Origin of the sequence: Paenibacillus sp. FSL H8-0283 (assembly GCF_045040675.1) — a bacterium.
Lineage (GTDB): Bacteria > Bacillota > Bacilli > Paenibacillales > Paenibacillaceae > Paenibacillus > Paenibacillus amylolyticus.
This window is the reverse complement of the sequence record NZ_CP150295.1, coordinates 1211098-1268768: the sequence shown is the minus strand read 5'-3', so window position 1 is coordinate 1268768 and position 57671 is coordinate 1211098. Positions and strand designations below refer to the sequence as shown.

General features: G+C 46.1%; 55 protein-coding genes (2 of these 55 only partly in view). 17 read left to right on the top strand and 38 right to left on the bottom strand.

Annotation, left to right across the window (positions count from 1 at the left end; genetic code table 11):
• From MHI52_RS05715 to MHI52_RS05700, 4 genes are all read right to left on the bottom strand, one after another.
• Positions 1–79, bottom strand: partial view of an ABC transporter ATP-binding protein gene (locus tag MHI52_RS05715; RefSeq protein WP_405158646.1) — the 5' end (the start) only. It extends 605 nt beyond the left edge of the window; only the first 79 of its 684 coding nucleotides appear in the window; the start codon lies at positions 77–79; its stop codon lies beyond the left edge, outside the window.
• A 384-nt stretch (positions 80–463) separates the two neighbouring features.
• Positions 464–1627 (bottom strand): hypothetical protein, encoded by a 1164-nt coding sequence (locus tag MHI52_RS05710; protein ID WP_340983326.1) that lies wholly within the window; start codon positions 1625–1627, stop codon positions 464–466.
• Positions 1624–3090 (bottom strand): ATP-binding protein, encoded by a 1467-nt coding sequence (locus MHI52_RS05705; RefSeq protein ID WP_405158645.1) that lies wholly within the window; start codon positions 3088–3090, stop codon positions 1624–1626. The genes MHI52_RS05710 and MHI52_RS05705 overlap by 4 nt, the downstream gene beginning before the upstream one ends.
• Entirely contained in the window at positions 3087–3800 is a 714-nt protein-coding gene (locus MHI52_RS05700) for a response regulator transcription factor (RefSeq protein ID WP_036606313.1), read from the bottom strand. Before MHI52_RS05700 ends, MHI52_RS05705 begins: the two co-directional genes overlap by 4 nt.
• A 216-nt stretch (positions 3801–4016) precedes the next feature.
• Here MHI52_RS05700 and MHI52_RS05695 point away from each other — a divergent pair, with 216 nt between their 5' ends.
• Together MHI52_RS05695 and MHI52_RS05690 are read left to right on the top strand one after the other, a co-directional pair.
• Positions 4017–4493, top strand: coding sequence for an RNA polymerase sigma factor (locus tag MHI52_RS05695; protein WP_076253376.1), 477 nt, complete (start codon positions 4017–4019; stop codon positions 4491–4493).
• A gap of 222 nt (positions 4494–4715) precedes the next feature.
• Positions 4716–7502, top strand: coding sequence for a DUF5689 domain-containing protein (locus MHI52_RS05690; RefSeq protein WP_405159356.1), 2787 nt, complete (start codon positions 4716–4718; stop codon positions 7500–7502).
• Between the two features lie 96 nt (positions 7503–7598).
• Here MHI52_RS05690 and MHI52_RS05685 read toward each other — a convergent pair whose 3' ends face one another.
• The 5 genes from MHI52_RS05685 to MHI52_RS05665 form a co-directional block, all read right to left on the bottom strand.
• Positions 7599–7859, bottom strand: coding sequence for a hypothetical protein (locus MHI52_RS05685; RefSeq protein ID WP_076253377.1), 261 nt, complete (start codon positions 7857–7859; stop codon positions 7599–7601).
• Positions 7860–8178: 319 nt separating this feature from the next.
• A complete protein-coding gene (gene phnE, locus MHI52_RS05680; RefSeq protein WP_127547295.1) occupies positions 8179–8985 on the bottom strand; it encodes a phosphonate ABC transporter, permease protein PhnE in 807 nt (268 codons plus the stop codon).
• Entirely contained in the window at positions 8982–9833 is an 852-nt protein-coding gene (phnE, locus tag MHI52_RS05675; protein WP_036672541.1) for a phosphonate ABC transporter, permease protein PhnE, read from the bottom strand. The genes phnE (MHI52_RS05680) and phnE (MHI52_RS05675) overlap by 4 nt, the downstream gene beginning before the upstream one ends.
• Positions 9830–10627: a phosphonate ABC transporter ATP-binding protein gene (gene phnC, locus MHI52_RS05670; protein WP_036606306.1), complete on the bottom strand. Its 798-nt coding sequence runs from the start codon at positions 10625–10627 to the stop codon at positions 9830–9832. Before phnC ends, phnE (MHI52_RS05675) begins: the two co-directional genes overlap by 4 nt.
• Before the next feature lie 175 nt (positions 10628–10802).
• Positions 10803–11801 (bottom strand): phosphate/phosphite/phosphonate ABC transporter substrate-binding protein, encoded by a 999-nt coding sequence (locus tag MHI52_RS05665; RefSeq protein WP_405158644.1) that lies wholly within the window; start codon positions 11799–11801, stop codon positions 10803–10805.
• A gap of 258 nt (positions 11802–12059) precedes the next feature.
• On the opposite strand from MHI52_RS05665, the gene MHI52_RS05660 reads away from it, so the two are divergent.
• A complete protein-coding gene (locus MHI52_RS05660) occupies positions 12060–13664 on the top strand; it encodes a bifunctional metallophosphatase/5'-nucleotidase (RefSeq protein WP_405158643.1) in 1605 nt (534 codons plus the stop codon).
• Positions 13665–13766: 102 nt separating this feature from the next.
• On the opposite strand, the gene MHI52_RS05655 is transcribed toward MHI52_RS05660, so the two are convergent.
• From MHI52_RS05655 to MHI52_RS05640, 4 genes are all read right to left on the bottom strand, one after another.
• Positions 13767–14102, bottom strand: coding sequence for a hypothetical protein (locus MHI52_RS05655; protein WP_282319252.1), 336 nt, complete (start codon positions 14100–14102; stop codon positions 13767–13769).
• 274 nt (positions 14103–14376) lie between these two features.
• Positions 14377–16215, bottom strand: a complete 1839-nt coding sequence (locus tag MHI52_RS05650; protein ID WP_405158642.1) for an ABC transporter ATP-binding protein — start codon at positions 16213–16215, stop codon at positions 14377–14379.
• Positions 16196–18004 carry an ABC transporter ATP-binding protein gene (locus MHI52_RS05645; RefSeq protein ID WP_405158641.1) on the bottom strand — a complete coding sequence of 603 codons (1809 nt, stop codon included), beginning with the start codon at positions 18002–18004 and terminating at the stop codon, positions 16196–16198. Before MHI52_RS05645 ends, MHI52_RS05650 begins: the two co-directional genes overlap by 20 nt.
• 245 nt (positions 18005–18249) lie before the next feature.
• Complete coding sequence (locus MHI52_RS05640) at positions 18250–19275, bottom strand: CotH kinase family protein (protein WP_405158640.1); 1026 nt, start codon at positions 19273–19275, stop codon at positions 18250–18252.
• A gap of 371 nt (positions 19276–19646) precedes the next feature.
• Here MHI52_RS05640 and MHI52_RS05635 point away from each other — a divergent pair, with 371 nt between their 5' ends.
• From MHI52_RS05635 to MHI52_RS05620, 4 genes are read left to right on the top strand one after another with little or no spacing between them, the layout of a single operon-like run.
• Complete coding sequence (locus MHI52_RS05635; RefSeq protein WP_405158639.1) at positions 19647–20393, top strand: hypothetical protein; 747 nt, start codon at positions 19647–19649, stop codon at positions 20391–20393.
• A 53-nt stretch (positions 20394–20446) separates the two neighbouring features.
• Complete coding sequence (locus tag MHI52_RS05630) at positions 20447–20584, top strand: hypothetical protein (protein WP_155985018.1); 138 nt, start codon at positions 20447–20449, stop codon at positions 20582–20584.
• Complete coding sequence (locus MHI52_RS05625; RefSeq protein ID WP_036606287.1) at positions 20585–21931, top strand: arsenic transporter; 1347 nt, start codon at positions 20585–20587, stop codon at positions 21929–21931.
• A 13-nt stretch (positions 21932–21944) separates the two neighbouring features.
• Positions 21945–22607, top strand: a complete 663-nt coding sequence (locus MHI52_RS05620) for a DUF2642 domain-containing protein (protein WP_405158638.1) — start codon at positions 21945–21947, stop codon at positions 22605–22607.
• Between the two features lie 63 nt (positions 22608–22670).
• Here MHI52_RS05620 and MHI52_RS05615 read toward each other — a convergent pair whose 3' ends face one another.
• The 21 genes from MHI52_RS05615 to MHI52_RS05515 all read right to left on the bottom strand — a co-directional run bounded on the left by MHI52_RS05615 (position 22671) and on the right by MHI52_RS05515 (position 45172).
• The gene (locus tag MHI52_RS05615; RefSeq protein WP_036606283.1) at positions 22671–23237 is read right to left on the bottom strand and encodes a hypothetical protein; all 567 of its coding nucleotides are present in this window, start codon (positions 23235–23237) and stop codon (positions 22671–22673) included.
• A gap of 138 nt (positions 23238–23375) precedes the next feature.
• Positions 23376–24479, bottom strand: a complete 1104-nt coding sequence (locus tag MHI52_RS05610) for a toxic anion resistance protein (RefSeq protein ID WP_036606281.1) — start codon at positions 24477–24479, stop codon at positions 23376–23378.
• Positions 24480–24490: 11 nt separating this feature from the next.
• A complete protein-coding gene (locus MHI52_RS05605) occupies positions 24491–25243 on the bottom strand; it encodes a hypothetical protein (RefSeq protein WP_340902427.1) in 753 nt (250 codons plus the stop codon).
• Between the two features lie 147 nt (positions 25244–25390).
• Positions 25391–26440 carry an ATP-grasp domain-containing protein gene (locus tag MHI52_RS05600; RefSeq protein WP_076253388.1) on the bottom strand — a complete coding sequence of 350 codons (1050 nt, stop codon included), beginning with the start codon at positions 26438–26440 and terminating at the stop codon, positions 25391–25393.
• Complete coding sequence (locus MHI52_RS05595) at positions 26441–27289, bottom strand: hydrolase (RefSeq protein ID WP_405159355.1); 849 nt, start codon at positions 27287–27289, stop codon at positions 26441–26443.
• Entirely contained in the window at positions 27289–28440 is a 1152-nt protein-coding gene (locus MHI52_RS05590; RefSeq protein WP_405158637.1) for a cysteine protease StiP family protein, read from the bottom strand. Before MHI52_RS05590 ends, MHI52_RS05595 begins: the two co-directional genes overlap by 1 nt.
• Positions 28437–29870, bottom strand: a complete 1434-nt coding sequence (locus tag MHI52_RS05585) for a phosphoribosyltransferase family protein (RefSeq protein WP_405158636.1) — start codon at positions 29868–29870, stop codon at positions 28437–28439. Before MHI52_RS05585 ends, MHI52_RS05590 begins: the two co-directional genes overlap by 4 nt.
• Positions 29800–31002, bottom strand: a complete 1203-nt coding sequence (locus MHI52_RS05580) for an HpcH/HpaI aldolase/citrate lyase family protein (protein ID WP_076253391.1) — start codon at positions 31000–31002, stop codon at positions 29800–29802. Before MHI52_RS05580 ends, MHI52_RS05585 begins: the two co-directional genes overlap by 71 nt.
• Positions 31003–31211: 209 nt before the next feature.
• The gene (locus MHI52_RS05575; RefSeq protein WP_076253392.1) at positions 31212–32468 is read right to left on the bottom strand and encodes a TerD family protein; all 1257 of its coding nucleotides are present in this window, start codon (positions 32466–32468) and stop codon (positions 31212–31214) included.
• A gap of 30 nt (positions 32469–32498) precedes the next feature.
• Positions 32499–33080, bottom strand: a complete 582-nt coding sequence (locus MHI52_RS05570) for a TerD family protein (protein ID WP_036606267.1) — start codon at positions 33078–33080, stop codon at positions 32499–32501.
• Positions 33081–33173: 93 nt separating this feature from the next.
• A complete protein-coding gene (locus tag MHI52_RS05565; RefSeq protein WP_036606264.1) occupies positions 33174–33749 on the bottom strand; it encodes a TerD family protein in 576 nt (191 codons plus the stop codon).
• Positions 33750–33839: 90 nt separating this feature from the next.
• Positions 33840–34433 (bottom strand): TerD family protein, encoded by a 594-nt coding sequence (locus tag MHI52_RS05560; protein WP_101314690.1) that lies wholly within the window; start codon positions 34431–34433, stop codon positions 33840–33842.
• A gap of 35 nt (positions 34434–34468) precedes the next feature.
• Positions 34469–34915 carry a tellurite resistance TerB family protein gene (locus MHI52_RS05555; RefSeq protein ID WP_036606259.1) on the bottom strand — a complete coding sequence of 149 codons (447 nt, stop codon included), beginning with the start codon at positions 34913–34915 and terminating at the stop codon, positions 34469–34471.
• A gap of 343 nt (positions 34916–35258) precedes the next feature.
• Positions 35259–36914, bottom strand: coding sequence for an extracellular solute-binding protein (locus MHI52_RS05550; RefSeq protein ID WP_083677541.1), 1656 nt, complete (start codon positions 36912–36914; stop codon positions 35259–35261).
• A 60-nt stretch (positions 36915–36974) separates the two neighbouring features.
• Positions 36975–37844: a carbohydrate ABC transporter permease gene (locus tag MHI52_RS05545; protein WP_036606256.1), complete on the bottom strand. Its 870-nt coding sequence runs from the start codon at positions 37842–37844 to the stop codon at positions 36975–36977.
• A 14-nt stretch (positions 37845–37858) separates the two neighbouring features.
• Complete coding sequence (locus tag MHI52_RS05540; RefSeq protein ID WP_243391250.1) at positions 37859–38776, bottom strand: sugar ABC transporter permease; 918 nt, start codon at positions 38774–38776, stop codon at positions 37859–37861.
• Positions 38777–39048: 272 nt separating this feature from the next.
• Complete coding sequence (locus MHI52_RS05535) at positions 39049–40113, bottom strand: response regulator (protein WP_405158635.1); 1065 nt, start codon at positions 40111–40113, stop codon at positions 39049–39051.
• Positions 40110–41885, bottom strand: coding sequence for a sensor histidine kinase (locus MHI52_RS05530; RefSeq protein WP_405158634.1), 1776 nt, complete (start codon positions 41883–41885; stop codon positions 40110–40112). The genes MHI52_RS05535 and MHI52_RS05530 overlap by 4 nt, the downstream gene beginning before the upstream one ends.
• A gap of 227 nt (positions 41886–42112) precedes the next feature.
• Positions 42113–43003, bottom strand: coding sequence for a hypothetical protein (locus MHI52_RS05525; RefSeq protein WP_405158633.1), 891 nt, complete (start codon positions 43001–43003; stop codon positions 42113–42115).
• Positions 43004–43269: 266 nt separating this feature from the next.
• Positions 43270–44001: a nuclease-related domain-containing protein gene (locus MHI52_RS05520; protein WP_405158632.1), complete on the bottom strand. Its 732-nt coding sequence runs from the start codon at positions 43999–44001 to the stop codon at positions 43270–43272.
• A 277-nt stretch (positions 44002–44278) separates the two neighbouring features.
• The gene (locus MHI52_RS05515) at positions 44279–45172 is read right to left on the bottom strand and encodes an NAD(P)-dependent oxidoreductase (protein ID WP_253505916.1); all 894 of its coding nucleotides are present in this window, start codon (positions 45170–45172) and stop codon (positions 44279–44281) included.
• A 195-nt stretch (positions 45173–45367) separates the two neighbouring features.
• On the opposite strand from MHI52_RS05515, the gene MHI52_RS05510 reads away from it, so the two are divergent.
• Genes MHI52_RS05510 through MHI52_RS05500 form a run of 3 tightly spaced genes read left to right on the top strand, consistent with a single transcriptional unit; the run spans position 45368 to position 49123 of the window.
• Complete coding sequence (locus MHI52_RS05510; protein WP_076253397.1) at positions 45368–46489, top strand: endospore germination permease; 1122 nt, start codon at positions 45368–45370, stop codon at positions 46487–46489.
• Complete coding sequence (locus tag MHI52_RS05505; RefSeq protein WP_339285754.1) at positions 46461–47963, top strand: spore germination protein; 1503 nt, start codon at positions 46461–46463, stop codon at positions 47961–47963. Before MHI52_RS05510 ends, MHI52_RS05505 begins: the two co-directional genes overlap by 29 nt.
• Positions 47960–49123, top strand: a complete 1164-nt coding sequence (locus MHI52_RS05500; protein WP_339285753.1) for a Ger(x)C family spore germination protein — start codon at positions 47960–47962, stop codon at positions 49121–49123. The genes MHI52_RS05505 and MHI52_RS05500 overlap by 4 nt, the downstream gene beginning before the upstream one ends.
• 134 nt (positions 49124–49257) lie before the next feature.
• Here MHI52_RS05500 and MHI52_RS05495 read toward each other — a convergent pair whose 3' ends face one another.
• Both MHI52_RS05495 and MHI52_RS05490 read right to left on the bottom strand, forming a co-directional pair.
• Positions 49258–49833, bottom strand: coding sequence for a hypothetical protein (locus tag MHI52_RS05495; protein WP_405158631.1), 576 nt, complete (start codon positions 49831–49833; stop codon positions 49258–49260).
• Positions 49834–49912: 79 nt separating this feature from the next.
• On the bottom strand, positions 49913–50275 hold the full coding sequence (locus MHI52_RS05490; RefSeq protein ID WP_405158630.1) for a hypothetical protein: 363 nt from the start codon (positions 50273–50275) through the stop codon (positions 49913–49915).
• A gap of 102 nt (positions 50276–50377) precedes the next feature.
• Here MHI52_RS05490 and MHI52_RS05485 point away from each other — a divergent pair, with 102 nt between their 5' ends.
• From MHI52_RS05485 to MHI52_RS05470, 4 genes are all read left to right on the top strand, one after another.
• Positions 50378–50707 (top strand): hypothetical protein, encoded by a 330-nt coding sequence (locus MHI52_RS05485; RefSeq protein WP_076253401.1) that lies wholly within the window; start codon positions 50378–50380, stop codon positions 50705–50707.
• 141 nt (positions 50708–50848) lie between these two features.
• Entirely contained in the window at positions 50849–51382 is a 534-nt protein-coding gene (locus MHI52_RS05480; protein ID WP_076253402.1) for a hypothetical protein, read from the top strand.
• Positions 51383–51751: 369 nt separating this feature from the next.
• Complete coding sequence (locus MHI52_RS05475; protein WP_076253403.1) at positions 51752–52075, top strand: hypothetical protein; 324 nt, start codon at positions 51752–51754, stop codon at positions 52073–52075.
• A gap of 25 nt (positions 52076–52100) precedes the next feature.
• Positions 52101–52427, top strand: a complete 327-nt coding sequence (locus tag MHI52_RS05470; protein ID WP_083684846.1) for a hypothetical protein — start codon at positions 52101–52103, stop codon at positions 52425–52427.
• 490 nt (positions 52428–52917) lie between these two features.
• On the opposite strand, the gene MHI52_RS05465 is transcribed toward MHI52_RS05470, so the two are convergent.
• Together MHI52_RS05465 and MHI52_RS05460 are read right to left on the bottom strand one after the other, a co-directional pair.
• On the bottom strand, positions 52918–53199 hold the full coding sequence (locus tag MHI52_RS05465) for a hypothetical protein (protein WP_036672575.1): 282 nt from the start codon (positions 53197–53199) through the stop codon (positions 52918–52920).
• A 166-nt stretch (positions 53200–53365) separates the two neighbouring features.
• Positions 53366–54664 carry a galactokinase gene (locus MHI52_RS05460; RefSeq protein WP_405158629.1) on the bottom strand — a complete coding sequence of 433 codons (1299 nt, stop codon included), beginning with the start codon at positions 54662–54664 and terminating at the stop codon, positions 53366–53368.
• Between the two features lie 276 nt (positions 54665–54940).
• On the opposite strand from MHI52_RS05460, the gene MHI52_RS05455 reads away from it, so the two are divergent.
• The 3 genes in view from MHI52_RS05455 to MHI52_RS05445 are tightly spaced (at most 59 nt apart) and all read left to right on the top strand, a layout consistent with a single transcriptional unit that may run on beyond the window.
• Positions 54941–56197, top strand: coding sequence for an MFS transporter (locus MHI52_RS05455; RefSeq protein ID WP_405158628.1), 1257 nt, complete (start codon positions 54941–54943; stop codon positions 56195–56197).
• A gap of 59 nt (positions 56198–56256) precedes the next feature.
• Entirely contained in the window at positions 56257–57183 is a 927-nt protein-coding gene (locus MHI52_RS05450; protein WP_405158627.1) for a DUF2268 domain-containing protein, read from the top strand.
• Positions 57158–57671, top strand: partial view of a MerR family transcriptional regulator gene (locus MHI52_RS05445; protein ID WP_405158626.1) — the 5' portion only. It continues 272 nt past the right edge of the window; 514 of the gene's 786 nt are visible here — the first part of the coding sequence; its start codon is at positions 57158–57160; its stop codon lies beyond the right edge, outside the window. The genes MHI52_RS05450 and MHI52_RS05445 overlap by 26 nt, the downstream gene beginning before the upstream one ends.

Below are 57671 nucleotides of genomic sequence, written 5' to 3'. Positions count from 1 at the left end.
TCAGGTTGATATCCTGAAGCACCGGCACGGTTCCCTGGCCATTGCGGAACGAATGGGATAATTGTTCAACTTGAAGCATTGCTACATGTCTTCCTTTCTACTTGCTAAATATGTACAGAGGTTGTTCAAAAAAGCCCGCTTTTGATTACGAAGGATGTCTAATGACATCATCAACATCGAATATAGAATTTAGCCGAAATGTCCGTTGCTCACGTAGTTTTCCCTACGCTCTGCTACTCCATTTCTAGCTTCATCCCATCTTCTCGGTACTGAAAACCAGTTTTTTTGAACTTGTATGTATAGATTCGCGAAGCACGTTCCCTTTTATTATAGGGTGGAGATGTATCCGGGCTGGCCGGAGTTGTATCCAACTTGTAACATGTCATAACAAAAAAAGACCTTGTCCACAGAGCAGCTATCGCTCCATCAGACCAAGGTCTTATATTCGTATACCTTCCGCAGCTTACCAGGCTCTGAAACTAAAGCGGTACATTTCACTTTTATCCACTGAGCTGCTTACAGCAAATAATTCATCGTCATTCCATTTCAGACTGATGAAGTTATCAATATTGCGATAGATCACCGTATCCGACGAAATCTTGCTGTCATTCAGGTAGGCAACATGCAACTCATTCTTCTGATTCTGACTGTCCATTGGGAAAAAGTAAGCTATTCGGGATTCATCTGCATCCAGATCGAAGCTCCAGATCGAACCTTGTAATAACAGATCATACTGCTCCTCTGCTGCGTGATACCGATACAGCCCCTGTACCTTATTCATCGTTCCCTGGATGAGCATGTCACCATTTTTCAGCAACTTGTACTGTTGGATGTCTTCCATTGCAGCATACGCCTTCACTTCATGCTCATCCTCAAGCGATACACGATAGATAGCATACTTGTCTTTCAGCATCACCAGTATATAAAACTGTTGGTGATCCTCACTGACCTGCAACACATCCATAACGATAAACGTATCACTCGAACCTTTCCCTTGTTTTGGTCCTGTGAACATGCTCATCAGCTCTTCATACGTGTAGATGACATGACTCGTCCCCTGGCTCAGATCAACTTGTTTAAATAACAGATCATCCTGACCGATGTAGGATTCATTCCCTACAAACACTCGATAATACGAGTTGTCGTACGGAAGCTTGCGACGTTCCCCGCTCTGTATTATATACTCATACGTTGTCTTCTGCGTCTGACCTGCCCGATACTGGGAGTAAATGATTTTCTTGTGATCCGGGCTGATCGTTACACCGTAATCCGTATTAGCCGCAATGTTCTTCACTTCCTTATCATCCAGATGCAGGAGAGACAGTTTGAGCCCTGAATAGGAAAATTCCGGTTGATTAAATATAATCGTATTCCGGTCTAACACTTCAAAATCAAAGATCGCAAAATCATTTGGAATCTTGGTAGCCGACTCGATCTGAATCGTACTGCTCGGTGGTGGTGCCAGACGGTTGTTGAACTGCTCACTTGGCAAAATCACCGTTCTTGGTTTGAGATTTCCGAGACTGAACAGGCTCCCAATCCCAAAAATCCCGCTGACAAATGCGATCAACAACCCTGACAGCATCAATCTGTCACGGTTTTTACGCCAAAATCCAGGATGTCTCATGCGTTCATTTCCCCCGGAAGACTGATATTCACTTGTGTCCCTTCCCGCATGATGCTCTTCATCTCCACTGTTCCTCCATGACGCTCAACGATGTTCTTCACAATAGATAAACCCAGCCCGGCACTGCCTTTCTCGGCCCTGTTGATTCCTTTATCCTGGTAAAAGGGTTCAAATACATGTTGGAGCGCTTCAGCACCGATTCCTTCCCCCTGATCACGGATCACAATAGCGATAGAATCACCTAACCGGAAGGATTGTACTTCGATAATGGAGTTCACATCACTGTACTTGACCGAATTATCCAGGATGTTGAGGAAGACCTCTTTCAACTTATCCCGATCTCCCTGTAAATACTGATGTTCCTCTAGCTCATAGTGAATGCCTATATTGTACTTGCTCGCCTTAATCGACATGTCCTCACAAGCTTCACGAATAATATCTGATATATCGATACGTTCGAACCGGTATGCCTGAATGACCGCAGAGGAGACCGAGACCTCCAGAATATCCGCAACCATCGTGTTGAGACGCTGGCTTTCCTTGATGATATAATTCATGCCCTTGTCAAAAAAGTCCTGGTCGGTAAATCCGTTATCCCGTAAAATCTGGGCGTATCCCAGAATCGTTGTTAAGGGTGTCTTCAATTCATGTGTCACATTGTCAAAAAAGACTTTGCTTCTGGCCTGTACTTGCTTCACTTCGTCCCGCTCTCGCTCAATCACATCAATCTGCTCCCGTACCCGATCAATCATGATGGTGAAGCTTGAAGCCAGTTCACCGATCTCATCCTTGGTTGTAATCTGAATGTCCGCATTCAGACTTCCCTGGGCCACTTCCGCAGAACGTTTCGTGAGTACACGGATGGGTTGTGTAATTTTCCGGGAAATAAAGATGGATGCGATAAATACAAATACGAAAATAACCGCTGCAAAAAACTTGATCGTATTTTGAAAACGAAGGTTGCGTTTGAACAACTCCGTATAATCCTTCTTCATCTGTACGATTCCAATCAATTGTTGATCCATCTGGAGCGGGAAGGACAGACTGGCTGTGACATGGCCCTTATCCACAACTGTGGTGTAAGCAATCCGGGAATGTATGGCTTCCTCCACATCAGGATGGTCAGACCGCTTAGCGACGTTAACCTCGCTGCCAACAGATTCGTATGGCGAAGCATCGGGGCGATATACTATAATCTCCCCACCAACGGCTGATCCAATTTGCTCCGCGAGCTCGCGACTCCTTGCTTCGAGCGAGTCTCTGCTCATGCGTTTATTATGTATCAGAAAGTACTGATTCAGCGCGATGTCCAGATTTCTTTTGGATTGCACCATATCCTCATGCACTTCCCGGTACATATTCTCCTGAGCTACCTTATTGGACAGAATCAGCAGGACGGAGAATCCGATAAAGACGATGACCGAGAATAACACCACCATTTTGAACTGGATCGTCCACTTCATGTCTGTACCTGAATATTCAGCTTGTACCCCACACCAAATACCGTTTCAATCATCGAAATGCCTTGCACACCACTATCCAGTTTCTTGCGAATCCGTTGCACATGAATATCCACCGTTCGGGTATCCCCTGCAAAATCAAATCCCCATACCTTGTCCAGCAGTTCAGAACGTGTATGAACCTTACGATGATGGGTCACGAGAAATAACAACAGATCATATTCCTTATTCGTGAGTCCTGCCCGTTCCCCGTCTTTCCACACTTCCCGTTCATCCTTGCGGATTTCAATATGCTTGCCTAGCCTTACCACCTCATAGGACTGATTCTCCAGTGTCTCGCTGATCAGATCAATCCGGCGAAAAATCGCCCGAATGCGCGCAACCACCTCACGGATATCAAAAGGCTTCGTGATATAGTCATCCGCCCCAAGCTCCATGCCAAGTACCTTGTCCAGCATGTCCGACTTCGCAGTGATCATGATGACAGGTATCTTGGAGTTCACAGATAGTTGCCTGCACACATCAAAACCGCTCATATCTGGCAGCATCAGATCCAGCAGGATCAGATCCGGCTTCGAATCCCGAAGCAGATCCAGACCTTCTTTTCCCGTAGCTGCTTCCTTGATCTCAAATCCTTCCTTACGTAACGAATAGGACAAAATATCGCGAATGGACTCCTCGTCCTCAATAATTAAAATCTCTTTTTGTCTCATGATACTTTCGTAATCTCCCTGCTCTATGAATTTCCTTGATCTGCCTTTATTTTGTATCCCAAGCCGTATGCTTGAATAGAGGGAAGCACGAAATGTTACAACTCCGATACAACTCTGAACCTTTTGGAAACAACCACCCGATATACTTGGATCATAAAGAGACTCATACCAGACCGGACCCAAGCCTGATCTGTATCCAAGGGGGATTCACATCATATGAACAGCACACAAATTAATGATGCTTATGTCAACTATAAATCAGAAATCACAAGGTATCTATCCCATATCGTCAAACAACCGCAAGATGCAGAAGATCTGGCACAGGATTGTTTTATTCGACTAATGAACGTTACCGTGGATATCCCTGAAGATCGCATTCTCTATTATCTCAAACGCATTGCCCGTAACCTGGCGATGGACAGCTTCCGCAGACGAACCCGTACACTCAGACGAGACAGCCGTCTGGAGGTACCTACCCATCACGTCGATACATCCCACCTTGAAATTAGCGAAGGTGTTCATGATCTTGTTTCCCATATTAACAACACCGAACATCGTAAAATATTAGAACTTCGCCTCATCCATGGATACTCCATTAAGGAAACGGCAGAGCTGGTGAATCGCAGTGAAGGCATGATTAAATCCTCTGTCTTCCATGCCGTCAATCGAATTCGGGCCAAAGTCATCTCATAAGAGATGGCTTTTTATTTGCGTAAAATCAATATGCACGCAGAATTGGATGGATTATGACGGGACCGAAATACCTATGGATATGTCAAAAGACCCAATTTTACAAATATCGAGTTAATTTTTACAAATTGTTATGACTATGTGAGATTTTCATGTGGTAGAATATGGACGAACTCATGAATCAACTAATATTTGGGAGGGATTTGGTTGGGTAAATTAACAGGTATGCGAGGAGTATTTTTAAAATCACTCCTGGCATTGTCCATGGCTTTGCCACTTCAGGTCGGATTATGGAACGGAGATGCATCGGTTCATGCGGAAGGACCGACAGACCCGGCACCGTTCATCCAGGCAAAGGTTGTGAACCAAAATGCAGGTAAAAAAGTATTGTTCGACAACTCTCACGGCCAAACGGCTGGAGCTGCAGACTGGGTCATTGATGGAGGTTTCTCCGACTTCGGGAATGCACTCGCGAATGATGGTTACTATGTCAAAGAACTTCGCAAGACAACTCCATTTACCTATGATGATCTGAAAGAGTATAACGTATTCGTTATTGCAGAGCCTCAAATTCCTTTCAAAACATCCGAACAAGCAGCACTGAAACAATATGTTGAAACGGGCGGCAGTATCTTCTTTGTTGGAGATCACTATAATGCAGACCGTAATAAAAACCGCTGGGATGGCTCTGAAGTCATCAACGGCTATCGTCGGGGAGCATTCGAAGATCCGGCCAAAGGTATGAGCACCGATGAGCGTAATTCTGAAGCGATGCAAAATGTAACCGGCTCGGACTGGTTGTCCGATAACTTTGGCGTACGTTTCCGCTATAACGCACTTGGCGATATCAATGCCAATATCGTTGTACCGGCAGATCAAGCTTTCGGCATCACAGAAGGCGTATCGGCTGTAGCCATGCACGCCGGTTCAACACTTGCAATCACCGATCCGGAAAAGGCAAAAGGTATTGTGTACCTGCCAAAAACCAACGCAAAATGGAATAACGCGGTAGACCAAGGTGTCTACAACGGCGGCGGGATTGAAGAAGGTCCTTACGTGGCTGTATCCAAGCTGGGCGCAGGTAAAGCTGCCTTCATCGGTGACTCCTCTCCAGTAGAAGATGCATCACCAAAATACTTGCGTGAAGAGACAGGCACACGCAAAACAACTTATGACGGTTTTAAAGAAGCCGATGATGCCGTGTTGCTCGTGAACACCGTAAACTGGCTTGCTACACAAGAGAACTACACAAGCCTGACTGAAGTGAACGGACTTGAACTGGACACAGCTACAGCGCTGTTGCCATTCGAAGAGCCGGCTGCTTCCACAGAACCACAGGCTGAACCTTGGTCCGCACCTGCTGCCGGATATAAGTGGTACGATCGTTCCACGTTCAAGGCTGGTTCTTACGGTGGACCTGCATCCAGCGCGAACGCTGCATACAGCTTCGTTAAACAGGATACCCTTCCGAATGCAGAAGACTTCCAGATTCGTGTAGTTGTGGAGAATATGGCTCCAAACACAACCGTATCCGGTTATAGTGCCGGTATCTATCTGACTGGCGGAACACAGGTCGCCATGATCCAGAATGAAAGTGGTACTTGGCCAACTTCGTACGGCTATAGTTCCACATTCAGTGTAACCTCGGACAGCCAAGGTCGCGGGATCAAAGATCTGAACGTCCGGATCAAACCAGGTACAACTGGCGCTGCCAGCTTGCGTCTGCGTCTGAATGGCAGCAACCTGATCACCAATGCCGTGACTGTTGGCAATGTGCCAGCAGAACAGCTTCCGGAAGAAGAAGGACCGATTCCAGCAGCTATCACAGTTGCTGAAGCACGCACCAAAGCTGCTGGCACTACCGTAACCATCGAAGGTGTTGTGACGACAGAGCCGGGTGCATTTGGTGGACAAGCCTTCTATCTTCAAGATGAAACTGCTGGAATCTACGTATTCCAGCACACTAGCGGCTTCCATGCTGGTGACAAGGTGAAAGTAACAGCAGCAACAACCATCTATAACAGCGAGTTCGAGCTTACCGATATCGTTGCGATTGAGAAAACAGGTACGGCTTCCGTACCTGCTCCAATCGAGGTTACTGCAATTACAGATGCGAACCAAGGTCAACTGGTTCAATTGAAAAATGTAACGATTGAGAATATCATCAGTGCTACACCAGTTGGATCTTTTGAATTCGACGCGGTAGCAGCAGATGGAACGAGCACACACATCCGTGTGGACACCCGTACAGGTGTGACGGAGACTTCCTTCCCTTATGCTGCTGGTGACAAAATCGATATCACAGGCGTTTCCGCTATTTTCAAAGATGTATATCAATTGAAACCTAGAAGCTTGAATGATTTTGTACCTGCTGAAGAGCAAGGTGGCGGCGAAGTGCCTTCCACTCCAGCTGCAGGAGCACCGGGTAAACCGGTGCTTTCTTCTGATAATGGATATACCACTGGCCTGTTCGAAGGTTCGTACAACGTAAGCATGAACCTCTGGTGGGGTGAAAACGGTTCTGAGTACAAACTGTATGAGAATGGCGTTCTGATCGATACGCAGAAGTTGACTGCGGCTTCACCATCGGCTCAGTCCTCCAAAACCGCCATTACAGGCAAAGCCAACGGCACGTATACCTATGTAGCTGAGCTGACCAATGACAAAGGCACAACACGCAGTGACGTGCTGACGGTACAAGTAACCAATGCCGCTCCAGGCAAAGCTACATTGTCCCAAAACAACTGGGATGGTGACGGCAACTATAACGTATCCATGAACCTCTGGTGGGGTACAAATGCAACTGAATACCGTCTCTATGAGAATGATGTATTGATTGATACACAAGCGTTGAACGCGGCAACTCCAGCTTCTCAAAATGCTACAACTGAATTGTCGGGTCGCGCTAACGGAACGTATTCGTATCGTGCTGAGCTGATCAACGCTGCAGGCGTAACCAGCACAGAGACAATTACGGTTCAAGTTACTAAAGCATTGCCTTTGGCTAGCTAAGTCTCATTAAAGAAGCCTAACGTTTAACCAAGCAACTAAAAAACCGAAACCAACATTGCCTGATTCACAGGGCAACATGGTTTCGGTTTTTTTCATTCATTTCAAACGTTCTGGCTCATAGCCATTTCTAACAAATAGAATGCTGTTCCATACAGCACAATAAACGGCCACGGCGATGACACTAATGACAAAAATCAAGTTCATCTGTGTAAACGTATAACTGCTTCCCGTGAAAATGATCAGGATTGCACTGAGCCCAATATTTTCTCTGTTATGTTTTTTAAACTTCTGAAAGATCATTCTGTACAGCAATATCAATACCATAAATACAATCCATATAAAATAAAATATTTCCATAGGTCACCTTCCTTTCGAAAAACTCATTTCTTGTATGGGTATCTAAGAGGAGTATTGATTAATATCCTTAATTCCCTTTATATAGAAACCTATTAATATTACATGGATTTGGAAAATAACTCAATCATTGTGATGCATATTCTTGGAATCCTCTTATTCCTCGACGGTTAGCTGAGCAACAAGAACGCACCGATGTTTATTTACAGACACAAAAAAAGACTATCCCTGCCAATATTCCGGCACCGAATAGCCCTCTCTTCTTCCTCTATCAACTTATCTTAATTTATCATCTAGTATATTCGTAGCGCCACATTAACCCTTACACCAGCTTCTTACGAATATACCCCGAGATCAAGTCAATAATCGTGATCATCACGATAATACCCAGCAGGATTATACCTACTCGCGGCCAGTTCCGAGTACTTAACGCAAAGATCAGCGGTGTACCGATACCCCCTGCTCCAATTACACCCAGTATAGTCGCGGAACGTACATTGATCTCAAAACGGTACAATGTATAGTTCAGGAAGCCAGGCATAACCTGTGGCAGGATGGCAAACCACAACTGCTGCATACGATTGGCTCCAGAGGCAAGCAGCGCCTCGGATGGGCCGTAGTCGATATTTTCAACTTCATCTGCGTACAACTTGCCTAACATGCCAATGGAGTGCAACCCAAGGGCGAGTACCCCTGCGAACGATCCGGGGCCTACTGCCTTGATGAACAACAAGGCCATGATAATCTCAGGGAACGTGCGAATAAAGCTGAGTACCATTTTGCCTGCACCCGAGATGGAACGATGCCCACTCATGTTACGGGCAGACCAGAAGGCAAATGGAATACAGAGCACGGCCGAGATTACAGTACCTAGTACGGAGATTGCCAACGTGTCTAGCAGTCCGCGCAGCAGGTCTTCTCCCTCAGGCAAATATACAAACTCCCAGTCCGGTGAGAAAATTCCGGCTACAATGGCTTTCATAATCTGAGCGGCAGTTTCCTTGAAACCAGTAAACGGTACACCGGCAAGCGCCCAGACATACACAAGGATTAACAGTAACACAATGACCCAGCGTAGCGGGTTCTTCCGTGGTTTAGGCCGGATGCGGCTTATTTCATTTTTCATCATAGCAATTTCTCCCGCAGCTTAGTACTTACATAATCAATGACCAGAACGATGACGAGGGTAAACAGAATGATTACGCTGGTCTTGTCATACTCCAGGAACCCAAGTGTGGCCTCATAGTAGAGTCCAATCCCTCCGGCTCCCACCAGTCCCAGAATGGCAGCAGCACGTATATTAATTTCAAAGGCATACAGCACATAGGATGTGAACTGGGCAGCCAGTTGCGGCACCACGCCATATACAATGAGCTGAATTCGGTTCATACCAACAGCCGTCATCGCTTCCAGCGGCCCCTGATCAATGGTTTCCAGCGTCTCATACGTCAGCTTCGCGATCAGACCTATCGAGAACACAGCCAGTGCCAAGATTCCGGGGATTGGCCCCAAACCAAACACAGCAACGAACAAAGCAGCAAGCAACAGATCCGGCACGGTCCGAATCAGGTTCAACAGAAAGCGCGCCGGATAGTAGATCCAGCGACTTGGCATCAGGTTACCGGCACAGATAATCGAGACTGGAATCGCAATAATGGCACCAATGGTTGTCCCAATCAGGGCCATTCGAATCGTTTCAAGCATGCCTTGCACGATATTATCAAAGTAACTCCACCGGGGCGGGAACATCTCCTTCAGCAGATCCAGCATGTTGGGAAAACCTTCAAACAACTCCGTGAAGCTGGCATCCGTCTGCTTGGCACTGGCCCACAGAAGGAGCAGAATGATCACTAAGGTGAGCAAATGTTTCGTACGCCCAGGCGGCTTTGGGCGATTCACAACCTGAGCCGGGCTGGAACCAGGTTCCTTCCCCACTCCGCCTGAATTCTGAAGTGGAACGTTGGACTGCCCCTTCATACCACAACTTCTCCCTGCTCATGCACAGCCTGTTTGTCCAACAATTCGTCAGCCAGAATTGGTCTGCCGTAAATTTCTGCAAAGCGCTCATCCGTTGCCTCTTCTACCGGGCCGTCGAAGACCACCTCGCCTGCTCGCAATCCGACAATACGGGTCGCATACTCTCTCGCCAGATCAATAAAGTGAAGGTTGACGATGGTCGTAATCCCAAGGTCTTGATTGATGCGTTTCAGGTCATCCATGACCTGTTTTGTTGTAAGCGGGTCAAGTGAAGCAACCGGTTCGTCGGCCAGAATGATTTTTGCTTCCTGTGCCAGTACACGGGCAATAGCCACACGCTGTTGTTGTCCACCAGACAACTGATCTGCACGGGAATAAGCTTTCTCCGAAATATTCACGCGATCCAGCGCAGTGAACGCCAGTTCAATATCCTCTTTTGGAAAACGCCCCATAATGGTGCGCATGGTGGAATGATATCCAACCCGTCCAGCGAGTACGTTACGTAGTACACTGGACCGTTTTACCAGATTGAAACTCTGGAAAATCATGCCGATGTCACGTCTGATCATGCGTAGCCGTTTGCCTTGTGCCTTCGTGATGGAACTTCCGTTAATCAGAATCTCGCCCTCACTAATGTCGTGCAGTCGGTTAATGGAGCGTAAGAGCGTTGATTTACCCGCACCGGACAGACCCACTACAGCAATGAATTCACCCTGCTCAAATTTCAGATTAATATTATCCAGGCCCTTGGTGCCGTTAGCGTAAGTTTTGGTAACGTTATGAAGCTCAATCATGACAATATCCTTCTTTCATTCATAATGATCATACACATGAGTCCTTGCTATAATGGCACAAGCCAGCGCAGCGTAGATCACGCTGAACTGGCCTGTCCATTGCTACGATTAAGCTGTTCCCATCCAAGAAAGCTACTACAATGTGAACAGATCCCGAACTACTTTTGGATCAGAATTATTCACCTTTCACTTTTTCGCCATACTGACGAACGATCTCAAACTTGCTATCATCGGACTCTACATAACCTTCATGCGTATAGATTTCTTTGATGATCTGGTGACCTTCAGTATCTTTACCGATATCGATGAAGGCTTGTTTGATCTTCGCAGTCCAATCTGCATTCATGTCTGTACGAACGGCAATGGTATCGTTAGGAATAGGCTCAGTGAACGCCAGTACTCGTGTATCTTCAAATACAGTCGGATAGTCTTTAGCTACCGTGTTGCGGGCATCTTGGAAAATAGCTGCTGCATCAACGTCACCGTTCAATACAGCGATAACACCTTGGTCATGACCTTTCAACGTTACAGGTGTTACATCTTTTAATGGATCAATGCCTCTGTCCAGCAACAGACCTGCTGGCCATACATAACCTGCGGAAGACGTTACGTTTTGGTAAGCCACTTTTTTACCTTTAAGGTCCTCGATGGATTGAATCGGCGAATCTTTTTTCACAATGAACATGGATTTATAGGAATCCGCCAACTCTTCGGTTGGAGCACCTGTCTCATCATTTACACCGAAACGTTGTGCTTGCAAAATAACCTGCGCAGCGCCTTTTTCTTTAGCCAGTACATAAGCTGTCGGAGGCAAGAAACCTACGTCTACTTTGTTGGACGCCATTGCTTCAATAATTGTGTTGTAGTCGGTGGATACGCTGACTTTTACCGGAATGCCCAGTTTGTCACCAAGCAACTTCTCCAGCGGTTTCGCTTTGGCTTCAAGCGTATCTGCGTTCTGGGAAGGAACAAATTGAACCGTCAGTTCAGTTGGCACATAACCTTCGACAGCTTTCTCTGTCTCTGCCGTAGACGTACCGGATGCATTCGAACTCGCATTATCCCCGTTAGCCGAACCTGTTGTACTACTGCTAGACCCACAAGCACTCAGAAACAGAACCAAAATCAACAATGGTAAAAATAAAGCAGACTTCTTCAAACGAACACCCTCCAAAGAGTTTCTATTTTTCAGTACTTATCTACTATAGTTGCCAAATATTAGCGCGATGTGAAACGAAATTTGGAGTTTTGTAAAGTTTCCTGTCAGGCTGTCAGCGCGACTTGTATCTGTTAGAATAGGCTCATTATGGTTGAAGATATAAGAAGAACATCGGAGATAACGGCGTATACTTCGGTTCTTCAAGCTATTCATTCTTCTCCGTTTTATAGTAATTCCATATATCTGAACTTATATATTAGAGGAGATTGTAAAATGACATCCACAAACCATACGGCAAGCTTCGATATTCTGTATACCAGTGATCTGCACGGGGCGATCCGTCCCATTCATTACAATACCAATGCCTACCGCCCCGCTGGGCTTGCCCTGCTGGCTTCCCTGATTCGTAAGGAACGTGAACGTTCTCCTGAATTGATGCTGGTGGATAACGGGGATCTGCTGCAAGGATCACCCTTGGCCTCCTATGCAGCTTCACAGGTTTCCAAAAACGAGGTGCATCCATTCATAACGGTACTGAATGAATTCGGTTATGATGCTGCGGTGATGGGCAATCACGAGTTTAACTATGGTCAGAGTCTGTTGCGCGGAGCAGTTGAAGCTTCTAATTTCCCCTGGCTGTCTGCCAATATTGTAAAAAATGAGCAACCAGACGTACCTGCCTTCGGTCCTCCGTATCTAATCAAAACCTTGTCTACGGGTGTTAAAATAGCCCTCTTGGGCGCAACTACGCACTACATCCCAAACTGGGAGCACCCGAAAAATATTGAGGGTTTACAGTTCCTTGATGCCTTGGAGACGATTCGTGCATGGGTTAGCTATATCCATGAGCATGAACAACCAGATGTAATGGTTGTCAGTTATCACGGTGGATTTGAGAGTGATCTGGAGACAGGCGAGCCCACCGAACGGTTAACTGGAGAAAATCAAGGCTATGCCATCTGCCGGGACATCGAAGGCATTGATGTGTTGCTTACCGGACATCAGCATCGTCAGCTTACCGCTAATATTCATGGTGTAACCGTCATTCAGCCAGGCTTCAGTGGAAATGGTGCGGGGCATGTATCCCTTCATTTGGAACAATCATCGGGCGGCAAGTGGCAGATTACAGATAAGCAGGCTCGGTTGTTACTTCTGGATGAACATCATGAGGTTGAACCTGATGCAACCGTCATGAAACTGACGGAAGAGCTGGAAACTGAGGCACAATCATGGCTTGATCAACCCATTGGCGAGGTGGCTGGGGATTTATCCATCACCAATGCTACGGCTCTGCGACTCAAGGCACATCCATTCATTGCTTTTGTACATCAAGTGCAGATGGAAGCGACTGGAGCGCAGCTCTCCAATACCGCCATGCTGAGTGAAGAAGCTCGCGGTTTCGGGAGTCACATCACCGTTCGGGACGTGTTATCCAACTTCATCTATCCTAATACTCTGACGGTGCTGGAGTTGAGTGGTCAGGATATCCGGGAGGCACTGGAACAAACGGCACGTTACTTTGAAGTGAATGCTTCTGGTGAGGTGGCAGTCAATCCGGCTTATATGGAGCCCAAACCCCAACATTATAATTACGATATGTGGGCTGGCATGGAGTACGAGTTGGATATTTCCCAACCTGTGGGCAGTCGAGTTGTGAAGTTGGAACGTGAAGGCAAACCCATGGACATGGATGGCATGTACTCTGTGGTGATGAACAGCTACCGTGCTGCTGGCGGCGGAGATTATGCGATGTATCCGGGCAAAAAGGTACTGCACGAAGGTGCCACGGATATGGCCGCACTGGTGGAAGATTACATCCGCAGACACCAGCCATTAACGGTGGAGCAGGCTAATAACTGGAAAGTTATTGGAAGTTAAATGAGAAAGAGCAGGTCCTGTGATCAGGATCTGCTCTTTTGTTTTCAACCTATTGCTTACTTGTTCTTGTTGAATTATCCTATCCTGTCCTGTCCTGTCCCTTCATCCGACATATTGAAGGATTAACTGATATAATGCTATTGAAAATCCTAAGATACTCGCTTTCATTTTAGATGGATGATATCTTTCGCTACGAATCAAATAAAAGAAAACCAAAATAAACCCTGCGGGGATCCATAGCTCAAAGACACCATTTGTTGTACTTTGAGAATAAATTGGCGTAATGAACGTACTAATTAAAAAGTAAAAGAAAACCGTAAAACGTCTTGTTTCTAACTGCTTGCTCCACCTTACTAGAATGAAAATAATAATGATTGCGATAATAATAATGTGAACAGGGGGTAGAAGAATAGCAACATTCCCAAATTTGAATTCCATTCCGCATTGCCCTCCTCTCTTCTAATGCATCACATGACTGACTACAGGCATACGTGTAAAAATTCATTCTCATGCTTCAAAACCGCTGGCAACCGTCCAAAAACGGACCTATTCCAATATATCCTTATTTTAACATACAATCACAGTTCCGTTTTCCATTTTCCTTCAAGGGAATATGCAAAAAGAGCAGAATTGAGGAGCATCGTGCCCTCATCCCTGCTCTTTTTACATACCTACAAGTTCTCTAATACATGTCCCATATTATCCAAAATGACTATTGCGCCTTTTTACGCAACTGACTGTAATACAGCTCGCTGTAGAAACCGCCTTGTTCCAGCAATGTATCATGCGAGCCTTGCTCCAGTAGCTGCCCATCCTTCAGCACCAGAATCCGGTCGGCCTGACGGATCGTGTTCAGCCTGTGGGCAATGACAAAGCTGGTACGGCCTTGCATCAGGCGTTGCAGCCCTTCCTGGATTTTAATCTCCGTAACAGTATCAATACTGCTCGTCGCTTCGTCCAGTACGAGTATCGATGGATCTGCCAAGATTGCCCGGGCAATGGCGAGTAGTTGCTTCTGCCCCTGACTAATGCCGCTCCCGTCGGCCTGGAGCACTTTGTCGTATCCATCCTTCATTCGCACAATGAAGGAATGGGCATTCGCCAGCCGGGAGGCTGCTTCCACCTCTTCATCCGTTGCGTCCAGACGCCCAAATCGAATATTTTCTCGAATCGTACCCTGAAACAAAAATGAATCCTGTAATACAAATGCCATATGTGACCGCAGATTCTCACGCCGAATGGTGGTCATATCGCGTCCATCTACCGTTAATGTGCCACCTGTTGGATCATAGAAACGTGATAACAGCTGAATTAATGTTGTTTTCCCCGCTCCGGTCGGACCCACAAGGGCAATCATCTCCCCCGGTTTGGCTTCAAAGCTGATCTCATGCAAAATGTTACGCCCTTCATCGTATCCAAAGGATACTTTGTCAAACCGAACGGCTCCCTCTACCTTGTCCAGAGATATCGCTGCCCCTTCATCCTTCGCTTCCTCATCTTCGTCCAGCACCTCGAATACGCGCTCAGCCCCCGCAATCGCGGACAATAACGTATTCCACTGGTTCGCCAGATCATTCAGCGGACGGGTGAATTGACGGGCATATTCTACAAAAATAATAATCACCCCAACCGTAACCGAACCCTGAATCGCCAGAATACCACCGATGCCCGCCACAATCGCAAAGCTCAGGTTATTCAATCCATTCATCAGTTTCGGGATAAAACCAGAGATGGTCTGTGCCCAAAAACCGGAAATCCGGATGCGGGTATTCCGTTCCTCAAAACCGCGAATCACCCGCTCCTCTTGGGAGAATGCCTTAATGATCCGTTGCCCGGATAATGTCTCTTCGATGTAACCGTTAAGTTCACCCAGATTGCGCTGCCGCTCCTTGAAGAGCGGTCCCGTTCTGCGCGTAATCCAACGCATGCCGATGGCCATCAAAGGAACAACGATAAAGGTAAGCAGGGTCAGTAGTGGGCTGAGCCAGAGCATAACGCCAAATGTCCCAAGTAGTGTTAATACACTCGAAAAGATCTGGATCGCCGAGCTGTTCAATGTACCGCTGACATTCTCGATATCATTGGTCACCCGGCTCATAATCTCCCCCTGCTGGCGTTTACCGAAGAATGGAATCGGTAATTTGTGCAGATGGGAGAACAGATCATACCGCATGCGGAACACGGTTTCCTGTGCAATTTCGATCATCCATATATTTTGTAACCAAGATGTAAGAGAGAACAAGACATACACTGCGGTTAATCCAATCAGAAACCGAGTCCAGCTTGCCCCGGCTTCCCCCGCGATGAAATCATCCACGGCCACCCCTACCATGTAAGGGCCAAGCAAAGCGAGTGCGGAGCTGGCAAACACCATCAACAGTACCATGGACAGCTTAACCTTGCGACGTGCCAGATAGGTCCAGATACGACCTAGCGTACCTGACCAGTTCTTCGCCCGTGCCTTGGGTTTGCGACCACCACCTGATCGTAACGTCTCCGGATCAATCGGAGGCGGTGGCTGACGGAAAGGCTCAATGAATGCTTTGAACATGCTGTGCACCCTCCCCGTATTGTGATTCATGAATTCGACGATACAGCTCTGACGACTCCATCAAGTCTTCATGTTTTCCTTGCCCAATGAGTTGTCCATCATCAAGCAGCAGAATCAGGTCCGCCGAAGTGGTTGAACTGATCTTCTGGGTGATGATAAACGTGGTACACGACAATTCCTCCAGCGCATCGAGCAGTCTGCCTTCTGTAGCCACATCCAGCGCACTTGTGCTATCGTCCAGAATCAGAATTCTTGGTCTACGTACCAGTGCTCGTGCAATGGAAAGTCGCTGCTTTTGTCCACCGGAGAGATTCACTCCCCGTTGACCCAGCAATGTATCATAACCGTTTGGTAAATTCTCAATCGTTTCATGGATCTGCGCGCGCTTTGCGGCTTCCACGATCTCATCCAAGGTAGCATCTTCCTGACCCCAGGCAATATTCTCCCGGATGGAACCGGTAAACAGGACAACCTCCTGCGGTACATAACCAATCGCACCACGCAGCACGGACAGATCCAGCTCTGATGCATCGGCACCATCAATCCGTACCTTTCCTTGATCCTCTGTGTATAAACGCGGAATAAGCTGTACCAGCGAAGATTTGCCTGAGCCTGTTGCTCCCATAATGGCAATACGCTCCCCCGCTTTTGCCGTAAATGTGATGTTATCCAGTACTGTAATTTCACTATTCGGATAACTGAAGCCTACACTGCGGAATTCAACCGCTCCCTGCACAGCGCGCTGTTTCTTCGCCGGGTATACAGATTGCGGAAAATGCGAAGATTTCATAGATCCAGCAGATGGTGCAGACGTTGATAACGACTTCGTCTGTTCAGTCTCCGACGTGTCCTCCGTATTAAACACTTCATTCAGTCGTTGCGCCGAAGCGCTTGCTCTGGAGAAGGTTACCAGAATCCATGACAACGCAGACATGGCACCAATTGTGCGAAGCAGGTAGTTAATGACGGCGACCACTTCACCCACGGTTGCATTACCGGAGGCAATGTCGACTCGTCCAAACCATAACACGGCGATGATACAAACGTTCATCATAAGCAGCATGAACGGCATCGTGGTCTCCGTCAAGCGCAGCGCGGAAATGGTGCCTTTCATCAGCTTGCCGCTGAATCCGGCAAAGCGTTCAATCTCATGGCTCATCCGTACGAAGACACGGATCAGCCGAATGCCTGTCAGATTCTCCTGGATGACTCCATTGACGGCATCCAGTCTGCGCTGCACATTGCGGAACAGCAGCGCTGCCTTTTTGATCATCCACACTACAACAATGAGCAGTACAGGCACCATGACAACCAGCAGCAGCCCCAACCTCGGGTTCACGATTACTGCCATAATCATGCTACCAATCACCACCAGGGGCACACGTGTCATGAATCGCAGACTCATGAAGACGGTGTCCTGAACCTGGGTCACGTCCCCCGTTAATCGGGTAATCAGGGACGACGTCGCGAACCGGTTAAAGACGGCATAAGAGAACGTTTGCACTTTCTCATACAACTTCTCCCGCAGATCGTATCCGAACCCCAGACTTGCATGGGATGCAAAGAACGAACTCGCAATTCCGGCAACAAAAGCCACAACAGCACTGCCAACCAGCACACCGCCCCACAACCAGACGACAGAAAGGTCTCCCTGCTGAATCCCGTTATCAATGATCTTGGAGATCAGATAAGGCTGAGCAAGCTCCACCGCAAGCTCAATTAACATCATGACCAGGGCTGCAATCGCGGCAACTCGGTACTTCTTCAAGTAGTACAACAGCTTGATCATAAGCATTCCTCCGGCTCGGAGCACCCTAAACCGATAACACGTTCCAGCTCAGAGCCTCCATTAGACATGTTGTTTTCTCCACAGCGTCCAATATGTAATCATTTCTATGTACACATATGGTTATTATAGCGTATTTTACAATGCCGCTTCTATTCTTATTACCCTACTTTTCCCAATACAATAAACTTCTCATCATTTTGGCAGTAAAAAAAGGAAGGTCTCCCTTCCCCGCACTAGTTAAATGCTTATAGCTGACGTAGTTTTTCACTTAGATACTCCCGACGTTTCAGCACATATTCGCGAATTCTTTCCGGTTCACCTGCAAATACATCCATGGGCCATTTCATGTAAGGATCTTTGTTGACATCTTCACGAATCTCATTGTGTAACCGATTCACCAAGGGCATAATTCGCTTCTCTGTAAAAGCATTCATCAGATGCTGCCGCATCAGCTTCTTATATTGTTGACGGAAACTACGAAATGCCAGCAATCGTCCGGTAAGTCTGTTATACCCCTGAATACGAACAAGATTGGGATCAACTCGTGTTCCATAACAGTTCCTCCCCCAAGTACCCTCATAATCCCAAGGCAGGATGCCATATTTACCACTTTTGATTTTCTCATACCATGTGTAATTCTGATGAAATCCGTCGAAGTTCCCTGTAAGCACAGCTCCACTTAACCAGCGTAAATAATTGTCTGTATCCACCCTCGACTGTAAAAAACGAAACAATTCCAGCCTGGACTTTGTGTTCAACTGCTGAATAAAGTTACGTAGCCTTGTGCGATCCACATCTTTGCCACGAATTAAGCTGTACCCGGACAATAGATCGGTACTTGTTGAAGAGGAATCCGAATTCATCGTAAAACCAGCATGATCATTCACCGCATAGAAGATACTGCGCACAGGGATTTTCCTTTGACGAAAAAAGAAGGATTTCACCCCTTCGATCCGCAGGTATACACCCAAAAGTTGCCCGTTCAGATAGAGTACGCAGTGTTGTGTAGACGGTGCGGGTACACGAATCGACTCAAAAAAACGAAAAGAAAGTGCATTGCGCAACAACGAAGGATCATCATACTCCGCATTAAAATGATACGTTCGGCTGGATGTACGAACCTCAAATGATTTTTTGGGATAACCGCGTGTATGTCCTCCACGGTATCGAAGCCGGATCGGAAACGGCTTACCGTCCATCTGCATCGTGCTGTTCACAAACGTCTCTGACCATATATTGGACGTTAACTGTTGATATTCGGTTGGAGACAAGCTGATATGGTAGACAGGTAGAGCCATTTCCATCCGCCTTTCGAGTACCTGTAAGATTCGCCCGTAGGCTCTTACACCATCCTATGCAGATGCACAGAAAGTCGTACGGGCGAATGCACAGTCCTGATACTTATCACATCCCAATTTACTTGTCATAATGCGGAATAACCGGGTTATTAATCTATAAATTTACATCATTTTCATAGATTATAGCTGAAATGGTATAAATATAGTTAACTGGCTAGTCCCTCCAAGAGGCATGTCACATATGCTTAAACTACAGACAGACACGAATGACGAATGGAAGGGATCATAATTACATCCACCATTTTTGTCCATCTGAACTTATATCATGGAAGGGGTCAAACACAATGTCTATGAATGGTCAAGGAATGAGAGGTTTGTTGGGAAGAGAGATTAAGATTAACCGGGGAGGACCTGATTCAGTACAAGGTACACTCACGGACGTACGCTGGGACTATATGGCGATGAACTGCAAAGAAGGGATTGTCTACGTTAATGAATCACATGTCAAAAGCATAACAGATACAGGCCGTTCCGGTGGTAACCGAAATGCAGCCATGGGGAATCCTATTCCTTCCAACACGTTTTTGGGCGTTATGCAAGCACTCCGCTTCCGCCGTGTTCAGATTAACCGGGGAGGACCTGAAAAAGTGGAAGGCATCCTGGCCGATGCCAACCAGAACCAATTGATCATGACTTTGAAAAATCAGGAGATTGTTCGTATTCCGATGCAACATGTGAAATCTGTATCCCTCGTACGTGGTGGTGGGAACAACAACAACAACAACAACAACAACAACAGTAGTAATACAAGTCAAGGGAACCAAGCAGCCCAAGGTAATCAGGCGGCTCAAGGCAACCAGTCTCGTGGCAACCGTTCTCAAGGGAACCAAGCAGCTCAAGGGAACCAATCCCAGGGTAATAAGTCCGGCGGCAACAAATCTCGAAGCAATCAAGGCAATCGTTCTCAGGGGCAACGAGTTCAAGGCAACCAATCTCAAGGCAATAAATCAGGTGGCAACAAGTCGCGTGGCAATCAAGGCAACCAAGGCAGTCAATCCCGTGGTAACAAATCCGGCAATAAAAAGAAGTAAATAAAATAAACTGACAACTTAAGTTATCTACCAGCTTAAAGGGGGGAATTATCATGTTGATCTTCGTCGCATTAGTCTTGATTGGTGTGCCTTTTTACTGGATCGTTACACCCGGAAGGCCCACTCCATCCCATGAACATCTGCTTCAGGCTTCGTCAGGACTTCTCCCCCTGGGAGGTGAATCACAGTAAATGCCTGACTACCAGTTGTGGTTAACCTTCGGGGTCTTTATCATCACTGTCATTTTCCTGATGTGGCGTCCTGGCGGATTGAATGAATCTATACCCACCTCGCTTGGCGCCCTTCTTCTTATTTTAACTGGAGTGAGTAGCTATGCTCACATTGTTGGAATCTTCGGGATCGTATCTGGTGCAGCCGTAACAATCCTCTCTACCATTGTCATGTCGATTATTTTAGATAGCATCGGTTTTTTTCGCTGGATCGCTTTGAATATGATTGAGAAAGCAAGAGGTTCCGGCTTTCGATTGTTCTGGCTAATTCTATTACTTTGTTTTCTCATGACCATCTTCTTCAACAATGATGGCAGTATTCTGATCACAACTCCGATCATTATTCGAATCTGTTCTATACTTCGTCTGAAAATGCATCAACAGTTACCCTACCTGATCTCCGGTGCTCTAATCGCCACGGCTTCCAGTGCGCCAATTGGACTTAGTAATCTGGCTAATCTGATTGCTTTGCAAATGGTTGGCTTAAATCTGAATACTTATACTCAGATGATGTTTGTGCCATCCATGCTTGCGATCATGGTGATGACTGTACTACTGTTCTATTATTTTCGTAGAAGTATTCCCAAAGTTATTCATCATTTCCCTGTATCCCTGCAGTCTTCATCAGGTTCAGGATATCATCCGCTTCAGACAACTGAATCCGAGAATAAAGTAGACTGGTGGCTGTTCCGTGTCTGTATTGGTATCGTTGTATTTATCCGTGCAGGATATTTTCTAGCTGAGCAAGTCGGTATACGTATGGAGGTAGTTGCAATCACTGGTGTTATTCTCATGCTCGCTGTGCGTTGGTATCGCACCCGGACTGGACTCAAAGATGTGATAACACAAACGCCCTGGCACATTCTACTCTTTGCCTTCAGCATTTATGTTATTGTGGATAGTCTTCACCGAGCAGGCATGACCGCATCGATCATTCAGTGGATGAAACCTATAATAGAAGGAGGAAATGCCAGCATCATTGCTGTGTCGGGGTTAATGCTCACTCTGCTTTCCAATCTATTCAACAATTTGCCCTCCGTCATGATTGGGACCTTTGCTGTTACAGATCTTCCACTAAGTGAATCTCAACTGCATCTTGCGTATCTTGCCAACATTCTGGGAAGTGATATCGGAGCCTTGCTGACGCCTATTGGCACCTTGGCAACGTTAATTTGGATGTATATATTAAAGACCCATCATATTCGAATCTCCTGGAAACAGTATATGAAAGTTACCTTTATTGTGATACCAATAAGTCTAATTGTTAGCCTAATTTCACTATATATTTGGACATCTATTCTCTATTGAGAGGAGGAATACTGTGGCACTTCTTACTCATTGGCTGGGTAAATCCGTCGAATTGGAGCTGTCTGGCTGTAAACTACCGATCCAGGGTGAGATCATTGATGTAGGCCAGGATTTGATTGTAGTCTACGGAAATCAGCGATTTGTTTATATTCCACTTCATCATGTTCAATCCATGCATGTCAATACGGCAGATGATTCAAGTATAGTTTTGCCAACACCAGACCCCGAGATGGATCACACCAACATCTCTTACCGCAAAATGCTGATGAACGCCCGTGGACGTTTCAGTGAAATCTCCATCGGAGGGAAAACATTGCATGGTTATATTACCAATATTATGAATGACTACTTTATGTTCTACTCTCCGTTATATCATTCTATCTATGTTTCCATTAATCATCTGAAGTATATTATTCCTTCCCCTACTAACAGCACACCCTACTCCCTTAGTAAGCAACATTTCCCTATGCAACCTTCGTCCATGTCACTCTCCCGTACACTCGATCAGCAACTTCATAAAATGATAGGTGAACTTGTTGTACTCAACCTCGGTTGCAAGCCTTACCGAGCAGGGTTATTGAAGAGTGCAGACAGCCACTTGCTTGCGTTGGTAGAAGCGGATGGGACTTCTTTAATTATGCATACCGATCATATCCAAACCATTCATCTCCCTTGAATATCAGAAGAACAAAAAGGTTCATCTGCCTATGGCTGATGAACCTTTTTTCACCTTTACATCCTACCATCTTCTGCGTCCACGATCACCCCTATTATGATCATTCAACTCACCAAGACGATCGTATGTCTCCTTATATATCCGAATCACGGCCTGAACTTTGATGAAATCAGCATCTTCCGGTCCAAGCCCCTCCATAAACATTCTCTGAATGATCTGTTGGAAGAATTGCACTCTGGCCTCAATCTGTTCTTGCTCAAGCTGTAATATGTCTTCGAAACTGTGGTTCCCTATGTAATCCATCAACTCATCATCAGGACTGGAATAATCCGCGTTTCTCCGATCTGCTACCCATTCATCCGGCTCATTGGACTGGAGGTTAACACTGGTGCGTAATTGGGATAAGATGATTTTCTCTTTAGCCAACATGACATGAAAATCTTTGTTACGGAGTAGCTCCGATACAATCAGACTGCACATTTCACGGTTTTGGATCAGTATGCCGTCAAAAGGATGCAGCGTCCACTCCCCGTTTGCATAATACAGGTTAAAGTTAAAGAACTCACTGCCATATTTGTATTGAATATTAATCTTGGTCTCATCAATAATCTCGAATGAAAAGTCCAGCATGTTCAGCAAGCTCCTTCGCACAACCCCAGATTTTACCATCATTCTATCAAATAAATGAAACAAAGAGACGCACTCGGCGTCCCTCGTAGAAAATAAAACCATGTAGCAATCTCGATACGATATGCAGCGAGTCCTACCCTAATCCAAGAAAGATCCTAATGCACTGGAATCCGGTTTGTTTTTCTCCGGAATGGCAGCAGCCTTCGGCCCTTCCAGACCCAGTCGATCGCTCATTTTAGCGTTAAGGGTTGTCATCTTGTTGGTATAGTCATTACAGCTCTCGATGATCCGGCGATTGGACTGCTCGGACAGATCCAGCGCAGACATCAGATCACCCATCGCTTGATTGACCGCTTCAAGGGACATCGCAGGTTTGGACAACAGTTCATTTGTTTTCTCTGTTGTTGTCTTCAACAATCTGGCGTTCTCCTTGAATTGATCTTCAATCGTCTTATTCGTAGCTTCCACAGCAGAAATGACCTTCTCCTGATCATTAAGAGCCATCGCAATCATGGCCGAAACGGTGATCAGATTCGCTGTTTTATCAATGGCATTATTAACGGAATCAATCAGCTTGTCATTGTTATCATTAATGATGTCGGTAGCTGCGATTGCCTGATTGTACAGCATGATCATCTCTGTCATGGATTGGGTACGTGTTACCACTTTGCGCAACCCACGCTCCAGATGTGCTTTACGATTCTCGTTCTCAGGCTTGGCAATCTCAGTTTCAAACAAAGCTTTTAACTGATTACCAAAGGAAATTTTGGTCTGCAGATTGTAGATCTCCTGAATGGAAGAACGTTTCAATTGACGCATGTTCACGATGCTTTCTTCCAGGTTGTCCTTGCCGTCCCGCAACCCGTTAATGATGGCATCAATGTTCGTGCGAACGGATTGATAACGGTATACATAGTTTTTCAGCGGGCTTTTACGTAACAACTTCCCGACAAAACTCACATTTTTACTCTGCTGCAAACTCTCACATTCATCACGGAGCTTCAGGATCATGTTTGATACCTCTGCCCGATTCCCGGACATCAGTTCATTGACTGGACGATCAAGCAACTTGAGAGTCTGCCCTGCTCTCTCTTGTGTTTTCACGCCCAACTTGCCGATATCATCCATTAAGGTATCCAGATGAGCCGGATCACTTTGGGACACTTTCTGAATAAGCTGCGTTGCTTCCTGGTTAATCCGTTGCTCATCTTCCTGCTTCAACTGAGCCCATTCCGTTGCCATGCCAATCCCTCCTATAATTCAGAGCTGTTATACCGTTGATGTATTAGTTCCGCTTTGTTCTGGAGCTCCATTAAGTCTTTATGTTCAATCGTTGATACAATATCCGATATCTTGGAATCCACGTCTCGAAGACCATTCAGCAGCATACGCCGATTGTTGCGTTTGGCTTCTCCACTTAAACGTAAAAATGGATTAATAAAACCGTTCAGGTCTTTTAAAATCAGTCTGCGCACCGTATGGTTGATATCTCCGTTATTTAGTTCCTGAAGGGAAGGAATCACACGCTGCAAACGGGCAAACAACGCCAATGATTTCTCCACGATCTCATTATCCAGCTCGTTCTTCTGACCTTCGGAGATGATCATATCTTCCAGAACTTCCAGGTATTCAATCACCGGATCAAATACAGGATCTGGTTCAGTCCGGGAAGGCTTCGCTTGTTCTGTGCCCGCATGCTGTGCGGGAGTGGAGCTCGGTTGGGGCTCTGCCAGAGAAGCTTCTCGTGCCCCTGTTGGCACTGTGCTCGGTGCTTGTCCACCATTCAAGCGGGATGGTTCATTTCCGATATCTGTAATGGGTACAGGGGCTGATGACGAACCCTGGACCTGTGTACGTGGCGTGGAACGTGAAGGAATCAATCCTCCGACCACAGTTGCCAGTGCCGGAATTGCCCACGTGATGACATCCGGTAGAAAGGGACTCGAGATCGCCGCGAGACCATAACCGACCAATGCGCCTATACCTATCTTCGTTTTCCGTAACATTACTTGTCCTCCTGCCTTAACAACACATACAGTGCATATTCAAAAAGTCTGATTTTCAGTACCGAGAAGATGGACTTTTTGAATAACCTCTCATCCGTATTGTAAAAAAACCATCCAGAAGGTGTCAATGTTGAGGGAAATTCTCAGCTAGACGTGGTGTACTCCGCTTACCTTCTGAACGTCGATTATAAATGGCTGTTCGATATGACTTCCCAGTATGCCAAACTTCGGATGAAGTGGTCCAATATCATGGCCAAGTGCAGACTTGACCGCCAGATACGGGAAGTTCACGCCCGACAGACAAGACATGTGCAACCCACCCGACATACGCGGATTGATCTCCAGCAGCTTCGGTGTATCCTTGCGATATTTCATCTGTATATTAAAATTATAAGGAATCCGATATACTTCTGCCACATTGCGGGCAATCGCCAGCAATTCCTCGTTTTCTTCGAGCAAGCGTAAACGTCCTCTTTCTTTTCTACGCGGAATAGCCGTTAATAGTTTCCCATTGCGATCCGAAAGACAATCAATGCTGTATTCATATCCTTCCAGTACCTCCATCACCATGACATTTTGAAAGGACGGAGCAGAAGAGAACGCACGCAGGGCATCTTCATACGAAATGGAGTTAAGCGCGTATCCGAACAACTCCTGCAACGGATCACGTTCATTATTAATCACTCGGAATCCCATACCACCCTCACCATTACATGGTTTGAAGCATACATCGTGTCCACGTGCACGTAGCGCCTCATAGGCTTGCTGGAATTGTGCAGCATTACTGACCGTGAAATAATCCGGAATCTCCATAATGCCCTTCTCACGCACCGATTCATAGAACCGGTCTTTCTCCATCAATTGTTCCAGCAATTCCGTGTCCGAGCATACGATAACCCGTGTACCGATCTCTTCGAACAGGGAGATATGTCTGCTGATGTCCAGCATGTTCCAGCGTGGAATAAACACATCAATCTGATGACGACGGCAAAAGTCGAGGCAAAAATCAACATACTCCCTGCCCGTTAGACGCGGTTCAACTTCTGCAACATCACAGCCCTGTAATGCCATATGTCCAGGATCAGGATGAGTACCGTAGATCTCAAATTCCATACCGTCCTCATTGTCCCGAATCGCATTCATATAATGATACGTTACAGAGAACCAACGGTTGAAGTAAATCTTCATTTTTTTCATTTATACGGTCTCCCTTATCTCGGCATGGTCTATCTGGGTCTGTTGATCGTTATGAATACGGTGAACGTAATCGAGAATCTCATCTGCTGCAAAAGCACCGAATTGTTCCGTAAATTGATACGGTACCTGCTCAGGTACACGCTGTCTCTCCACATGTAATTCTCCGTGGGACGGAGCAATGGCATGCTGCGCAAAGTCCAGCAAACAGCGATCCAGCAAGGAATCGCCCGAAGCAATCACAGGCACATCGCCAATGCGTTGCCTAATGTGCTCCACTGCAGCTCGTTTGTTCACGGCCGAAGGCACCAGATAGAGCTTCCGCCCCTGAATCGAACTCTCCCATCCCAGCGTCTCTAACACCCGAATCTTTTCCGCAATATGCTCCATTGGAAGCTTGTCACGTTCGATTAGCAATGCAAAGAACAGCTCATCACACAATCGCTGATTAATTACCCACTCCGGGCTCAGCACATCGTCAAATAAATTCAGGATCTCTTCGGGAGTAGCTGCCTGCTGACGAAGCAAAGAACGCATATGCAGATTCCATTCATCGTCTACCTGACCGTCAACAATGATGTTGCCACCATTACTCGTCACCGCATATTTCGGAATACATTCGCTCTGAAAAATATGAATGCGCCGGTACTGCTCCACGGTACGTGTCGTCACCGGCATAAATACAATGTCTTGTGGCAAAGACTGCAACCGCTCCAGTGCATATGCTGACATAAAAGCGGACAACTTGCCGTTAATCCACTCTGCGGGAACAAGTCCCGGTGTATCTTCGGGAATACGGAGCGCACGACGGGAGTACACCAGCGTCTGGTCCAGATCACTTGCGTAGATCATCATTCTCCTCCACCTCCCAGGGATTGAATAATGCCGCAACAGGAATAGGTTAATCCCGGATATACCTCAACCGGCACATTTCTGTCTCTGGCGAGCATCATGATATGTTGCAAATCCGGATTATCCAGACGGTCCACAAGAATCTTCCAAGGGACACGGCGCAGTAACACCCGGGTTGTTTCTCCGATTCCAGGTTTGATCAGATTGATGTTCGCAATACCAAAGGATTGCTGGATGGACTCGATATCCTGCCAGCCTTTCCAGGTGATTTCCGAAGTACTGGTAGCATTGTCGTCCGAGCGAATCTCCACTTGTTCCATCATCTGCGGAAAATGCTGAGCGATGGTATCCACATACTGGATCGACACATCCGCAGAGGACCATTCACGATACCATTTGGCCCCGTGAAAATCTGCCGGTCCAATCAGATCATCGCGAAGTACTGTACGGCTCACCAGTCCCGAAACCGTGGAATTCAGACAAGCACTAGGAATAAGATAATCTTCCCTTGTCCCAAAGGTGCCTGAGCATTGCCCCGGATCGGCCAACACGGCAAGATCATCATCGAGACTTATGCCATAAGTCCGTTCCATTTGGTCACAGGATTCATTCAGCACTTTGCGAATAGCCCCTTTTCCTGTCCAACCATCTACAAACTGAATGGCTGTTTCCAGACCATGCTGCTGTAAAATATATAAAATTGCGTTCTCGTCCATACCCTTGCCACGAATAATTGAAATGCTATAATGCGGAATCGTCACCTTGTATTTCAATTCAATATAACGTTTGATCAGGATGCCCACAGGTGTTCCGGCTCGAGCCAGAGATACCAGCACCAGATTCAGTCCCCTGCGCTCTACAATCTTCTCAGCCACGATGGCGGTATGACGTGCGATTCTTGTAGCAGATTGTTCCAGCGTCTGATGGAACAGCTCGATGTATTCTGCTGTGGGCTGGTATTCCACGGGCAGCATCTCCGAATAATGAACCCCGGATTGGATCGCCTGCTCCCGTTCACCCGTTCCCTTTTCCAGATCCACATGGCTGATATCCTTCAGTAGGAAAACAACGTCCGATGCAGCATAACTGCCCATCGGTTCGGGAGACGGAATCTCACGTTGTCTGATTAGCTCCAGTGTAGTTAAGTTCATTGCTCGTTGTCCCCTGTCTTCTCTGGCAAGCCGCAATATACGATATGAATGTGTCCACACCCCAACTGCCCCAGTACCTTCAACATCGGTTCCATTCGTTCTTCGGACATCTGTCTCTCCAGCAGAACAAAAATCTCGTCATACTGTCCCGGGGCGATGTTATAGATAAAGTTACGAACGGATGCGTCTTCCGGTGAGGCATATCCGGCACCACTACGAACAGCATATCCTGGAGCCGGATGTGTATGGATTGGACTGCGGGTAGTGGATTGATACAACACGCCTTCTCCCATCTCGGCAGCAATACGCATCGGAATGTACATGAACTCCCCTGTTCCCATCACCAAAGTCCATTCTCCCGTACGCTGCGTCCGAAGCCGTTCTGCAATCCGGCTAATCTCCTGGCGCAATTCGCCATTATGACGGGATTGCATACCAAACCTGCCCGTATGTTGGACGTAGCTCGCTGTGCTACGTTTACCTTCACCATCCTCCGAAGTAGCGTGCAGCTGATCGAAGGCATCGGCAACGGTAGAGGTTTGAAGCGTTACGGCAGGATGAGATAGCTGCTCATCTTGCTGTGTTGGTTCCAACTGTGGAGTACCCACCACTTCAATACGGCCCTTCAACAGGCTTAACGGTGTAATGGTAATCCCCAGTTCAGCTTCCAGTTCGGCAAACCGAAGTTCGTCCGCTTCCGTACGCCAGTCCAACAGCGAAGCAATCACATATTGCTTCCGGGGGTAACTGGCCTGAATATCCCGAATGATATTCAACGTCGTTTTGCCCGTCGTAATCTCGTCGTCCACCAGAACAATCGGGCCCTCTCCTGCAAAGGCTTCATGATCCAACGCATAACAACGATGAGCCATCGCATGGGAATGTTCTTCTTCAAATTGAATATCTGGATGCATCGCTGGAACATATTCGCGAGTGGTGTGAATATAGGAAGCTTGATCAGCAAACATCTCGTACATGCTGTGACCCAGCGCTGTCGCTGTCTCGGCAAAACCAACAAAACGAATCGTTTCCGGCAAACTCAAGCTTTCTTGCAACAGCATGTTGTACACTTGCCGGGCTTGTTGGGGATCAATCAGCCCCTCGACCATTTCCCGTTTCCACTCGGTGATCTGAACTTTCGTCTCTTCCGTCTTTTCAGTCAGGTGCTCATATAACAGAACAGCCAATGCCGCGCCACTCAGAAGCGAGGTATACGGGTTAACCGGGATGTGCTTGCCCAGCAGTTTGCTTACAAACAGAAATGAACGTTTCTTATTGATGCGTGCAGCCATGGAAAATAGAGATTCTAGTGGAAGTTGCAACGGGTTATGTGTAACCTGAACGTTCAGGCTGAATTGATCAAGAATTGGGAACGTAGTTGTGTTGTTGTTCGTGCTTGGGCAAGAGCCCGACAAAATGCTGCTGTTCATGTAACACCCCATATATTTGTGATCGGATTAGAATTCGATTCGCCCAGCTCAAGTGTGGTTTAATCTCATTCATTTTGTTATAGTAATTACTTTTGAACACACCCAAGCTACCGTCATTACGGGCGATGATGTCTTGTGCATCGGAATATTCCTCATGTGTAACAACGTACATCGCTTGTACGGGCTTAATATGAGAAGGATGAATGATCGTTTTGCCTACAATTCCATTTTCCTTGTCCATCATGACTTCACGCATCAATCCATCCATTGTGTTCGTAATATATTTCATTCTCAGATGCAGCCCTGATTTGCCCAGGGTTTCTTCGAATGGAGTCTGTCGTAATTGAGGTTTGAACACGCGCTCCCGCTGACTGAAATATTCCCAGACAGGACCTGAGATCACATACGGCTTGTCCATTCGTCCAAACAGATTGATAATATCCGAGATGCAGTCACGGATCGTGGCGATATCGTATATGGTCAATTCCGGACTTCGGCGTAGTCCAAACAGGCTGGAGAAATCGGTCGCACCAATGCGTACATTGAGCACATATTCAACATTTTCATCGAGGATGTTACGAAGGCCCAGTAAGGTCTCCCAACGTGTCTCCCGATATATAATTGAAGCCGTTTCCAATATAGGCATTCCATAGAGAACGGGATAATGATCCGGTTTCCGTTGATTATAACTGCGGATCTGGTCGAAATAGGCTCTTCCATTGCCCACACAAAACTTGGGCAATGCCACGCCTGTCAGCATGGACACCAATGCTCCCAACGTATCAATGAGACGTTCCAACTGTTGTGGTGAACGTACACGAGCAAACAGAAGAGGCATTTGATCCTGACTCAGCATGCCTGTCTCCATATAAGTCATCAGTTGAGTTAGATGCTGTACCAGACACTGCTCGGCAAACTCTACTTGGTCGTCACCCACAGCGTCCTCCAGATCAATAATAATGGTCGTCAGACCTTCATGTTTACCATTCATAATGTCGTCCGCGATATGTGTGCGCGTCGCGGGCATATATAAAGCAGCCCCAACAGCATATGCCAGTAGATCTTTGGAAGTCCGGTGATTGAACGAGACGGGTGAAGAGAAAAATAAAGTATCTTCTTCTTCCAGACTCAAAAAGTTAAAATATTTCAGGGTTGTCTCCTCCTCGCACCTTTGGCAATAGCCAATCTGCAATAGTTGATTCCAGCTGTCGGGGCATAAAAACCAATCCCTCCTTAGTCTGGAGGGATTGATGGTCTATTATCGAGGATAACGTTGGTCAACAGTATCCTTGCAATGGCGCTGACCGATACAGCGTTTATATATTGATTAAATTCAAATGATTACTTTCTTCCCGCAACCCACTGCATTCCCCAATCATGAGCCTCGTCCAACGCCTGATGACCATTATAGAACTGCACGATTCGTTCAATACTGAATGTCTCATTGTTCACATTGCGTAACATCGCGATGCCACACATGCCAAGCGGGCTCCCGTATTCATTCATTCGGACAATGATATCCGGGCCGTCCTTCTGCTGGATGGTTACCACACCGTCTACTTGAGACCAGTTGGCCACACCACCATAAATATAGGTGAATACCAAGATGCGCTCAATTTCCGAGATACGGGCACCATTAATCCGCAGATTCTCTCCCGTCTTAACCGATCCCGTCCGGTCATCCCCATCCAGTGCAATATAAGGGAAACGGTTGAGTGAACCAAACGTTTGTCCCAATGCCTGAATCACATCTCGTGTACCATCCTTCATCTCGAACAGGCAGCCCAAGTCCAGATCCACACTCTTGCTGCGACCAAATAACCCTTTGCTACCCTGTTGATTCCAGTTGAGGTTAATCAGGATTTCACCAAGTCCCCCCGCATTTTTCTTGAGGTTAATGGTGTCGCCCTTCTTCTTCAATTCAATTTTGCTGAAATTGATCGAATTCACAGGAGCAGGCGTCGGTTCTGGTGCGGGCGCCGGGGGTGGTGGAGTCGGTACAGCTGTCGGAGGAACGGTTGAAGTCGTTGGTGCAGGGTCCGATCCACCATCCACATCCACACCAAAGTTAGCGCAGAGTGCATTCAATCCGCCTGCAAAACCCGATCCTATCGCATTGAACTTCCATTCTCCGTTATGACGATACAATTCACCGATGACAATCGCGGTCTCCACTGTAAAACCGCTTCCCAGATCATATCTCATTACTTCCTGACCTGTAGCTGCATTGGCAAACCGTAGAAAACCATGCTGAACCTGTCCAAAATGATGGCGTCGTGCTTCACCGTCATGAATCGTCAGGCTGAAGGCGATTTTCTCAATTCGGGCAGGGATTTTGCCAAGATCAATGGCGAATTGTTTCTTCTCGCCACCAACCTGTCCACCATCCATATACGTGATGAACGAGGTAGAGGGCTGATTATAAAAGATAAAATCCTCATCTCCAGCCACTTTATTGTCTGAACCCAGAAGGAATGCTGATGTGTCCAGCTCTACACCCGAGGCTGCCTCCCAACCAATGCCTACCGTTAGACGGGACAAGCCCGGATTGGTTTTGGTCAGATCACTCTTCTGGCCTTTCACGACAGAAATCGCCATAGCAGAATCACCTTTCTATGCCAAGTTATGTTATTGTGCATCCAGCCCGTAATTTTTGCATAAAGCAGATAGTCCACCAGTGAAGCCGCTGCCTACCGCCTGGAATTTCCAGTCCGCACCTGCACGGTAAAACTCACAGAATACCACAGCTGTTTCGGTAGAGTAGTCTTCTCCGAGGTCGAAACGAAGCACTTCCCGATCACTTGCAGCATCTACAACACGAACAAAAGCATTGGAGACTTGTCCAAAATTCTGCCCTCGTCCATCTCCATCATAGATGGTTACCGTAATACCGATCCGGTGAATGTGCGCAGGGATTTTGCTGAAGTCAACAACAACTTGTTCATCATCGCCGTCACCCTCACCCGTACGATTGTCACCGGTATGTGTCACTGAACCCGCACCGCCGCTTGGATTGTTGTAAAAAACAAAGTCATCCGTACCTTTGGCTTTTCCATCTTCGTACAACAAAAAAGCCGAAGCGTCCAGGTCAAAGTCGACTCCACCACTATATTTGTTTGTATCCCAACCCAAACCAACCACCACACGGGTAAGGCCCGGATTCGTCTTAGTCAGGTCAATACGTTGTCCTTTGGCAAGACTGATCGTCATTTGTTTTTCCACCTTTCCAAAATATGTGATTAAATGAAAAGGAGAACCGTCCAGGAGACGGTTCTTCCCATCCTGTAAGTCGTACTGTACGTCCTATTGCAAACCGTAGTCGCGTGTCAATCCAACCAATCCATCCTGGTAACCACTACCGATGGCACTGAACTTCCACTCGCCGCTATGACGATACAATTCACCAACAACTACACCTGTTTCGATGGAGAAGTCTTCTCCCAGGTCGAAACGAATCAGTTCTTCGCTGTTTGCTTCGTTGACGATTCGCACATAAGCACGGGAGACTTGTCCGAAGTTCTGGCTACGTTCTGTAGCTTCGTAGATTGTAATGGAGAATGCAATTTTCTCTACATTCGCGGGTACGTTAGGCAGGTCGATATTGATCTGCTCATCATCACCATCGCCATCTCCTGTACGGTTGTCACCGGTGTGAACAACAGAACCATTTTCATTTTGTGGATTGTTGAAGAAGATGAAGTTTTTCTCGCCTTCTACTTTACCGTTTGCATTGGCACAGAATACCGATACATCCAGGTCAAAGTCTTTTCCGCCATCATACTTATTGGTATCCCAGCCCAAGCCTACTGTGATTTTTGTCAAACCTGGGTTCGTTTTAGTCAGATCGATTTTTTGACCTTTAGAGAGATTAATTGCCATCGTATGATCATCCTCGCTTATTTAAGTGTATTGTAGTTATCGTGACATATGAATATCAGGATTATTGTCGATTTAGGTTAAATCTTGTACTTAGGAGTACCTGCGAGCGAGTTCGTTGATATGTACCGCATGGGAACCCTCTCCAATTGCCGAGAATTTCCATTCGCCTCCATGACGATACAATTCACCACAGATCAACGCCGTTGAACCTGTGTAGTTTTCGGATAGATTGAACTTCACGAGCTCACTGGAATTTTTACCATCCAGAATACGAATATAAGCCTTCTCAATCATGCCAAAATCTTGCTTGCGATTGACACAATCGTAGATATTAACAACGATTAATATTTTATGAACATCAGCAGGAATACGGGACAGATCCATTTTGATCTGTTCGTCGTCACCGTCTCCCTGTCCTGTTAGATTGTCACCTGAATGGATAACCGAACGACATGCACTTTGCTTGTTGTGGAAGCAAACCAGGTTGGAGTCCTTCACCAACTTGCCTTCCTCATTCAACATGATCGCCGATGCATCACAATCGATATCCGCTTGTTTTTTTCTTCCAAAGAAACCTTTGGCAGTTACCGGGTCCCAACCGAGACCAGCAATCACCTCAGTAAGTCCTGCATTGCCTTTGGTTAAATCAATCTTCTGTCCTTTGACCAAATTAATGCTTGCCACTGATTTTCACCTCCCTTCATATGTAAAATAGCTACTTAGAGATTGAATTCACTCGGGTTCAGTCCAAGTACGATGCATATCTCAGCAACGACTCTTTTCTCCTGATCATCAAAGTTGCCGTCAGCTGAACCAATCGCACTGCATACACCCACAATAACGCGTCCTACATCCGGCTTGGCTTTGAATTTCCCAATAGCTTTCAGCGCTTCCTGCTTCCCGATCTCTGGAGAGAACTCAAAGTTCGCGACATAATGATTAAAGCGTGTAATCACTTCAGCCATATCAAATACTTTCAATTCCTGACTCAGGTTGATATAACCGGCCATCTTGTTCTTTTCCGCTTCATCAATGGAACCATCTGCAAAAGCAACCAGTGCACAACCTGCAACCACGGCATCCATAAAATCTTTATTTTTAAACTTTTTGACTTGCTCTTCAAGTCCTTGTTTTGTTGAATTTAACCAGCTTTTAAATGAACTCATACTCAACCTCCAATAGTTTCAACCTGGTGTTCCGTACATTCTTTTCAAGATTTTTCAGTAACTTTCATATCTACATCATGTTGAATATAAGTTAAATTATTCCTTAACTATACTCTGAAATACGGCAATTTTCTACATTAAAAAACAATTAATACCTTATGATACGCATTGTTCTGGATATAGTTTCAAGCGAGATGCGAGAACTTTCTATTCACTTCATTTTTCAGTCAAATATTCCCCTATTTGAAGCCCAAACATAAAAAGGCTCTGATCAGGGGATCAGAGCGCTTATTTCTACCAACACCAAAATTATAAATTTCATGAATGATTTGAATCCGTGAATTTATTCCGATTTTTCAAAATCAGCCTGTTGTTGTTCATAGATTTCATAGAAGTCGTCCCAGACTAGTACATTATCCTTTTCCTTGCTCCACCAGTCTTTGTACCATGCTTCAATCTCCGGGCCCCCGCCTTGCTCCCACTTCTGCTGTGCTTCCGTTGCAGCCTGTTCGACTGTATATTTGCTTCCGCCAATGATGGAGCGGGTAAAGATATCGTTGATCGCTGTTGTCACATTGGTCAACTTCACCTGAAGCTCCTTGGGTAGCTGCGGCATATGTTCCGAATGGGTAACACCCTCTCCTACAGGAAGATCCGTCATGTATACCTCACGCGCTTCCTTGAATAGTCGAAGTCCTTCCTTCTGCGATGGGATCTCTTCGCTGAACAGCATTTCTGTGTACCCGCATTTGCCTTCCTCCAGACGGCTGTACAACATGGCGTAATCGCCTGCCCAGCTGATCTCCTGCTTATATTTCTCCTGATCCGAGATGCGCGGACAGCCTTGATCGTTCAGCGTATAATGCGTGTTTTCAAATCCATTTTTGAAGGTTCGACCTGACTCTGTTTTGGTCAGAAAATCGATATATTGCATAACTGCTTCCGGATTTTTGGCTCGTGAATTCACAGCTGCAGTCATCTGAACCGGGTTATTCCACACCATCGTGTGCTGTCCTACGGACGTTGTTGGCAGAGCGATGACCTTTAATTTGGCTTCAGGAACATTCTGCATCAGTGTATCCAGTTCCTTCGCTGCAAACCCGGTATAATCCGAAGTCATGGCCGCGTACATACCGATTTTGCCATTCAGGAAATCCTGCTTTGCCTTGGCCCCGTCCTTGTCGGTCAATAAGTCCTTATCCACCACTCCTGCTTCATATAATGCACGTTTGAATGCCGTGGCTTCTTTCATGTTGTTGGGACCAACCACCATCTCCCCGTCCTCCACATTCACCCAGTTGGCGTTGTACATATAGCGGAACAGACCCGCTGTATCGCCGAACTGAAATCCACCGATGCCGTATGTATCCTTAGCTCCGTTTCCATCGGGATCATTCTCCGTGAATGCCTTGGCTACCGCCAGCATCTCTTCCTCATTGGTCGGTACCTCCAGATTCAACTTTTCCAACCAGTCTTCCCGAATAAAAAAGCTCGTTAGTGGAAACACCTCGTTCATACGTCCCACTTCATAGAGCTTACCATCGCTTTTGATGCCAGCCTTCTTGAGCTGGGGATATTTCTCCATCAAGGCTTTGTATTCCACACTCGAGTTCTCGATCAACTCATCCAGCGGCATCAGCTGTTTCTGATTAAACAGTGTGTTACGGATGGGCGTACCGAATTCAAAAATAATATCCGGTGCACTGCCAGAAGCGAATAATACGTTAAGTTTCGACTGGGACTCCCAGCGGGGAACTGCTGTATATTTTACATTTGCCGGGCCATTCTCGTTAATCCACTTGGACCACATATTATCTTCGATCGTACCCATGCCGCTTGGGACCGCGCCCCGATCATAGATCGTTGACGTAATGTTCCCCCTGTTGCCTTCGCCTTCCGCCTGTTCGCTACCGTTACCTCCTGTACATCCCGCCAGCAAACCACCGATCAAGCCCAGAACGAGACCCGACTTCATCCATGCCTTCATCGTTAACGCCATAGATAAGACCCTCTTTCTCTCCTGTAATATGAACCCATGCGGGTTAACCCACAGACTGCTTTAACCTTTAATTGATCCAAGCATGACCCCTTTAACGAAGTACTTCTGCAAGAACGGATACACTGCCAAAATGGGTATGACCATCACAATGACAGCTGCTGCCCGGATGCCTTCCGGGGTCAGATTCGATATCATCGTTGGATCGGTAAAATCCTGTACATTCAGATTGGACATAATCATATTTTGGACAAGCACGGTCATGTTGTATTTGGACGTATCATTGATATAAATCATCACACTCATGAACGAATTCCAGTAACCCACGCCGTAAAAGAGAGCAATAGTCGCCAGCAAAGGTTTGGATAATGGCAACACGATTCGGAACAAAAGCCCCAGTTCACCACAACCATCGATGCGCGCAGCCTCGTCCACTTCCCCCGGCAGATTTTCAAAATAAGATCGCATAATCAGCATGTTGTACGTGCTCACTAGACCCGGTAGCCAAAGCGCGCCGTAACTGTTCACAAGACCGAGATTTTGCACGACCAAATAAGTTGGGATGAGTCCACCGTTAAAAATCATTGTGAACACCATCGCCATCGTAAAAAAGCGCCGGTGATAAAAATGTCTACGTGACAGCGGATATGCCGCCATAATCGTCACCGCCATGCTGAGCCCTGTACCGATCAATGTGATCTCCACACTGTTCCAGAATGCATTCAGAATCGGCGTTCCCGTAATTAGGCTGTGATAGGAGAACCAGGTGAAATCGACGGGCCATAACCCCACTTGACCTGAAACAACCGCTCTCGCATCACTAAATGACAAGGCAACAATGTTGAGTAAGGGCAGGATACAGCTGACGGCAACCAATGACAACAATACATAATTGATTAGATAAAAGACTTTTTCTCCTTTGGTTTTTCTCATGCTGTTCTCCCTCCCTACCACAAACCTTCGTTAAATCGACGCGCGATATAATTTGCACTGAAAATGAGGATAAATGCAACCAGTGATTCGAACAATCCCATCGCCGTTGTCAGGCTGAACTGTGCTCCCTGTAGACCGGTGCGGTAGATATAGGTACTGATTACATCCGCTATCTCATTGACATTGGAATTCTGAAGCATATATACCTGGTCGAATCCGACCTCCATCACCCGCCCCATCGACAGAATAAGCAGGAGAATAATGGTGGAGCGTATACCCGGAAGGGTGACATGCCAGATCTGTCGCATTTTACTGGCCCCATCCATCTGTGCAGCCTCGTATTGACTCGGATCAATGGTCGTTAGTGCCGCGAGAAAAATGATGGCATTGAAGCCCATGTCCTTCCAGATCCCTGAGCCAACAAACACCGCTACCCACGAACCCTTGTTGTACATGAACGGATAAGGCGCTCCCGTCCAGGCCTCGACCCAGCGGTTGACGATCCCATTTTCCAAAGAGAAAACCGTCATGATCATCATCGCAATGATGACCCAGGAAAAGAAGTGTGGCATATAGACCACCGTCTGCACCGTTCGCTTAAAGGCCATGTTTCGCACTTCATTCAGCATAATGGCCAGAATGATCGGAATGGGAAACCCGATAATGATGCTTAACAGACTGAGGAACAAGGTGTTGCGAATAATCTCCACCGTGCGCGGATCACTGAACAGCGTCTGAAAATGCTGAAAGCCCACCCATGGACTGTTCCACAGCCCATCATAGAAGTTGTAATCCTTAAAGGCCATGACCAGCCCTCCGATGGGTGCATAACGAAAGGTCAGGTAGAACATAATCACCGGAACAAACATCAAGATTAACGGTATATTCATCTTGAATCGTCGAAGCCGCTGCTGCCGAATCCGTTGCTTCATTTCACTGTCCGGCGGTTGTAATCCAGACGGCGGACCTGCGGTCAGTTCCCCCTTCACATCCATCACTCCTCTCTGCTGTTGATGTACTATAGTTGTATTTTAGATAAAAATGTAAGCGTAAACATTTGTTATTTAACGATCCTTTTATAATTTTCTACGCAAAAATAACCCCACATGGTGGGGTTGACCTTGGAAACGAACAGATATTAAGAGAAGGCTTCTCTTTAATTTGAGACCCTGCAGCAGTTCAAGGGGGATTGCTACCGGGCACTTCACTTGGCTACTTGCTTGCGATATTCGCGGGGCGATACCCCCGTCATCTGTTTGAATACGGTTGTAAAATAACTGGAGTTATCGAACCCGGTCAGTTCCGCGATATCTGCCATGCTCTGCCGAGTGCTGTGCAGCAGCAGCTTCGCCTTATCAATTCGACGCTTGCTGACATATTGGCTGAAGCCTTGTCCTGTTTCTTTTTTGAACAAATGGCTCAAGTAGTTGGGTGTCACATGAACATGGGCAGCCACGGCCTGCAACGTGCATGTGCTGGAATAGTTCATTTCAATATACTGTATAACACGTGTAACAACATGATCCTGCTGTTCCTGAGTTAGCCGCATCAGCATATCCACCCACTCTTCGCTCTTGCATCTGGCCCAAGCGATGACTTCAGGTATGGTATGAATCCAGAGCAGTGGATCTGGGGCAGTTGAGTCCATACCACTGGATTCCTGAGGCTGAAGCTGTTGTACCCGTAAGTCCGTCATGACCTTCATAAGCATATGAATCTCCGCTTTGCCTTGTGACAAGCTCATCCCGGACGCTTCTTCCAGCAACATCTCGATCCGATTCATTATCGATCCGAATTGATGGTGGAGCAGCAACAAAGTCAGTTCCTCTCGCAGTCTCTCGGTACGGTCCACCTGGCTGTATTGTTCCCTGATCCGAATGTCGGACTGTTTTCGGCGATATCGTTCATGTGCCTTTTGTAACACCTGACATGCTTCATCTAGTGAGAACGGCTTTAACAAAAATTCAATTGCTCCATATCGGATGGCACGCTGTGCATATTCGAACTCACGATAACCTGTCAAAATGATAATCATAATGTCCATTCCACTCTCGTGTATACGTTCGGCCAAATCTAGACCATCCATCACAGGCATGTTGATGTCCGTAATGATCAGATCAGGTGTGCAGCTGTGTACAGCCTGTATCGCTTCTTCTCCATCGGCCGCTTCCCCAACGACCTCCCACCCGAGGGGGTTATTGCGAACCAGATGAATCAGACCCTGACGAAATAATGCTTCATCATCCACTACAAGCATACGTCCATTCAACAGAACCTACTCCTTTCAGTCACCTGAATTTCCCGGCATGAGTCCTCACCGATCTGATAAGGCAAACGAAGACGTACTAGCGTACCCTCTCCCACAGTCGACTCGATCTGTACACCGTAGGGTTCACCGTGAATCAACTCAATTCTTCGAAGTACACTCCGCATGCCAATGTGCTGACGTTCCTCATCTGCATGTGCCACTGGCGTCATAATGCGTTCAATGACCGATGCGTGCATGCCGCAGCCGTTATCTGAAATTTCAATGATGAGCAGATCCGGCTCTCCTTCATGCCCGGTATGCCGCGAGCCACGAATTTCCAGATGGCGGTTGTTCCTTTTGTCCGAGAAGGCATGAACAAAAACATTCTCCACGATGGGCTGAAGCAACAGTCGGATCACCTGACAGCGAAACAATTCAGCAGGAACGGCAATTTCAATCGACAAGGCTTCCTGATACCGGGCCTGCTGAATCTGCAGGTAGTGATCTATTTGCTTCATCTCATCCTGCACGGTCGTTAGTTGCTGCACGGGTTCCAGCGTATACTGCAGCATCTCGGACAAGGCAGTGACCAGGCGAGCCGATTTCTCATCACCAAGCATATAGAACTTCCAGAAAAACATGCTCAGCGTGTTATACAGAAAATGGGGATTCAGCTGGGCCTGAATAGCTTTGAGTTCAGCTTCTTTTTCACTGAGTTCGCGCTCGTACACTTCATGTATAAGCGTATCAATCCGGGAAGCCATTGCATTGAATCGTTCACCGATGAAACCGAGCTCATCCCGTGTCTCGATCCGTACCCGTGTATCGAACTGTCCATCACGCACTCTTTTCATCGCGTTGACTAGACTCGCAAGTGGACGCAACAGTCTGCCGCTAATTACGGTAATGATGAACCAGGAGCATAATATGCTGGCTACCGCAGAGAACACAGCAACTTTTACAATGATCTTTCCCTTGTTCTGAATCTGAGCGAGTGAGACCTTGCTGACCAGGGTGAAGCCCGCTTTGTCTGACGTTTGCTTCGTATACAATTGGGTTGTTCCCTGCTCGTCCCTGATCTCCGTCGCCCCTAGGCTTAGCTCGGTAAGTGGTGGTGGATCCGCATCCTGATTATGAAAGGCATAAAGAAGCTCACCATCTGCGTCAAACAAGTAGACAGCAACTTCCTCATTCAGTCGCAGATCTTTGAGATACGATTCGAACAACGAGGTGTTAAACAGAATTAGCATTACGCCATAGGTCTCCAGATCAACAGACCGCATTAATCGTCCCGCCAGAATCCAATTGGATTGTTCCTCCTGCAAGAAGGCATCCGGCCCCAAACGATTCCAACCATATTCGCCGCCCGTTCCTTCCAGTCTATGAACCATCTCTGCCAGATAGGAAGGATCCATCTGTTGAAATGAGCCAGCAAAGGCGCCGAGATTAAATATGTTTTCCTTCAGATCATATATGCGGAGCCCCATGATCTCCGGTGCATCCAGCCTTACCTGATACAACTGATCATCCAGTTCATCTTCTAGCTTCATCTGATCATAGGACGAGATGCCAGAGGTCTGTGCTTTGATGGCATTTTTTACGGAGGGATTCAGTGTGATATAATCGGTGACTTTATACATGTCGTGTACCCTGGAATCCAGACGTGCAAGAATCTGCTCTGCGGTAAGACTATACTGGCGACTGACCTCTTCATTGAACAGGTCGATATGGATGCGATAGGTGATCAACCCTGTGATTCCGGAGATTAAGACCGTTGCGGTAGATAAAAACAAGATTAGCTTCGTTTTAAATTTAAAGCGTTTACAAAAGTTCATCCACCACATCTTTTACACACCTCACCTATATTCCGTACATGTCTTACTCCTAAAAACATATCATACACCTATTGGAAAAAACCAGAAAAACCCTGACCCCGCTTCAATCGGTAGTCAGAGTTTGAAGGCATGTGATCCAGACATGTTACCGGGATGATCCAGATTAACTCTGAATCACGGCATTTTTATTCCCCGTAAATCTCTTTGACCCGTTCTTCCTCATTCGTAGACAACAGAACATTAAGCAACCCCATGGCATTATTGGCATCGGTTCTCGTCGTCTTATACATCTCGGCAAACGCCGCTTCATCCTGCTCCGGGTCCATTACAGCAAGCTTGCCCCACGACGTGCGGGCTTTGTCGTATAACGTACTCAACGTAATGTCACGCGGATGCTGTGCAACAGGTGCCATGGATTCAAATTTCGCTGTGACTCTGAAAAAATCCATCGAATCCTGAAACTGTGTACTGCTATAATCCTTATTTTTCATCGCATCTTCGGTAATCAGCAGACCTTCACGGGCGATAAACAGTGTTTTCACCATGGCACGCTCCAGATTGGTTGCTTCTTCCCAAGTTACATAAGATTCATCAGGTGCTTGTACGGTTGTAAAAAAAGGAAAGGCATCATCAATCAACCGCTGCGAATCGGAGTGAATCGGCACCCCTGCATTCATGTCCACAACGGCATCGCTATAATTGGCGACATTAATATTTTTGGAACCTTCCTCACTAACCCGACGTACTGGATGATCTGTAAGCGGGATACGGATATAACCAAGTTTATCCGCATACTGCTTCTTCAACTCTTCCAGTGTGGAGTCCTTTCCAATCTTGCCGTCGTCAGTTGAAGAAGATTCTTCTGTAGTTGAACCTGTCTCCTCACTCCCCTTCGAACCGGTTGCTGCGGTTTCTGTTACAGCAGCATTCGAGCTGCTTGTTTCTGATGAAGCAACTTCTGTACCGGAAGCAGACTCCGGCAATGACGTCTCTTTCGCTCCGCCACCACAAGCTGTCAGAATCGCTGCCAAACCAAGCATAACTGTGAACGTCTTTATCGTATAATTCCATTTCATCGTATAATCTTCCCCTATCGTATGTATATTCCTGAGAACCATTAACCTCTGGCTCCAAGACTTGAACACCTACTTACAAAAATATCCTTTCATATAACATGCTTGATTCACACAATTGGACATGGTCTACATTCTATCATAAGTTAAAAACCGGTTGTATACGACGATATACCTGTGTCTAAAGCCTTTTACTAGGCGCGCATTAACTACCACCGCAACGCAAAAACACTGCCGCCCGTATGGACAACAGTGTTCGTGAAGCGTAACTATTTGATCCCTTTAGCCTTCTCCATATGCTCTGACCGAATCTGAGGATCGGTGGAATTAACCGATGATAACAGAGCGTAGATCGCCTGAATATCTTTCTCTTGATATACGGTTTCGGGAACCTCACTCTCAAGTCGTTCCGTCTTCCGCTGAATCGTTTCCACCAATTCATGATCGTAGATGATCAGTTCATCCGAATTCACATACCTCACAGCAGGATCAACACTGATGCGGCACCGGTTGGTGAAGGTCACCATAGAGACGAGACGTACTCTTTTGTAGTCTCCAAGGTGTGCATGGATGGCTTCCACATGTGCACGATGCTGCATAAGTGGATTGTACATTTTGACCCGGCTGCTGCTGACCGACCAATTGGCCTCTCTTCTTCCACCGCGAATCTCACCTGTCGTCAGATTTCTGGTTTCAATCACAAAGATTGCCCGAGGGCCGATCACAACATGATCAATCTGCGAATAACCGGAGCGTGACTTCGGATTGGTAACGAGCAGATCGTTCAGCACTTTATATTGACTTGGAAGACCTATCAGCTGATCTGCTGTACTAGGCTCCTCCGGCTGGCGTATCCAATCCCCTTCCGCCTTTTTCTTGCGCTTACTACGGACCATACGCGGGGGAATGGTTGTCGTTGATGGTAACGCTGAAGCGGAGGCTGTAATCTGGTTCGCAAGCTCTGGTTGTGTCTTGAACAGAGACAGGATTTTCTTGAACATGGGCAAGCTCCGTTCTATTATAGTGTGGGTTACGGGTGACCATTACAGGAGGAATAACATCCTTTGACACATTCATTATGTAAACTTCTATTACTTATGTCGGATAAAGCGGGGTAAAAATAAAGGGAAAACGATCAAAATCTCTCCAATACGCAAAGTACATATGAACATTTAACCAATTTCGTGACTTTAGACGCATAAACAAGCCGCAAAATTGAAAAAAACAGCGCAACCCTTTCCTGAATAGAAAAAGAATACGCTGCTGTTCTCTTGGATGTTAAGCCTGAAGATAATAGGTGTAGAGCACCTGAGTACCCTTCTCTTCCAGACCATTATTCGCTATTTCCTGATACAGGGATTCGGCCAAAGCCAACCCAGGCGTTTTCATGCCCATCGCTTTTGCAGACTCCAGTGCAATTCCCATGTCTTTGATAAAATGTTTCACATAGAATCCAGGCTCATAATCGCCTGCGATCATGCGCGGACCGAGATTGCTGAGTGACCAGCTTCCGGCTGCACCGGTAGCAATGCTCTTCAGCACGGTCTCCGCGTCCAGACCAGACGTCTTGGCATAGGCAAGTGCTTCGCATACACCCATCATGCCAGAGGCAATGGCAATCTGGTTGCACATTTTGGTATGCTGTCCGGCTCCCGCCTTGCCTTGCAACACAATGTTGGTGCCCATCTGCTCAAACAGCGGACGCACAGCTTCAAAGGCCTCCGAACTACCACCAACCATAATGGACAACTTCGCGTTCTGCGCTCCGATATCACCGCCCGACACAGGTGCGTCCAGTGCATGCAGTCCTTTGCCTTCCGCAGCTTCAAAGATTCGTGCAGCCAGTAGCGGACTGGATGTTGTCATATCAATCAGATATGAACCCGGTTTGGCATTGGCTACGAGACCATCCTCACCGAGATAAATCTCCTCTACATCTTTCGGATACCCCACCATTGTGATGATGACATCACACGCGGCAGCCAGTTTGCCTGGTGTGTCATGCCATACGGCACCTTCCTTCACCAATGCTTCCGCTTTGGCAGCAGTTCGCGTGTACACATGCAGCGGATATCCCGCTTGCTGGATGTGCCCAGCCATGCTTTTACCCATCACGCCTGTACCAATAAAGCCAACTTTTGTCTCTCCAGGTGCCTTCGTTGTATTTGTCATCGCAGGTTTCCTCCCTATTTCTCTATGCTTCGCTCAGTGCTTGTCTTCGACATTGCTATATCTGTATGTTAAAGCTTTCTGCGTAGTCCGTCCATATCGCTTGCAGCTTTCTGTGAAAAAATCTGAAAAAGGAATCAACTTCCTGTATGCTGTACAACCTAACGGAAACTTCCTTCATTGGAAAGGAGGATTCGCATGAGTCGTGAAAAAGGTCAAATTACCATTTGGTTGTCCTTTTCCATCATTTTATTAAGTGCCGGACTGGTCTGCCATGTCTTGTCCATTCCAGGAATTCTCGAAGCAGCAGGCAGGGATGGATGGTTGTCTGTCGTGGCGGCTGGCCCTTTTTTCATGTTGTTTCTATGTATGATGTATATCATCATTCGGCGAGTACGTGGACAGCGATTAACAGATTGGATTACGCGAGAATTCGGGGCGGTCCCTTCCTGGATCTTCCGAATCTCCGCTTCCATTCTGCTGTTCACGCTTGGCACACATACGTTGTATGAGACAACCAACTGGACCGTATCCACGTATCTTCAATTCACACCTCCCTATGTTCTGGCAGGTGGCGGAGCACTGGTTGCTGCGTGGGCAGCGGCTAAAGGCATACGCTCCATTGCGATGACTTCCAGTCTGCTGCTGCCCTTTGTAATTTTGCTAGGTTATTTTGTAATGTCCGCCAATATGAAATACAAAGACTACAGTCTATTGTTCCCGATTATGGAGAACGGCATGGGTCCCGTGTGGCGGGGCATGATCTACTCTCTTGCCGGGCTTATGGAAATCTGGATTCTTATGTTATTCCAACATGAAGTCAAAGGCAAAATTCGTTGGTGGCACGTTCTGATCCTTGGCGTGTTTATGCTCAGTATGGCGATCGGACCAACCATCGGAGCCATCGTGGAATTTGGTCCCGAAGAAGCAGCCAAACAACGAAACAGTCCCTATGAGCAATGGAAACTTGTGAATATCGGCAAACTTTTGCAACACGTTGATTTTCTGTCCATCTATCAGTGGCTCAGTGGTTCCTTCGCAAGGGTCGCCATATCCATGTATCTCATCGTGGATCTGCTGAATTTCCGCAGACCGAAGAAACGATATATCGCGATTCTCACCATTACCGTCATCATGAGCTTCATGGCGATGCAATGGTGGCGCATTGATTACGTGGATTATTATGTGGACCATATTCAGTTCCCGGTCATGCTCGCTTATGTATCCATCGTTACCGTAATATTGACCATTGCCGCATTAATCCACAAAAAGGACAAGGAGGCTCCCAAACGTGCCGATCTCAACCCAACCCAAGAATAATCCTGACGTTGAACCGTTCCGAATGAACGAGCATAACCTGAATACCTTTTTTGCCGGATCTGATGATGTCATCATCAATAGTCATATGATCGGAGAACCTCCGATGCAACTCCTTATGACCTATTGCAGCGGTATGGTAGATAGTGAAGCGATCTACGATATTATTCTCCCGGAACTCAAACGAACATATGAAAATACACACTTTATCCGTACATCCGACATTGAAAAGTGCATCAGCCTAGATTGGACCCGAATGGATCTGCAAGATCCGGCATTTGGAACTGAACTGATGTCTCTCCGTGTTTTTGAAGGCCATATGTTGATCTGTATTCCTTCCCTGCAAGCCATGTGGAGTATTGATATATCTAACATCCCTACTCGGACACCGGAGGAATCGACCACCGAAGTTTCGATCCGCGGGGCAAGAGATGGGTTCATTGAACCACTTGCCGTTAATGTTGCCTTGATACGCACCCGTCTGCGTACGAACCAACTGGCCTGTAATATCGAACTGATCGGTTCACGTTCTGCAACCAAGGTGGCATTAATGTATATCAAGAATATCGCCAATCCGGAGCTAATCGAAGACGTCCAGGATCGGTTGCGTAAGATTGAGACCGAACGCATCTTGACCGCCAATGAACTGGAAGAATTGCTGTCGCCTTCGAAGATTACTTTGTTTCCCGTCACCCATTATACGGGCAGGCCTGACTTTGCTGCAGAATGTCTCCTGAATGGACGTTTTATCCTCATTGTCGACGGCAATCCCAGCGCCATCATTGGGCCAGTCAATCTGTTTCTTTTGCTCAAATCCCCGGAGGATGCCAGCTTTCCCTTCTTGCCTGTGAACGTAGGACGGATGCTGCGCTTTCTTGGCCTGATGATCACCGTGTTCCTGCCTGGCTTTTATATTGCGCTGACATCCTTTCATATGGATCAGATCCCCTTTCCTCTAGTCGCGACGATCTCGGTTGGACGCATGGGACTTCCGATGGAATCGGGAATGGAGATGTTTCTCATTATGCTGCTGATGGAGCTGTTCCGTGAGGCAGGGGTGCGTTTGCCAAGTGCCATCGGCCAGACACTAACTGTCGTTGGAGGTCTGATTATCGGAGATTCCGCCATTCGAGCCGGCATGGTCTCTCCCCTCATGATTGTCATCATCGCAGTTACCGTCGTAGCTGGAGCAACCATTGTGAATCAGGTCATGACCAGTTCTGTGCTGATCCTGCGGTTCCTTTGTTTTGTCCTGGGGGCATCCCTCGGCATCTATGGGTTCATCCTGTCGTTGATTATGTTCCTCATCTACCTGACCGATCTCAAATCATTTGGCATTCCATATCTGACTCCGTTAACACCCCTTCATTTCAAACAAGCAATAGCTTCATTATTCAAGCTGCCAAAGGGGTTAGGTAAACGAAGACCCGTCTATCTCGAGACCCAGGAGCCCCGCAAGAAAGGGAATGAACGATGAAACGTTTGTTACGGCGATATATGCTAGGTCTGTTAAGCCTATCGATGTGCGTGATGACGAGTGGATGCTGGAGTGCCTTTGAGATTCAACAGGTAGACTACGCCAAAGCATTTGGGATTGATTATAAGGACGGCATGTATCACCTGTATGTACAAACGCTGGATTTTGCCAGTGTCGCCAAAAGTGAAAGTTCAACCAAAAGTGCAGATACACCACCTGTATGGGTCGGACATGCCGAAGGGAAAACCATGAGTCTGGCGCTGAACGAGCTGTTCCGCACGGCTCAATTACACATGGCTTGGGGGCATGTGACAGCCATCGTCATGGCCGAAGGTGTGCTGACCAGCAAACACATCAAAGAAGTGTTCGATATGCTAGGACGTTTCCCAGAATCCCGTTATACAACCTGGGTGTATGGAACACGAGAGCCTCTGGAGAAAATCCTAAGTGCAACGTCCATCTATAATATGTCGCCACTGGACAGCATTCTTCACAATCCACTCCCCACATACATGGAAGAATCGTTGTACCCGCCTGTGCTTAGCTTTAAGCTCATTGCAACACATAATGATCCCGCTACCACGACGTATCTGCCGAGTCTTGCATTGAACGATACCCAGTGGGCTGAGAATGAGAAGAAACATGATTTGTTTCTGGTGGAAGGGGCCTTTTTCGAAAAGACTGGCTATGACTTTGAATATTTCCCACGCAGTCAGCTTCCCGGTTATCACTGGCTAATCAAAGACATGCGGCGGGCCCCTCTACTTGTCCAGAAGGATGGAACGATCTACGGGGCGCTCAGTGTAGGATTACCAAAGATCAAAATTAAACCTGTCGTTCAGGGTGAGCACGTTACGTTTAACATTGACGCCCACTACCTCACTGCCCTGTACGAATACCTGGTGCCCACCTCTTATGAGGAGATGATCCAGATTAGTGAAGTGAAGTTACGGGAGCAGATCATGCAGACCTATCGTCACGGCCTTGAGCGTGGTGTGGATATTTACGGTCTTCAGGAGAAACTGTATCGTAAAAATCCAAAGCTCTGGCGTAAGTTATCAAACAATGGCAGCAAGATGATGCTTACCGAAGACTCGATTAAAGATCTGAAAATCCATCTCACCATCCCATATACAGGGAAATATAAAAGGAAAGTGTAGCCAGAACGCGAAACACCCCTTGTCCGTCTGGAGCCGGATAAGGGATATTTATGTAGATGGATGTCGTTCGTTTGCAGATCGGATCATGCGGATCTATGACTGCGAAGTTTCCATTCCATAAGCCAGCCTGCTTCCTAATCCTCACTATCGAGAGATGAGTATATGATGTGACCTTCGTCATTTAATCCTTTTATGTCCCATATCATCTCGTGAATCGGCTGCTGGATTACCGCATACCACAACCTGCGGCTGGATTGATCGGAAGATGATTTCACGATTTCCGCTTCCAACCGTGAAGATGCCAGATTTGGTTCGTAGCGAATATGCACCTGGGTAATGTCAGCATCGTGGAGATACCCGTATATAATATAGATCATTTTGCCTTTAGACTCCTCGTATCCTGATATATGAGAAGAAAGCGGCTCGACCGGATTATCCTGCAGACCACCGCCCATTCTGGCCAGTTCGGAGAACCACATCTTTTGCTGGATCAAAGCAGGAGCCAGGTTATTCGTAGTGAGATCTTGATATAAAACCAATTGTGTTCGCGGTTCAATAGTTGTAACTAGCTTTACCTGTTCTGGGGGAATACCTTTTTCGCTTAAGATTGTGTCGATGTCCTGCGGACCACAAGAGCGTATCAAAAACAAAGTTGCAGCGAGCAATACAAAGAACAACACATAAGTTGTCCTTTTCCAATTACGTGTCATAAGCATACCTCTCTGTACACCTTCTATCTACAATCAATTTATAAAATGGTGGCAACAGCCGCTTACTCTCAACTGACTTTCACTTCTTATAATAATGCATTACCCATAACCGAGTAGTCAGGATCAAGGTCTGAGGAATGAGCACAAAAACAATATACATAAGTACAATTAACCATAGATGTGCGGCAAAATGTTCTGCACCGAACGATGGTTTCGGACGTTCAATCCAATACCACCAACACGGGATGGCAATAAACCATGTCAATCCTGTCGAGAGGAACAAGTCTTTCACATCGCTCCATAGAAAGCAGAACACCGCGACGAACAAGATGGGCATAATCCATGAATCCAATATTGGCCCCCAGCTCTGGAAGACAAATATAATGGCCGGATACAGAAGATTGATGGTCCAGCGCCAGATGTTATTAGTATAAAGATTCATAAAACTTCTCACCTCGTTACATTCCGTTGCAATTGTACTAGCAGAAAAATTAGAATAAAAGTGTCGTTAGATTTTATCACCAAATAGGAGAATGAAAGTTTGATGAAAACAAAACTTTTGGCTATATTCTTACTTGTTTTTACACTTGCAATAGGAGGTTGTTCTAGCCTGTCCACATCAGATAAGCAAAACATTCTTGAAAAAGCTACACCCGTCAGTATCCAATACATTAAGGATTATTTCGACGCAGACTTTGTCATCACGAGTCATGATATTGACGACCCTTCGGTCCACTCCCGCTTGTACCTGTATGGTTATGTAACGGGTCATGAAGATGAGCACATTACCGTTTCATATAACTATGACACACGGGAAGTCATCAATGTGACAGGACCGGGGTGGTTCATCGATAGCCGCAATCCAAAAAAGTAAGATCCGGCTAAACTGCAATGATACATACAGTTAGCTCGTTCTTTGCCTTTGTTAATTATGGGAAAGAAATGAACAGATGAAGCATGATTTTGGATATTATTGCTCATACTACCTTCAGGAAATTATCGAAGGAGTGACAGCATGAGGTTAAAAAGTATCATCGCCGTTGGAGCCGTGTTAACCTGCTCAACTCTGTTATGGGGCTGTGGCAATGGCACTGCGAATAATACATCCCAGCAACAGAATGACACTGTTCGTTCGGAGAGTTGGAGCGATCCCAAACGACTGGAAGCTTCCCATCTTGAGGCGCTTGAACGTATGGAGAAAGACCATATTCACCGAATGGTCTCGCTTAGCGCAAGTACAGATGGAGACAAAGTGATGACCACACTTGAACGGTCGAGCCAAAAGTTGGAGGAAATGCGACCGCTCGCCGAAATGCTCCAACATGAAGGACATCCGGCATTATTACAGCGAATCCAGGACATGTCCGGTGATATCCAAGGTTCCAAATCCGTCATTGCCGAGATGAAAAATCTGCCTCAGGACGGTAAAATTAAGATCCAGTCTGAGAATTCCGATTCTTTGCATCACATCAGCAGCTTCCGCGATTACCACCAGTATATCAAAGAGAAAATTCAACCTTTGAACAAGAATAATACTGATTTACACTAATCAGTAATAGCTGCTTACGCAAGTGACTTCAATCGATACAATTGTATGAACAAAGCCAACAATAGTTAGGTGGGAAGATTACTTCCTATCTGACTATTTACGTGTGAGCAGATATAGACAATTACTGCATCCTGCTGCAACCTTCCATGAATCGTACGTATCTTCTGTTCCTGTTGTATCAGTCGTTGCTGATCAGCGATTACGAAATCTTCTCTCCTTCATACAAATTAAGATAGGGCAGTTCCGAAATTTCCTTATATGTTTTATCAGTTATATAGGTATCCATAAAAACTCTTCTCTGTTTACTGATGTAAAAAGTTAAAGTATATTATAATGTACTAAGTTAACATATATAGGAGGTTAAAGATTATGTTGAAAAATATTCAATTTGTATCTTTTACTCTTATAATCTTAGCCCTTATATTGGGAGGATGTAACTCTATACCGAATCAAGACAAGATTATTGAAGAAGCCACTCAAGTGGGTCATCAATACTTCATTAATCACTATAATACTGAAGTGGAATTCATTGATCATAAATTTATGCCAAAAAATCTTAGTCACAATATCAGTTTGAGTGGTCATGTTAAAAATAATAAAGAAACCGAAATCACCATCCTCATTGATTATGACACGTTTGAAGTCCAAACAGCCGTTGTACCGAAAGAGTTACTCGACCAAAAAATCAAGTAAGTTCCAGCAGCAAGGAGTAGTGGTTATGCTCAATATTAAATTTCGTACACCTCTAACCCTATTAATAATGATTTGTTTAAGTATCACTGTATTTTGCGGTTGCATATCGAACGAGCAAAAAGAAATTGTACAAAAAGCTGAGATTGCAAGCCAAGCTTATTTTAAAGAGACCTATGGAATTGATGTTCAATTTACAGGCCACAAGTTCATTCCGTCTGACTTGTCTCATACGGTGTCACTGACAGGGTACGTAAAAGGAAATAAGACCCAAGAAATATTCTCAATGGTAGATTACGATACTTATGAAGTCAAAACAGGCTCAGTGCCCGAAGACATCAAACCTCTTAAGTAGTTTATAAGAAATTTTAACTTTTAAAACTTTAGGGCCTTGTACAGATACATGGCTCTTTCATATGTAATAGTAGGGATTTCATAGCTAACCTTATCCTCTTTTTTCCAAAGAAGTAGAATCATTATAGTCCATCTTCTGTGAATCGTGTATACGACATATAAGAAATGAGCACAAAGTCTTTATAAATTTCAGGCATTAAATCTTACACATTACAAGTTATAGGACGTTGTTACCAGAATAATTTCAGTAATTTGCATAAATATGTGAAAGTAACGGTTTATAACTTTGTCAGGCAGCGACGCTCTATATACATCTTTACACTCGTCACTGCCTATACACTCATAATGCTAGCTCCTCACTCGAATCAGATACGTGAAATATGAAGCCCTCCTGATTCATCAATTGGATTACGAGCAGCAGACACAGTAATTCACTTTACACCACCACAGTCAGCGCCTGGCTTTCACACTTTTTCCTCTTCTTTACAGCTTCATTCCACCCACAACGAAACCCAGATGAACATGCTAAATAACAAGACTGGTGCAAGTGCGCCTGTGGCTAATATGATCCAAAGTGTCGCGGGCTTGATCCTTTGGCAGTATGTATCAACCTTGCGCATCCGATCTTTGCGCCACTTGGCGAACCTGAGCTGTCTGACCATCCGACTCAGAACTATTTGCCGCTGCTCGCCCTCTTCGAATTCATCGATCGCACGCCGCAACTCCTCGTATAATTGAGCCTCTTCCTGACCAGCCACTGTAGGTGTAATCATCTGATCCTTCCTCCCATGAGAACATTATTGAGATATAGCCACTACTTAAATAACACATTACAGACCTTCAAAGTTTGAGGATTTTAAAAAAAATGAACAACCCAAAAAGCCCGGGCATAGCCCGGACTTCGTAGAATCATGTTAGAACTATTTAACTGAGTGTTATTTAGCTCGCGTTAGCGATCAATGCATTCAAGCATACCGCACCCTGTGCGCGCACATTAACGACAATAATCGGCGTTTCCAGCATGTCGTGCATCCAGGACATATACTCTTCTACTTTTTCGTTCGGAAGGATCGTCAGAATAACCCCTGCGAATCCACCACCATGAATACGACAAGCGCCATCACCCAGGTTTTGCAGATAATTCTCGGTCAGTGCCAGCGCGATGCCAATCTCCTGTTCCTTCACAGCACCACTCTGATATACATTCTGCAACCACTTCCATGATGAGTTACCGGACGCCATAATCAGTTTCAAGAAATCAGCAAAACGTCCATCCCGCAACGCCTGAACTTGACCATCGACACGATTGTTTTCCTCCAGGAAATGAAGCGCACGTAGCACGGCACGATCCCCAGCAGCTTCACGAACCTTCTTGAGGTTGGCGTAGATTGCGTCAGCTGTAATTTCCCGAACATACTCACTACCCAGCGCCTGAGCAACCGCTCTCATCTCATATGGCACAGCAGCGTAATCTTCCGTCAGATCGGCGTGGTTACCACCTGTATTCACAATGACCAATGAGTAACCGTTCTGTTGGAAATCCCATTGAACAGGCTCGATAACCGGCTGTGCAGGATTCTCAAAATCAATGGCAATCAGTCCGCCGTACGCACAAGCCATCTGATCCAGCAGACCGGAAGGTTTGTTCCAATAGTGATTCTCCGCATACTGACCGATTTTGGCCAAGGTTACAACATCCAGTGCACCGTCATTATAGAAGTGATTCAAAATCGTACAGATCAGCATCTCAAATGACGCCGATGAACTGAGTCCTGATGCCGAGAATACGTTACTGGAGATGTACGCTTGGAAGCCGCCAACCTGGTGTCCAAACTCTCCGAATCCCGCAGCCATACCGCGAATCAATGCTGTTGTGCCATCGTCTTCCGTATTTGGCGTGAGATCCGTGAGATCGATTACATATTTCTTGTCATAACCTTCTGAATAAAAGGTAATAACCGATTCTGCCGTTGGCGCAGCCACCGCAAGTGTATCCAGCGTGATGCTGCCCGCCAGCACTTTACCATGGTTATGATCCGTATGATTGCCGCCAATCTCGCTGCGTCCTGCTGCGCTGAACAACTTGCTTCCCTCTTGCGGGCCGAAGTACTCTTCGAACGTTGCGTTCAGCTTTGTGTAACGTGCAGTCTGTTCTTCTACTTGTGATTGTCCATACATTTGGGCAAGCAACGCTTGGCCCTCCGTGGATTGGATCAGATTCAATGGTTTTGTCGTCATTAATAATCCTCCTATGGATATGCAACTTTTATTTTTAGACTGTTGGTGAACATGGTTGTTGTGTCTGTTTCATGCCTTATTCCTCTCCCATTATCTCAGCTTCGTAGCGGAAAAGGTAGGGTAGAATTGAAAGTTTGTAAGCGTTTTGTGAAGTTATTTAATGTAAAAATAGGATTGAAAACCATTTTAGAATAACTTAAATTTGGTTTAAGTGAAAACACATTATCTTCCAATCTTAAATTTGCTATGCTTTACATCTTATTGGTGGAGGGAACGATGAAAATCAAGTCGAATTATACCAAGTTATTTGGCGCATTTTCTCTTACATTTTTGGGTGATGGACTTACGCTTGCTGCGGTTCCTTGGCTTATATCAACCCTTACAAGCGATACGCTGTATGCCTCTGTCACCATGACTGCACTTCGTTTACCCTGGCTTCTCTTCAGTCTACCCGTGGGTGTCCTCATCGACCGATACTCACGCAAACATATGCTGATTGGCGCAGGCTTTACGCGAATGATCCTTCTGCTTGTCCTAACGTTATGTATCTGGGGGGGATGGGTGAGCATTCCGATTCTGGCTCTGTTCATGTTTGGTATTGGCCTGAGCCGAGTTGTATTCGACAGCACGGTGCAGACGGTCATCCCACAACTGGTAGATGAGAGTAAGTTGGAGAAAGCGAATGGGCAGTTCACCGCCGGACAGTTAATCACAAGTGATATTCTGGGCGTTGCTCTGGGAGGGTTTATCATAACCCTGCATGTTGTTTTTCCTTTTGCCATAGACGCTGTAACAGCTGTTATTGCTCTGCTTTTTTTAATCAGTTTGAAGGGAAACTTCTACCCAGGGGATACGGAAACAACCAAGAAGGAAGTTCGCCCGATGAAGAATTGGAAACGCGAGATGTGGTCCGGTATTCGATATGTCTATCATGATCGTTTTCTCCGCGGACTAGCCATTCTATCTGTCACCATTACGCTGATGTATTCGATCATTCTGGCTACTCAGATTTTCTTTGTACGAGATGTGCTTCAGTTGGATGCTTTTGCATTTGGTATTCTCATCTCCATTGCAACAATCGGTAGCATTGTAGGGAGCCAGGCTGTTGCTTATATGCGTAAGAAATGGAGTACAAAACAATTGATTATTTCCTCCATTTTGTGCATGGGAATGATCTACGGTGTGGTGGGTCTTTCTACAAATGCGTATATGGTAGGCGGCCTGTACTTCTGTGCTGCATTTTTCATTATTGTCTACAATGTTACCCGTTCCTCCATCCTGCAACGTTCCGTTCCTAATGAGATGCTTGGCCGGGTCGGAAGTGTGTTTCGCTTTTTGTCCTTTGGGATCAGTGCCATTGGTACGCTTCTCGGCGGATTGTTGGTGCGGGTTAGTGAAACAACATTTGATCGTGTATTCTCGCTGCAACTCCCTTATCTCTTGTTAAGCCTGATCTATCTCCTGTCTGCTCTGATATTCGCAATGAAGATGCAGAATCATTCAGAGAGCCAGCAGCGTAACCTCAACGCTTGACTGTTACGTTAGGTCATACTTGATAATGATCTCAAGCTTACATGAAGGAGAGATTAAGGATGAAGATTACCGCGTTACGTTCAGATCAAATCTATGAGGAAATCATTCAGGCTGCACCCGATGAGAAATTGGAGTTATACCGTGAACAAATGATGAGTCCATTCATGAACAAATGGAACATTCAACAGATCCCATTTCGCTCTCAAGAGCCTCACGGCTTTGATGTGATCATGATGAATAACTTTATGAATATCGCTCCAGCAGATATCACACCTGAGATTAACGAATCATTAGCAGCGATTTCGTCTGAAGCATTTTGGCAACAGTGTCATGAAGCAGTTTGTACGAGTCTATCGACCTTTACAGATCACGGGATTGAGCTATCGGTCTCCGAATATCTATATACGATTTTATTAGGCGACAAGAACAGTCCTTCACTCACCATGAACGAAGGCATCAGCGGAGATGGTGGAATCCCGGGTTATATTATTGCGAACCTGATCCCCAATAGGTATACTCTACCTCGTATGCAATCCGTGTTAGCCCATGAATGCAATCATAACGTAAGGTATCAATATATCCAGTGGAATCCACAGATTACGCTTGGGGAAATGGTTGTTAGTGAGGGGTTGGCCGAGAGCTTTGCGACATCCCTGTATGGAGAAGAGTTGCTAGGCCCCTGGGTAGCTAAAACGGATATGGAGACTTTGAATAAAGTAATCAAACCGAAGATGAAAGATCAGCTGTATGTCACCGGTTTTGACCAAATTAATCCGTATCTATACGGCGATGAACTTGCCATCATGCAAAACTTCACGCCCGTAGGTATGCCCTATGCGGCTGGCTATGCTTGCGGTTATCACTTAATTAAATATTATCTGAACAAAACAGGTACACCGATCACCGAAGCAACCATCACTCCAGCAAGTGTCATTCTTGCTGAAACAAAGGACTTTTGGAATGAAGACACCCTGTTTCACCGTTAAAGATATCATTCAGATTACTGGCATCACCAAACGTGCATTACATTATTATGATAAAACAGATCTATTAAAACCGAGCAAAGTCGAAGACAATGGCTATCGGTATTACGATCAAGAGGCACTGGGGAATCTGCAGATGATTCTGTTGTTCAAAGAAATGAATTTCTCATTAAAAGACATTGCGGCCATGATGCAACTTTCCAAAGAAGAACAAAAAGATATCCTAAGAGAGCACCGCAGCACACTCGTTCAACGCAAACAAAAGCTCGAAACCATCATCCATCAATTGGATGAGTATGTAGATGGGACGGATATCTCTCATCTTAATCTGTTTGACGACTCTTCCATTCTGCCCATCCAAGAACAATATGAATCCGAGGCGAAGTTTGTATATGGAGATACCGAGAAATATCAGGAGTTCGAAGCCAATGTGAGCCAGCTGTCTGTGGAAGAGCAAGAACAAGCTTACCAGCAGTTCTCGGTCAACATGG

Coding starts and splice junctions, on each gene's coding strand:
- MHI52_RS05710 (WP_340983326.1), bottom strand. CDS start 1,627: ATGAGACATCCTGGATTTTGGCGTAAAAACCGTGACAGATTGATGCTG.
- MHI52_RS05705 (WP_405158645.1), bottom strand. CDS start 3,090: ATGAAGTGGACGATCCAGTTCAAAATGGTGGTGTTATTCTCGGTCATC.
- MHI52_RS05700 (WP_036606313.1), bottom strand. CDS start 3,800: ATGAGACAAAAAGAGATTTTAATTATTGAGGACGAGGAGTCCATTCGC.
- MHI52_RS05695 (WP_076253376.1), top strand. CDS start 4,017: ATGAACAGCACACAAATTAATGATGCTTATGTCAACTATAAATCAGAA.
- MHI52_RS05690 (WP_405159356.1), top strand. CDS start 4,716: ATGCGAGGAGTATTTTTAAAATCACTCCTGGCATTGTCCATGGCTTTG.
- MHI52_RS05685 (WP_076253377.1), bottom strand. CDS start 7,859: ATGGAAATATTTTATTTTATATGGATTGTATTTATGGTATTGATATTG.
- phnE (WP_127547295.1), bottom strand. CDS start 8,985: ATGATGAAAAATGAAATAAGCCGCATCCGGCCTAAACCACGGAAGAAC.
- phnE (WP_036672541.1), bottom strand. CDS start 9,833: ATGAAGGGGCAGTCCAACGTTCCACTTCAGAATTCAGGCGGAGTGGGG.
- phnC (WP_036606306.1), bottom strand. CDS start 10,627: ATGATTGAGCTTCATAACGTTACCAAAACTTACGCTAACGGCACCAAG.
- MHI52_RS05660 (WP_405158643.1), top strand. CDS start 12,060: ATGACATCCACAAACCATACGGCAAGCTTCGATATTCTGTATACCAGT.
- MHI52_RS05655 (WP_282319252.1), bottom strand. CDS start 14,102: ATGGAATTCAAATTTGGGAATGTTGCTATTCTTCTACCCCCTGTTCAC.
- MHI52_RS05650 (WP_405158642.1), bottom strand. CDS start 16,215: ATGTTCAAAGCATTCATTGAGCCTTTCCGTCAGCCACCGCCTCCGATT.
- MHI52_RS05645 (WP_405158641.1), bottom strand. CDS start 18,004: ATGATCAAGCTGTTGTACTACTTGAAGAAGTACCGAGTTGCCGCGATT.
- MHI52_RS05635 (WP_405158639.1), top strand. CDS start 19,647: ATGTCTATGAATGGTCAAGGAATGAGAGGTTTGTTGGGAAGAGAGATT.
- MHI52_RS05630 (WP_155985018.1), top strand. CDS start 20,447: ATGTTGATCTTCGTCGCATTAGTCTTGATTGGTGTGCCTTTTTACTGG.
- MHI52_RS05625 (WP_036606287.1), top strand. CDS start 20,585: ATGCCTGACTACCAGTTGTGGTTAACCTTCGGGGTCTTTATCATCACT.
- MHI52_RS05615 (WP_036606283.1), bottom strand. CDS start 23,237: ATGCTGGACTTTTCATTCGAGATTATTGATGAGACCAAGATTAATATT.
- MHI52_RS05610 (WP_036606281.1), bottom strand. CDS start 24,479: ATGGCAACGGAATGGGCTCAGTTGAAGCAGGAAGATGAGCAACGGATT.
- MHI52_RS05605 (WP_340902427.1), bottom strand. CDS start 25,243: ATGTTACGGAAAACGAAGATAGGTATAGGCGCATTGGTCGGTTATGGT.
- MHI52_RS05600 (WP_076253388.1), bottom strand. CDS start 26,440: ATGAAAAAAATGAAGATTTACTTCAACCGTTGGTTCTCTGTAACGTAT.
- MHI52_RS05595 (WP_405159355.1), bottom strand. CDS start 27,289: ATGATCTACGCAAGTGATCTGGACCAGACGCTGGTGTACTCCCGTCGT.
- MHI52_RS05590 (WP_405158637.1), bottom strand. CDS start 28,440: ATGAACTTAACTACACTGGAGCTAATCAGACAACGTGAGATTCCGTCT.
- MHI52_RS05585 (WP_405158636.1), bottom strand. CDS start 29,870: ATGAACAGCAGCATTTTGTCGGGCTCTTGCCCAAGCACGAACAACAAC.
- MHI52_RS05575 (WP_076253392.1), bottom strand. CDS start 32,468: ATGGCGATTTCTGTCGTGAAAGGCCAGAAGAGTGATCTGACCAAAACC.
- MHI52_RS05570 (WP_036606267.1), bottom strand. CDS start 33,080: ATGACGATCAGTCTTGCCAAAGGACAACGTATTGACCTGACTAAGACG.
- MHI52_RS05565 (WP_036606264.1), bottom strand. CDS start 33,749: ATGGCAATTAATCTCTCTAAAGGTCAAAAAATCGATCTGACTAAAACG.
- MHI52_RS05555 (WP_036606259.1), bottom strand. CDS start 34,915: ATGAGTTCATTTAAAAGCTGGTTAAATTCAACAAAACAAGGACTTGAA.
- MHI52_RS05550 (WP_083677541.1), bottom strand. CDS start 36,914: ATGGCGTTAACGATGAAGGCATGGATGAAGTCGGGTCTCGTTCTGGGC.
- MHI52_RS05545 (WP_036606256.1), bottom strand. CDS start 37,844: ATGAGAAAAACCAAAGGAGAAAAAGTCTTTTATCTAATCAATTATGTA.
- MHI52_RS05540 (WP_243391250.1), bottom strand. CDS start 38,776: ATGAAGCAACGGATTCGGCAGCAGCGGCTTCGACGATTCAAGATGAAT.
- MHI52_RS05525 (WP_405158633.1), bottom strand. CDS start 43,003: ATGAAATGGAATTATACGATAAAGACGTTCACAGTTATGCTTGGTTTG.
- MHI52_RS05520 (WP_405158632.1), bottom strand. CDS start 44,001: ATGTTCAAGAAAATCCTGTCTCTGTTCAAGACACAACCAGAGCTTGCG.
- MHI52_RS05515 (WP_253505916.1), bottom strand. CDS start 45,172: ATGACAAATACAACGAAGGCACCTGGAGAGACAAAAGTTGGCTTTATT.
- MHI52_RS05510 (WP_076253397.1), top strand. CDS start 45,368: ATGAGTCGTGAAAAAGGTCAAATTACCATTTGGTTGTCCTTTTCCATC.
- MHI52_RS05500 (WP_339285753.1), top strand. CDS start 47,960: ATGAAACGTTTGTTACGGCGATATATGCTAGGTCTGTTAAGCCTATCG.
- MHI52_RS05495 (WP_405158631.1), bottom strand. CDS start 49,833: ATGACACGTAATTGGAAAAGGACAACTTATGTGTTGTTCTTTGTATTG.
- MHI52_RS05490 (WP_405158630.1), bottom strand. CDS start 50,275: ATGAATCTTTATACTAATAACATCTGGCGCTGGACCATCAATCTTCTG.
- MHI52_RS05485 (WP_076253401.1), top strand. CDS start 50,378: ATGAAAACAAAACTTTTGGCTATATTCTTACTTGTTTTTACACTTGCA.
- MHI52_RS05480 (WP_076253402.1), top strand. CDS start 50,849: ATGAGGTTAAAAAGTATCATCGCCGTTGGAGCCGTGTTAACCTGCTCA.
- MHI52_RS05475 (WP_076253403.1), top strand. CDS start 51,752: ATGTTGAAAAATATTCAATTTGTATCTTTTACTCTTATAATCTTAGCC.
- MHI52_RS05470 (WP_083684846.1), top strand. CDS start 52,101: ATGCTCAATATTAAATTTCGTACACCTCTAACCCTATTAATAATGATT.
- MHI52_RS05465 (WP_036672575.1), bottom strand. CDS start 53,199: ATGATTACACCTACAGTGGCTGGTCAGGAAGAGGCTCAATTATACGAG.
- MHI52_RS05460 (WP_405158629.1), bottom strand. CDS start 54,664: ATGACGACAAAACCATTGAATCTGATCCAATCCACGGAGGGCCAAGCG.
- MHI52_RS05455 (WP_405158628.1), top strand. CDS start 54,941: ATGAAAATCAAGTCGAATTATACCAAGTTATTTGGCGCATTTTCTCTT.
- MHI52_RS05450 (WP_405158627.1), top strand. CDS start 56,257: ATGAAGATTACCGCGTTACGTTCAGATCAAATCTATGAGGAAATCATT.